Annotated in this window: 39 protein-coding genes; 27 read left to right on the top strand and 12 right to left on the bottom strand. The window is 71.3% G+C overall.

Annotated features, from left to right (window positions below):
- The first annotated feature begins 158 nt into the window (after positions 1-158).
- From ABD369_RS16975 to ABD369_RS16995, 5 genes are all read left to right on the top strand, one after another.
- Entirely contained in the window at positions 159-575 is a 417-nt protein-coding gene (locus ABD369_RS16975; protein WP_344637247.1) for a transposase family protein, read from the top strand.
- A 251-nt stretch (positions 576-826) separates the two neighbouring features.
- Complete coding sequence (locus ABD369_RS16980; RefSeq protein WP_344637248.1) at positions 827-1,735, top strand: hypothetical protein; 909 nt, start codon at positions 827-829, stop codon at positions 1,733-1,735.
- Positions 1,732-2,862: an alpha/beta fold hydrolase gene (locus ABD369_RS16985; protein WP_344637249.1), complete on the top strand. Its 1,131-nt coding sequence runs from the start codon at positions 1,732-1,734 to the stop codon at positions 2,860-2,862. Before ABD369_RS16980 ends, ABD369_RS16985 begins: the two co-directional genes overlap by 4 nt.
- Positions 2,838-3,419, top strand: coding sequence for a hypothetical protein (locus tag ABD369_RS16990; protein ID WP_344637250.1), 582 nt, complete (start codon positions 2,838-2,840; stop codon positions 3,417-3,419). Before ABD369_RS16985 ends, ABD369_RS16990 begins: the two co-directional genes overlap by 25 nt.
- A 5-nt stretch (positions 3,420-3,424) precedes the next feature.
- Positions 3,425-3,949 carry a hypothetical protein gene (locus ABD369_RS16995; RefSeq protein WP_344637251.1) on the top strand — a complete coding sequence of 175 codons (525 nt, stop codon included), beginning with the start codon at positions 3,425-3,427 and terminating at the stop codon, positions 3,947-3,949.
- A 42-nt stretch (positions 3,950-3,991) separates the two neighbouring features.
- Here ABD369_RS16995 and ABD369_RS17000 read toward each other — a convergent pair whose 3' ends face one another.
- Positions 3,992-4,189 carry a hypothetical protein gene (locus ABD369_RS17000; protein WP_344637252.1) on the bottom strand — a complete coding sequence of 66 codons (198 nt, stop codon included), beginning with the start codon at positions 4,187-4,189 and terminating at the stop codon, positions 3,992-3,994.
- Positions 4,190-4,578: 389 nt separating this feature from the next.
- Here ABD369_RS17000 and ABD369_RS17005 point away from each other — a divergent pair, with 389 nt between their 5' ends.
- The 3 genes from ABD369_RS17005 (at position 4,579) to ABD369_RS17015 (ending at position 8,830) form a co-directional block, all read left to right on the top strand.
- Positions 4,579-5,049 (top strand): hypothetical protein, encoded by a 471-nt coding sequence (locus ABD369_RS17005; protein ID WP_344637253.1) that lies wholly within the window; start codon positions 4,579-4,581, stop codon positions 5,047-5,049.
- Positions 5,050-5,095: 46 nt separating this feature from the next.
- Positions 5,096-5,554 carry a hypothetical protein gene (locus tag ABD369_RS17010; protein ID WP_344637254.1) on the top strand — a complete coding sequence of 153 codons (459 nt, stop codon included), beginning with the start codon at positions 5,096-5,098 and terminating at the stop codon, positions 5,552-5,554.
- 339 nt (positions 5,555-5,893) lie between these two features.
- Positions 5,894-8,830 (top strand): AfsR/SARP family transcriptional regulator, encoded by a 2,937-nt coding sequence (locus tag ABD369_RS17015; protein WP_344637255.1) that lies wholly within the window; start codon positions 5,894-5,896, stop codon positions 8,828-8,830.
- A 4-nt stretch (positions 8,831-8,834) separates the two neighbouring features.
- Here the strand turns inward: ABD369_RS17015 and ABD369_RS17020 are convergent, their stop codons facing one another.
- Together ABD369_RS17020 and ABD369_RS17025 are read right to left on the bottom strand one after the other, a co-directional pair.
- Complete coding sequence (locus ABD369_RS17020; protein ID WP_344637256.1) at positions 8,835-10,559, bottom strand: serine/threonine protein kinase; 1,725 nt, start codon at positions 10,557-10,559, stop codon at positions 8,835-8,837.
- 501 nt (positions 10,560-11,060) lie between these two features.
- Positions 11,061-13,949 (bottom strand): ATP-binding protein, encoded by a 2,889-nt coding sequence (locus tag ABD369_RS17025; RefSeq protein ID WP_344637257.1) that lies wholly within the window; start codon positions 13,947-13,949, stop codon positions 11,061-11,063.
- Positions 13,950-14,360: 411 nt separating this feature from the next.
- Between ABD369_RS17025 and ABD369_RS17030 the strand changes: the two genes are divergently transcribed.
- From ABD369_RS17030 to ABD369_RS17065, 8 genes are all read left to right on the top strand, one after another.
- Complete coding sequence (locus ABD369_RS17030) at positions 14,361-15,098, top strand: thioesterase II family protein (RefSeq protein WP_344637258.1); 738 nt, start codon at positions 14,361-14,363, stop codon at positions 15,096-15,098.
- A 73-nt stretch (positions 15,099-15,171) separates the two neighbouring features.
- Positions 15,172-16,056 (top strand): class I SAM-dependent methyltransferase, encoded by an 885-nt coding sequence (locus ABD369_RS17035; RefSeq protein ID WP_344637259.1) that lies wholly within the window; start codon positions 15,172-15,174, stop codon positions 16,054-16,056.
- Positions 16,057-16,533: 477 nt separating this feature from the next.
- Complete coding sequence (locus tag ABD369_RS17040) at positions 16,534-17,361, top strand: AfsR/SARP family transcriptional regulator (protein WP_344637260.1); 828 nt, start codon at positions 16,534-16,536, stop codon at positions 17,359-17,361.
- 30 nt (positions 17,362-17,391) lie between these two features.
- Positions 17,392-17,856, top strand: a complete 465-nt coding sequence (locus ABD369_RS17045; RefSeq protein WP_344637261.1) for a group II truncated hemoglobin — start codon at positions 17,392-17,394, stop codon at positions 17,854-17,856.
- A gap of 220 nt (positions 17,857-18,076) precedes the next feature.
- Complete coding sequence (locus tag ABD369_RS17050; protein WP_344637262.1) at positions 18,077-19,303, top strand: MFS transporter; 1,227 nt, start codon at positions 18,077-18,079, stop codon at positions 19,301-19,303.
- 79 nt (positions 19,304-19,382) lie between these two features.
- The gene (locus ABD369_RS17055) at positions 19,383-20,132 is read left to right on the top strand and encodes a methyltransferase (protein ID WP_344637263.1); all 750 of its coding nucleotides are present in this window, start codon (positions 19,383-19,385) and stop codon (positions 20,130-20,132) included.
- A 128-nt stretch (positions 20,133-20,260) separates the two neighbouring features.
- Positions 20,261-21,718, top strand: coding sequence for an NAD(P)/FAD-dependent oxidoreductase (locus ABD369_RS17060; RefSeq protein WP_344637264.1), 1,458 nt, complete (start codon positions 20,261-20,263; stop codon positions 21,716-21,718).
- An 88-nt stretch (positions 21,719-21,806) separates the two neighbouring features.
- Entirely contained in the window at positions 21,807-22,214 is a 408-nt protein-coding gene (locus tag ABD369_RS17065; protein ID WP_344637265.1) for a RidA family protein, read from the top strand.
- 70 nt (positions 22,215-22,284) lie between these two features.
- On the opposite strand, the gene ABD369_RS17070 is transcribed toward ABD369_RS17065, so the two are convergent.
- A complete protein-coding gene (locus ABD369_RS17070; protein ID WP_344637266.1) occupies positions 22,285-22,860 on the bottom strand; it encodes a flavoprotein in 576 nt (191 codons plus the stop codon).
- Between the two features lie 224 nt (positions 22,861-23,084).
- Here ABD369_RS17070 and ABD369_RS17075 point away from each other — a divergent pair, with 224 nt between their 5' ends.
- The 5 genes from ABD369_RS17075 (at position 23,085) to ABD369_RS17095 (ending at position 30,547) form a co-directional block, all read left to right on the top strand.
- Entirely contained in the window at positions 23,085-26,363 is a 3,279-nt protein-coding gene (locus ABD369_RS17075; RefSeq protein ID WP_344637267.1) for a non-ribosomal peptide synthetase, read from the top strand.
- A complete protein-coding gene (locus ABD369_RS17080) occupies positions 26,360-27,955 on the top strand; it encodes a GMC family oxidoreductase (protein ID WP_344637268.1) in 1,596 nt (531 codons plus the stop codon). Before ABD369_RS17075 ends, ABD369_RS17080 begins: the two co-directional genes overlap by 4 nt.
- 2 nt (positions 27,956-27,957) lie before the next feature.
- The gene (locus tag ABD369_RS17085) at positions 27,958-28,707 is read left to right on the top strand and encodes a thioesterase II family protein (protein WP_344637269.1); all 750 of its coding nucleotides are present in this window, start codon (positions 27,958-27,960) and stop codon (positions 28,705-28,707) included.
- Between the two features lie 4 nt (positions 28,708-28,711).
- Complete coding sequence (locus tag ABD369_RS17090) at positions 28,712-29,854, top strand: acyl-CoA dehydrogenase family protein (protein ID WP_344637270.1); 1,143 nt, start codon at positions 28,712-28,714, stop codon at positions 29,852-29,854.
- 90 nt (positions 29,855-29,944) lie between these two features.
- Positions 29,945-30,547 (top strand): helix-turn-helix domain-containing protein, encoded by a 603-nt coding sequence (locus ABD369_RS17095; RefSeq protein WP_344637271.1) that lies wholly within the window; start codon positions 29,945-29,947, stop codon positions 30,545-30,547.
- A gap of 46 nt (positions 30,548-30,593) precedes the next feature.
- Here ABD369_RS17095 and ABD369_RS17100 read toward each other — a convergent pair whose 3' ends face one another.
- The 4 genes from ABD369_RS17100 to ABD369_RS17115 all read right to left on the bottom strand — a co-directional run bounded on the left by ABD369_RS17100 (position 30,594) and on the right by ABD369_RS17115 (position 35,502).
- Positions 30,594-31,568 carry an NAD(P)/FAD-dependent oxidoreductase gene (locus ABD369_RS17100; protein WP_344637272.1) on the bottom strand — a complete coding sequence of 325 codons (975 nt, stop codon included), beginning with the start codon at positions 31,566-31,568 and terminating at the stop codon, positions 30,594-30,596.
- 417 nt (positions 31,569-31,985) lie between these two features.
- On the bottom strand, positions 31,986-33,494 hold the full coding sequence (locus ABD369_RS17105; protein ID WP_344637273.1) for an NADH-ubiquinone oxidoreductase-F iron-sulfur binding region domain-containing protein: 1,509 nt from the start codon (positions 33,492-33,494) through the stop codon (positions 31,986-31,988).
- A complete protein-coding gene (locus ABD369_RS17110) occupies positions 33,491-34,888 on the bottom strand; it encodes a ferric reductase-like transmembrane domain-containing protein (protein WP_344637274.1) in 1,398 nt (465 codons plus the stop codon). Before ABD369_RS17110 ends, ABD369_RS17105 begins: the two co-directional genes overlap by 4 nt.
- Before the next feature lie 176 nt (positions 34,889-35,064).
- Positions 35,065-35,502, bottom strand: coding sequence for a hypothetical protein (locus ABD369_RS17115; RefSeq protein WP_344637275.1), 438 nt, complete (start codon positions 35,500-35,502; stop codon positions 35,065-35,067).
- 228 nt (positions 35,503-35,730) lie between these two features.
- Here ABD369_RS17115 and ABD369_RS41155 point away from each other — a divergent pair, with 228 nt between their 5' ends.
- Positions 35,731-35,820, top strand: coding sequence for a helix-turn-helix domain-containing protein (locus ABD369_RS41155; protein WP_425557638.1), 90 nt, complete (start codon positions 35,731-35,733; stop codon positions 35,818-35,820).
- Positions 35,821-35,986: 166 nt separating this feature from the next.
- Here the strand turns inward: ABD369_RS41155 and ABD369_RS17120 are convergent, their stop codons facing one another.
- On the bottom strand, positions 35,987-36,421 hold the full coding sequence (locus tag ABD369_RS17120) for a hypothetical protein (RefSeq protein WP_344637289.1): 435 nt from the start codon (positions 36,419-36,421) through the stop codon (positions 35,987-35,989).
- A 490-nt stretch (positions 36,422-36,911) separates the two neighbouring features.
- Positions 36,912-38,594, bottom strand: coding sequence for a S53 family peptidase (locus tag ABD369_RS17125; protein ID WP_344637276.1), 1,683 nt, complete (start codon positions 38,592-38,594; stop codon positions 36,912-36,914).
- A 396-nt stretch (positions 38,595-38,990) separates the two neighbouring features.
- Between ABD369_RS17125 and lepB the strand changes: the two genes are divergently transcribed.
- The 5 genes from lepB to ABD369_RS17150 all read left to right on the top strand — a co-directional run bounded on the left by lepB (position 38,991) and on the right by ABD369_RS17150 (position 47,029).
- Positions 38,991-39,971, top strand: a complete 981-nt coding sequence (gene lepB, locus ABD369_RS17130) for a signal peptidase I (RefSeq protein ID WP_344637277.1) — start codon at positions 38,991-38,993, stop codon at positions 39,969-39,971.
- A 267-nt stretch (positions 39,972-40,238) separates the two neighbouring features.
- On the top strand, positions 40,239-41,969 hold the full coding sequence (locus ABD369_RS17135; protein ID WP_344637278.1) for a hypothetical protein: 1,731 nt from the start codon (positions 40,239-40,241) through the stop codon (positions 41,967-41,969).
- A 382-nt stretch (positions 41,970-42,351) separates the two neighbouring features.
- Complete coding sequence (locus ABD369_RS17140; RefSeq protein ID WP_344637279.1) at positions 42,352-43,080, top strand: response regulator transcription factor; 729 nt, start codon at positions 42,352-42,354, stop codon at positions 43,078-43,080.
- Between the two features lie 514 nt (positions 43,081-43,594).
- On the top strand, positions 43,595-45,010 hold the full coding sequence (locus ABD369_RS17145; RefSeq protein WP_344637280.1) for a sensor histidine kinase: 1,416 nt from the start codon (positions 43,595-43,597) through the stop codon (positions 45,008-45,010).
- Between the two features lie 390 nt (positions 45,011-45,400).
- Positions 45,401-47,029, top strand: a complete 1,629-nt coding sequence (locus ABD369_RS17150) for an RICIN domain-containing protein (RefSeq protein WP_344637281.1) — start codon at positions 45,401-45,403, stop codon at positions 47,027-47,029.
- Positions 47,030-47,458: 429 nt separating this feature from the next.
- Here the strand turns inward: ABD369_RS17150 and ABD369_RS17155 are convergent, their stop codons facing one another.
- Positions 47,459-50,281 carry a hypothetical protein gene (locus tag ABD369_RS17155; protein WP_344637282.1) on the bottom strand — a complete coding sequence of 941 codons (2,823 nt, stop codon included), beginning with the start codon at positions 50,279-50,281 and terminating at the stop codon, positions 47,459-47,461.
- A 19-nt stretch (positions 50,282-50,300) separates the two neighbouring features.
- Positions 50,301-51,344 (bottom strand): ADP-ribosyltransferase (locus ABD369_RS17160; protein ID WP_344637283.1); only part of this gene is annotated, 1,044 nt, incomplete at its 5' end.

A 51,344-nucleotide genomic window follows, 5' to 3' on the forward strand; every position in this document is an offset into this window, starting at 1 on the left:
GATACAGGACGGCGTCGTGCTGGCGAAGTGTCCGATTTGAGTGCCGATTCAGGTATCCGATGTGGCTGTGGTGTTCAAGGGACGGGCCGGAGCGGAGGCAGGCACGGACTCCGGGTGATCATGAGGTGTCGAGTCCCTGACCACCGCAACGGAAGACCGTGCCTGCCCGATCATCATCGCCCATTCCCACTGGCCTGGGCCAGCTCGCCTCCGCCCGTCCCGCCGCGCCCGGGGAACACCTGTACCTGCTGGACCACCTTGCGACGGTGCCCGATCCGCGACGGGCCAGGGGCCGCCGCCACCCTCTTGCCTTCGTCCTCGCGCTCGCCGCGTGCGCGGTGCTGGCCGGCGCGAAGTCCCTGACCGCGATCGCGGAGTGGGCCAACGTACGCGACACCACCTTCGCCGAGGACGCCTCACGCGTGCGGACCGGCACGGCACCCCGGGCCATGGCCGCCCTGCGCAACCTGGCCATCGGCACCCTCCGCCTCACCGGCTGCGACAACATCGCCGCTGGCCTGCGCAAACATAGCCGAGACGCCACTCGACCACTGGCCACCCTCGGCATCACGTGATCAAACCGGACAGATCACCAGAACGACGCCGCCCTGGGCCCCGGCCGGGCTATGTGCTGATGCTGGACTGCCCGTTCACCGAGACCACGACCACCGAGGTCTCCCGCTTCCATGTCGGAGAGTGTGGGAGAGGTATTGGACGTTTCGGCTGGTCATCGCGCATGGCAGGCTTCGGTGTGCTCGGCTTGCAGTCGTCGCGGGCATCGGCCACGGTGGAAGAGTAGGACCATTTGGGAAATACCTGACAGCAGGTGACTGCGAAGCACGGCAAAGCAGTGGGGTTTTTCGGAGGCCGCATGCTACCGGTGAAATGGATTCCCAAAGCTGTCGGCAGGCGGGAAGTCGGCGGTGAGGCCGCGGCTGTGGACCAGGTCTTCGTGAGGATAGAGAAGATCGGCGCAATGGGTGCCCTGATCGGGGCACTGGAACAGCTCGCTACTACGTCCGCGCTGGCCAATGACGGCATATTCTCCTGGTCCGTGAACCAGACCCGGTTCCGCGGCATCGAACGATTCCCGATGAAGTATGTTTCCAAGCTGCTGGACTACCCGCGGGTAATCGCGATTCCGCAGGTACGACTGACGGCTGCAGCCCGGATGCTATTAGGCCGGCCAGGCAGCAGCGAGCGTGCGCTGTTGCTTTTCGTCCTCACCGGCACCGCCGCTGGCATGCAGGTGCGCCAGTGCTACGGATACGACGGTTCGGACAACATCTCTTTGATCACCTTCCTGGTTGCGGCGATAGAGAAGGCGTTCCCCGGCGACTACCAAGCCCGGGAGGCATGCATCCGGTTCATCGCCTTCCAGTCGTGCGTGGCCTATGCCGCCGCCGGAGCGGTAAAGCTGGTGTCTCCGATATGGCGGGACGGCTCCGCCATAACCGGAATCTTCCGCACCAGCGTATACGGGGACAAGGGGCTGTACCGGTTGCTCTGCCTTCATCCCGCTGTTCCCCGCATCGTGGCATGGAGCGTTATCCTCGGCGAGCTGACGTTTCCGCTGGTGCTGGTCGCACCCAAGCCGGTGGCCCGGGGCATCCTCGGAATGGGTGTGCTCTTCCACCTCGCCAACGGCAGGTTCATGGGTCTGAACCGCTTCTTCTGGGCGTTCACGGCCACCTACCCGGCGGTCGCCCACGTGTCTCGGTCGTTGCGCCCATGAACACCCGCGACGCGGTCGAGGCAGGTGGCCGGAGCCGCAGCAGTGAGATCCAGGACCGGTTGATGGCCGGCGCTCTGGTCACCACGGCGGTGGGAGTCATCGTCACGGAGTTGAAGCGGAACGGCGCGCTGTCGGCTGCACCGGGTCGGATCGTCCGGGTGGGCGGCCGTCCGCTGCACATTCTGGACACGCCGGGGCAGACGCCGACGGTCGTACTGGAGAGCGGCCTGGCCAATCCGGCCACGGTCTGGAGCTGGGTCCTTCAGCAGCTTCGCGAGGACACCCGCGCTGTGGCGTACGACCGACCCGGCATCGGATGGAGCGCCGCTGGGCGCACCAGGCTGGACGGTGCCCGGTATCCGGAACACCTGCTTGAGGTCCTTCACCGAGCGAGTGCGCGAGCCCCCTTCGTGCTGGTGGGCCACTCGGTCGGCGGGTTGCTGATCAGGATCTTCGCCGAACAACACCCCGAACTGACCGCCGGCCTGGTGTTCGTGGACTCCACCCACCCCGACCAGTACCAGCGATCGCCCAGACAGTGGGCGGGCCTGCCTCTCTTCCGGCAATCCCTGGACCGGATGATCACGCGGGCTGCTCTCAGGCTGCCTGTGGGCAATGCGGCGACCGAGGCTTTGGCGTTCCTGCCGGCGCGGGTTTCCGGTCCGACGACGCAGGCCATGTTCCGGTTCTCCTCGCTGCGCGCCGCACGGGGTGAGCTCAACCTGAGCCAGGTCGACTGGTCGAGCCGGGCCGCGTTGCTGACCTCGGTGACACCGTGCCCAGTCGCGGTGGTCTCCGCGGCCGTGACGCACGAACAGGATCCCGTGTACGCCGAGCTTCAACAGGAGCTCGGGGCGCTGTCCCCCGTCAGCCGGTTGGAGATCGTGGCGGGGGCCAGCCACGAGTCCCTGCTCACCGACCAGTTGCACGCCGAGAGGGTGACTGACGCCATCCACTGGGTCATCGACAACGCCCGGGACGGTGCGGCCCCGGTCGAGACGCCTTCTCCGGCTGTACGAAACCCCGCAGGACCGACCGCAGCCCGGTGCGGGCCGGTGACTGCTGAGGGTGAAGAGGATTGTGGTGAGAGGTTGCCGAAATCATGGCTGCGACGACCACCAGGCTGATACCCCGTCTGCTGCTTTACGCGACCCTGTGCGCTTGGGGGAGTTTCACCGCGCTCCGCCAGATGGGTCTGGCCAGGAACCTCCTCGTCCGCCTGAACTGGCTCGGCAGGATCGTCCCCAATTACCGCTTCTTCGGGCCAACCCCCTCGATGCACGATCTGCACATCCTGGTACGGGACAAGCTGTCCGGCGGGCGGGTCGGGCGGTGGCGGGAGTTGGACGTCGCCCAGGAGCGCAGACCAGTCCACACACTATGGGCCCCGCATCGCCGGGTGGAGAAGGGGCTGCTCGACGCCGCGAGGGAGATGGCGGTCATCAGGCGGCGGAACGCCGAAACCAGACAGTGGAGGACCACCATCGCCTACCTGGCGCTCCTGAACATCGCCACGTTCGGAGTCCCCCACGATTCCGATGCACGGCAGACGCAGTTCGCGATCGCCAGGGCGGCGGCATACGAGCAGGGAGTCGAGCCGGAAATACTCTTCGTCTCTGCCTTCCATGACTTGGACGCCGGCCCTGGCGCAAGCGAAATTCCTGCGAGAAGAAGAGGAGAGTGATTCGGATGTTCGAGGTGAAGGTATCGGCGGTGACCAGGTTCGCCGACCGTGTCGTCGGGACGGGGACGGGGACGGGGACGGGAACGGGCCTGGCGGCGGTCTCGGCCACACCCACGCTCTGCGCGGACATCGGCGACGACGTCCATGGCACCCAGGACATCGGCGACGACGTCCGGGAGGCCCAGGAAATCGGCAACGAGGTCAACGACGTCCAGTCGGACGTCGAGGCGGACGTCCTGTCGGACATCGGCAAGGACGTCCTGGACGCCATCGCGAATTTCACAGAGGAGGCAACGTTGGTCGGGGGCCTTGATGTGGCCGACGTCGTGGGGGCCGAGGGCGACCCGGCAAAGGGCGTGTTCTCCGAGAGCGCCTCGGTGGGCGAACTGCTCCGTGTTCGCAAGACTGCGCTGGTAAGCGCCCGGAACCGCGCTGAGCGGATGACCCGGCACGGTCGGCCGCTGCCCGCCTCGTCGTCTCCCCGTGGCAGTCGGGTGAGCAGGGTCGGGGACTGGCGCGGCGGGCTGTGAGGGCCCCGTATCCTGCGGGGCTCGGAAAGCCCTCGCTGTAGGTCAAGCCGCATAGCGATACTGATTGATGACACCGCCGAGGATGTGGGTGCGCAGGAGTCTGCGGTCTTCGATCTCGTGCACGGTGGTGGGCAGCCGGTCGGCTGTGGGCGGTAGTTGGTTTCGGGCCCGGTGTGGTCCGTGTTCGTCGTAGTGCTGCTGGTGGGCGGCCAGGACGTGCCGGGTGTGGGTCTCGTTCACGCTGCGGCGGGGGCCTCCTCGAGGTCCTCGCCGTCCTCCGCCCCGCCGCCCGGGATCTCCCACGGTCCGGCAGGTGCCTCGCCGGGGCGTGCCGCACCAGGATCCGCCCGTCGGTGTCGGCCACGACAGCATCGGGAACCACCCGATCGATGTCATGGGCTTGGGCTGTCCACAACCCGCTGATCGACCGTCAACGTCCCGTCTACGGACCGCTGGTGTTCTACCGGTCACGGAGGCTCGTCCATTCGAGTCGGCCCGGGCCGCGTTCACGGATGCGGCCGGGTACCCCGTGCTGCCCGTCTCCTCCGCGGTAGCTCGCGTGTGCGCAGCACCGAGACGTCCGGCAGGACCGGGCAGTTCACCCCGCTGTCCTGGAAAGGAACTCTTCGTTGTCCATGAAGCCCGTCAAGCGCCTGGCGGCGCTCGCCGCAGTGGTGGGTACGGCCCTTACCGGCACCCTTGCCCTCGGCGGTACCGCGCAGGCCAGCCCAGCCAACGCGGCGCGCAGCACCGTGATCAATCTGCACAACGGCACCGGCTGCACGCTGACCCTCCAGAGCGAGGACCTCGCCCACGGGGTCTGGGACGCCCCGCCCCCCCAGTACGTCTACAACACCCGGGACGTGACCGTTTCCGCCGAGTCGAACGGATTCATGACCGGCGACGAGGGGGGGTTCACGTACGTGGCCGGCGACTGCGAGGAGGACTGGCGGAACGGCCACACGGTCCTGTTGCAGTTCGACAACCCCTACGCCGGATCGAACGGCTACTACTCGAATGGAAGCGGCGCGTTCCGCTTCACCAGTTCCGGCGGGGAGGGCAACAACGCGGTCATCAACTGGGGTGTCTGGAAGTCGTAGCCGTCGCCCGCACCACCCATCGGGACCTTCCTCAAGGGAGAACGCAGTGAAGAATCTGACACGCGCCGCGGCCGTCGCCTTGGCGGGGGCGGCCGCACTCTCGGGAGCCGCGGTCATGAACGCGCCGACCGCATCCGCCGCGGCCATGCGGCAGACCTCGATCTACCTGCACAACGGTACGGGGTGCACGCTGAACCTGGTCGAGAGCCCGCTCGCCCACGGAGGCTGGTACATCGACCCGCTGTCCTCGATCGGCAACACCCAGGACGCGCTGTTCAAGGCGGGCAGCATCGGGTTCATGACCGGGGACGAGGGGCACGTCACCTACCGGGCCTCCGACTGCGAGGAGGGCTGGCGGAACGGCCACACCGTCTACCTCTACTTCGACAACCCCTACGCGGGGTCGAACGCCTACGCGGAAAACGGTGATGGAGCGTTCCGGTTCACCCGGTCCGGCGGATCCGGTGACGACGCCGTCGTCTACTGGGGCGCTTGGAAGGCATAGCAAAGCTCCGGGGTTGCGGGTGGTTGTGCGCCGACGGCCGTGTCGTCGGCGCACAACGGGCCCTCGGGAATGTCCGGCGGATCACTGATGCATCCGCAACCGGCGACGGGGACCCTTCCCGACGGCGCTGTTCCGTCGTTCCCGGGCGTGCCGGGGCCGGGGTGTGCGGTGCCCAGGTCGACGATCACCAATCAGCGATCACCGCTCGCGGTCCTTGGTGAGCCCGGAACCTTCAAGGGTGAAGTCCCAGTCGGACCACCGGAAGCGTCGACCCCTGGCCAGGGGCAATGCGGTCGGTATCATGTGTGGCGGTTGGTTTGTGGGCAGAGGGGGCGGTTGGTGGGCGGGTTGCGGTTCGCCGTGCTCGGGCCGGTGCGGGGGTGGCGGGACGAGGGGGAGCTCGCGCTCGGGCCGCCTCAGCAGCGGAGCATGCTGCTCTCGCTGTTGCTCCGCGCCAATCATCCGGTGTCGGCCCAGCAGCTCATCGACGACCTGTGGGGCGAAGAGCCACCCGCCAAGGCCGCGGGTGTGATCCGGACGTACGTCCACCGTCTGCGCCGGATCCTCGGGCCCGCCGCGCTGACCTCGCTCGACGGGGGCTATGTGCTCGCGGTCGAACCGGGGCGGCTGGACACGGATCGTTGCGAGGAACTGATCAGCAAGGCGAAGCGGTGCCGCGGTGCCGGGGAGTGCGCTCGCGCCGCCACCACGCTCCGCTCCGCGCTGGCCCTCTGGCACGGTGAACCGATGCCCGGACTCCCCGGCCCCTACGCCGAGCGGCAGCGCGGCGAGTGGACCGAACGCCGAGTGGCCTTACTGGAGTTGTGTCTGGAAGCCGAGGTCGAAGCCGGGCTGTCCGGCGAGATCGTGGCCGAGCTGGCCGCCGTCGCGGCCGAACACCCGCTCCGGGAGCGGCTCAGCGAGCTGCTGATGCTCGCCCTCTACCGGACCGGCCGGCAGGCCGAGGCCCTGAACGTGTACCGCGCGACGGACCGGCGGCTGCGGGCGGAACTCGGCGTCACCCCGGGGCCCGGCCTGCGCGAGTTGCAGCGTCGGATCCTGGCGGCCGACGCCACCCTGGTAGCGCCCGCTCCGCCCCGGCCAGCCGCCGAGGAAGCCGACTCGCCGTACCAGGCGCCGGTGCGGCCGACCCAAGTCCCGGCCGACGTCACCGACTTCACCGGCCGCCAGGCAGAGATCAAGGCACTGCGGACCGTCCTGCTCGCTCCCCGCAGCATGCCCGTGGCGGCCGTCGCAGGCCTGGGCGGCGTGGGCAAGACCGCGCTGGCCGTCCATGTCGCGCACGGGCTCGCCGCCGACTTCCCCGACGGCCAGCTCTACGTCGACCTGCACGGGGCCGACGGCCGCCCGACCCGGCCCGAAGAGGCACTGGGCGCCTTCCTGCGGTCCCTCGGCGTGCCGACGGACGGCCTGCCACCCAAACTCGCCGAGCGCTCCGGCCAGTTCCGCTCACTGCTCTCCGGCCGACGGGTGCTGGTCGTGCTCGACAACGCCCGGGACGCGGAGCAGGTCAGGCCGCTGCTGCCGGGCGGGCCCGGCTGCGCCGTGCTCATCACCAGCCGGGCCAGGCTGGGTTCGCTCCCCAACGCGCACTTCACCGAGCTGTCCGTCTTCGCCCCGGAGGAGGCCGTCGGCCTGCTCGGCCAAGTGGTCGGCCAGGAACGGCTACTGGCCGAGGCAGACGCGGCAGGGGAGCTCGTCCGCCTCTGCGGCCACCTCCCGCTGGCCGTACGCATCCTCGCCGCCCGGCTGGCCTGCCGTCCGAGTTGGACCGTGGCCCGGCTGCTCGACAAGCTGTCCGAGAGCCGCTACCGCCTGGACGTGCTGCGCACCGGAGACCTCGCCGTCGAGTCGGCCTTCCGCTTCGGCTACGACCAGCTGGACGCCGAACAGGCGCGCGCATTCCGCCTGTTGGCGGTGCCCGATGCGCCCGATCTGTCGCCGGCCGCGGTCGCGGCGGTGCTCGACCTGCCCCAGTACGAGGCCGAGGAGCTGGCCGAGTCGCTGGTCGACTGCTCGATGCTGGAGACCGTGGCGCCGGACCGCTACCGGCACCACGACCTGCTGCGCGCCTTCGCCCAGCGACTCACCCGGGACTCGGAGACCATCGAGGACTGCCGAGCCGCCGCCCTCGTCCGGCTGGCGACCCATCACCACACCGAGACCACTGCCGCTCTGGGCCCGTCAGCCGCCCGTGCGGCGCTGCCCACCACCGAAGCACCGCACACTCCCGACGCCCGCGCGGCCGCTCGCGGTCGCGGCGAGTACCTCAGCATCGGCGCACTGGTCAGCCAGTACGCCAGGCTCCCCGAGTCGACCCGCCTCGATCTGATGGCCGAACTGCTGCTCGGCTGCAGCCTGTTGTGCGAAACCGGCCAGGCGACCCGGCCGCTGGGTCATGCGGCCAAGGACCTGCTGCACGCCGCCATCCAGCAGGGCCACCGTGCGGCCGAGACCAGGGCCCGGCTGGTGCTCGGGCGGCTGCTGACCGAGGTCGGGTCCGAACCGTCCGCCCTGGCCGAGCTGCTCAGGGCCCGCGATCTGTGCACCGCCCACGACCTGCCGAGGCCCCTGCTCGCCCTCGCCCACGCCTCATTGGCCGCCTGCTTCGTCCAGGTCGGCAGGCCGAGCGACGCGGTCGAGGGCTTCACGGCGGCGGTCTCGGTCTGGGAGCGGCTCGGCGACCGCCGCTCGGTGGCGGGCGAGCTGCTCAACCTGGCCGGTGCGTTCGCGGAGCTCGGTAGGTTCGAGGCCGCGATCCGCGTCATCGACCAGTCCCTGGCGATCTGCCATGAGCTCGCCGACCGAGAGCTCCAGGCGCTCGCCCTCGACTCGTTGGGGACGATCGCCCACGACCGCGGTGAGTTCGAGCAGGCCCTGGAGCACCACCGGGGTGCCCTCGCCCTGCTGCGACCGGACGACCGCCGTCGGACGGGCCGTACACTCCTGCAGCTCACCGAGTCGCTGCGTGCCGTCGGCCGGAGTGCCGAGGCGGTGGAGGCAGCCGGCCGGGCGGTCGAGGTGCTGACGCTCGACGGCGACCGCAGGGGTCGGGGGCTGGCCCTGGCGGCGCTCGGCGACGCGCTGGCCGACCGCGACGCCACCAAGGACTCGGCCCAGGCCTGCTGGTCAGAGGCTCACGACATCCTGGCCGCTATCGGCTCCCCCGAAGCCGACCGACTGCACGCCCTGATCGGACCTGGTCGGCCGGCCGACCGGCCCCGTCGGCAGTGGCCGTCCTGGCTGCCGGCCTGACGGGTCAGGAGATGGTCCACACCTGGTTGGGCGCGTTCGAGCAGGCCTGCACGAAGGCCCACTGGGCGAGCCCGCCGGACGTCAGGCACTGCTTGGTGTAGGAGTTGAGGATCTGGTAGCCGCCCGTGACCGGCGCGAAGGACCAGAGCTGGTTCTCGTCGCCCGGTGGGTTCGTCCAGATCTGGATCTTCCCGGTGGCCAGCTCCAGGTCCAGCACCTTGGTGTAGTTGCTGGAGCCGTTGCGCAGGAAGTACCTCCCCTCGGAGAACTTGTCCAGCCGCCACAGCTGGGCCGGGGTGCGGTTGACGAGGTAGGTGCCGACCAGGTTCCCGTCCTTGTCGGTGGAGTTGGAGTTGTCCAGCGCGAAGCCGCCGGAGGCGAGCTGCGCGAAGGCGGGCAACTGCGGCTCCGGCTTCGGCGGCGGCGTGGGCTGCGGTTGTGCCGTGGCCGTGGTTGTGGCCGCTACGGAGGAAGCGGGCGGGGGCGGGGGTGAGGGTGAAGCCGCGGCGGCCGGGGCGGACGGGGCCGGCCGGCTGGGCGCGGCGGAGGTACGGCGAGCGCCGGACGCGGGCCCGGCGATGGGCGTACCGCTCTCGCCGGCGCTGGGGCTGGCGGACGGCGCCGGAGTCGTCTCCTGCGTCGACGGCAGCCCGCCGAGCGGGCGGCCGACACCCGTCGGCCCGGGCTTGACGGGCCGTGTGAGGTCCACCGTCGTCCCGGCGCCGATCGGGTCGCCGGTCGCCAGGTTCTCCCGGCCCTGTTGGAACAGCGTCGCCCCGGCAGCCCAGGTGGAGCAGGGCAGTAGCACCACCGCCACCGCGAGCAGCACGCGCCGGCGAAGGCCCGCACGCGGTGTACGCCCGGCGGCCGGCCGGAGCGATTCCGAGGTCGGCGGTACGTCAGTTCCGGCCAGCGCCAAGGCATCCCGCACCGCCGTGGCCATGGCCGCCGCGTCGGGCCAGCGATCGCCGGGCTCCTTGGCCATCGCTCGCTCGACGAGCGCCCGCACCGGCTCGGGAACCTGGGCGGGAAGCGGTGGCGCGGGCTCCGTCAGGTGCTTGAGGATCACCTCGAGGGCGGTCTCCCCGTCGAAGGGCAGGCTCCCGGCGAGGCATTCGTAGAGGACCACACCGACTGCGTAGAGGTCCGCCGAGGCGGTGACCGTCCCGGTGGAGGCCTGCTCCGGCGCCTGGTACGCGGCGGTGCCGAGCACCATCCCCGGTACGGTCAGCCGGGCGTTGCACCCGGGCCGGGCGATGCCGAAGTCCGCGATCACCACCTGCTCGCCACGGACCATCAGGTTGGCCGGCTTGATGTCCCGGTGGACGACTCCGGACTCGTGCGCGACCGCCAGCGCCTCCAGCAACTGGAGAGCCATCCGGAGGGCCTCCACCACCGGCAGACGGTCGCGGCGCTCCAGCACGGTGCTCAGTGGTTCCCCGTCGATCAGCTCCATGACCAGGTACGCGACCGAGCGCTGCCCGTCCTCGGCACTGTGCCCGTAGTCGTGGACGCCGACGATGCCGGGATGCCGCAGCCCCGCCATGACACGGGCCTCGGCATGGAAGCGTTCGGCGAAGCCCGACTCGTCCAACAGGGCGGGCTTCAGGACCTTGACCGCCACCCGGCGGCCCAGGACCTCGTCCTCGGCGAGCCACACGTCGCCCATCGATCCACCGCCCAGCCAGTCCACCAGCCGGTAGCGGTCGCCGAGCGAGGTGCCACGCATGGTTCTCCCTGAATCAGATCCGCGGGCGCACCCCGGCCCGTCCCCCGTCCGAGGTACGCTCCGAGGAGCGTGACACCGGCCGATAACTGCCGACTTGGCGTCGGATAAATGAGGACTTGCTTCCTCCCCACCGCCTCACCCGCGTCAACGCCGGCGTTGACGCGACATCGGCGCCCTGCAGACGAGCTTGCGTTGCCATCGCCCTGGAAGGCTCCCGCTCCGGAGCCGCCGGGAAGGAAACGTCAGTGCACACATCCGTACCACCACGACCGCGCCGCAGGCAGTGCGAGCTGCCAGGCCGAGCCGTGGGACCCGACCGGCAGTTGGACAGCCTCCCGGCGCGTGACTGTGACGGGAGCAACGGGCAGTGGTGGCGATTCCTCGAGGCCCAGGGCAGCGCCTTCAGGGGAGGCACACCTGAGGACGGTACCCCGTACACGCTGACCTCCTACCCGGGCTTCGTCACCGAGCCCATGACGGACCAGCAAGGCGGGGGTGGCCTCAGGCCGCGGGATGCGAATCCCGGCGTTCCTGGCCGCGGTAGAGCTGCGGAGCGGGCCGGGCCACGCGAAGACCCGGGTGGCGAGCCGGCGGCTCATCCGTGCGGCCGCGGTGAGGCAGGACGGGAGCGCTGCGCGGTTCCTCCTCGGACGGGAAGTACCTCGCCAGCTCGTGCCGGCCGCTGATGCGCAACTTCCGGTAGGAGTGGGTGAGATGGGACTCGACGTTGCGCAGGCTCACCTTCAGCTGCTGGGCGATGCTGCGGTTGCTCATACCGCGTGACGCGAGTGCGGAGACCTGCCGTTCGGTGGGGGTCAGCAGCGATTGAGTGGAGTCCTTGCGCGGGTCGGGCCGCCCGCCCGCGCCCCTCAGTTCCCGCTGCACCGCCTTCACCAGGCCGTCGGCGCCGAGCGAGATGCCGACTTCGTTGGCGCGGTGAAGTAGTTCGCGGGCGCGCCCGACCTTGCCGCTCTGGCAATGGGCGCACCCCGCCGTGTACAGGGCGTGGGCGAACTGCAGTGGCATCGAGGCCGGTTCGAGGAGTTCCACGGCCTGGCTGGCGAGCCGGAGCGGCTCGCGTCCCGAGCCGACGGCGGCCTGGGTGACCAGGGCCCGGGCCAGGGCGAAGGGGGCGTTCCAGCGACGGGCCAGGTCGGCCTCCTCCTGGGCGATCCGGCGGGCGTCGGCCACGTCGCCGAGTGCCATCCGGAGCGTGGCCAGGGTCGAACGCCAAGGCAGGATCGCCGGGTTGACGACGCCCCGGCGCTTCAGCTCCGCCGCGCAGTGGGCGATCAGGGCGAGGCCACGCTGGGTCTCGCCCAGCCGTCCGAGAGCTCGTCCGGCGCTGTGCAGGAGGTGGAGCCGCCACCAGGTGCCGGGTTGGTCGCCGGGGAGCGGCGGGGCCTCGTCGAGGAGGGCGCCGGCTCCGGCGATATCGTCCTTCTCCAGGGCTGCGTCGATGAGGACGCTGCGGGCGAGTGCCCCGGTGTGGTACCGGTCGGCGCCGATCCCGGTGAGCAGGTCCATGGCGTGGCGGGCGTCCTCCTCGGCCTCGGTCAGCAGACCGCGGTGGAGCTGGACCAGGCCGCGCACGGCCAGGGCCTCGGCGATCCGGGTCACGGTCCCCTCGGCACGAGCCAGTCGCACCTCGGTGTCCAGGTGCCGCTGGACCTCCTCCACGTCGCCGGCCCAGAGCAGGGCGAGCAGCGCGTGGTACCAGGTGGTCGAGCCGTACGGGGCGCGCGGCACGGACAGAATGCGGTGGGCGATCCGCCGTACCGCGGGCGCGGAGTCACCGGCGGCGGTACGGAGCAGCAGCACCCGCGCCAGCCGGTCCTCGTCCCCGTCCCAGGGCTGGTAGGTGCCCTCGTGGATCCGTACGTGGGTGAGCCCCCGGTGCAGTCGCGCGGCGGCGGAGGGGTCCCGGCCACCGATCTCCCGCTGGGCGTCCTCCAGGACTTGGCGAGCGCGGGCGGGTTCGTCGAGGCGGAGCAGGATGTCGGACAGCCGCAGCGCCTGGCGGGTCCGCTCGGCGGACCCGGAGGCGATGGCGACGTGTCCGGTCAGCGCACGGGCGGAGGCAGGCAGGTCCAGGCCGGTGAGGGCCTGGATCCGCAGGTCCTCGGCGCGTGCGGCGAGCTCGGTCGGCACACCGTGCAGGACGGCCTTCTCGATCAGGTGGCGGGCGCCCGCCGGGTCGAGGCCGACCATGCCGTGGGCGATGTCCAGCAGTAGCCGGGCCATCCACGGCTCGTCCAGGCGGTGGGAGCGCAGCAGATGGCCGGCGATGTCCTCGCAGGGGGCGCCGCGTCGTTTGAGGCAGCGGGCGGCGAGACGGTGGAGTTCGGCGCGCTCGGCGCAGGGGATGTCCTGGTAGAGCAGCTCGGCCAGCACGGGGTGGCGGAACTTCAGGTCGTGCGGACACAGCAGCCCGGACTCGGTGAGCCGGGTGAGACATCGGCAGGCGTCCTCCGTGGACACCCCGCACAGGTCGGCGAGGAGGGGGGCGTCCAGCGCCGTGCCCAGGATGCTGGCGCACCGGGCGACTTCGATGCCGTTGGGGTCCAGGCGCCGGAGCATGCACAGGATGCGTTCCTTGACCGACTGGAGGCGCAGCCGTTCGTCCGGCGGGTCCGCCGGTCGGGCCCCGATGGGGCGGGGAGGAGCGGTGCGGGCCGCGGGCACGGTCCGTATCTGCTCGGTCAGCAGATACGGGTTGCCGCCGCTGTCGGCGATCAGGGTGTCCACGGAGTGGTGTTCGTGGCCGCAGAGTTCGGCGGCGAGGTCGAGGGCGGCGCTCGGGTTGAGGTCGTGCAGATGGATGTAGCGGTCGGGGCGGATGCCCTCCATGAACTCGACCAGCAGGTGCTGGTCGGTCGCCGCTTCGCCACGGCGCTTGGTGACGAGCAGCAGGACGGGGAGGTTCTCCAGACGGCGGCTCAGGAAGCCCAGCCACAACAGGGACTGCCGGTCGGCGTGCTGGACGCAGTCGACCGTCAACAGGATCGGGGTGCGCTGCGCGGCCCTGCCCAGGCATGCGCACAGCTCCGCGAGGAGCGGGTAGACGCGTTCGGCCGGCTCGTCGTCACCTCGGGACGCACCGCATAACGAGAAGGCGCGCTGCCAATCGCCCGCCGCTTCGGGCAGCGTCCCGAGGAGCTGGTGCACGACCCCCAGGGGAAACCGCTGTTCGGTCAGGGACGCGGTGGCCGAGAGCACGATCATGCCCTGCTCCCGGGCGGTCTCCCCGGCCCAGCGCAGGAATGAGGTCTTGCCCGTGCCGATGATTCCCTCCACCAGCGCGACCGCGCCCGCGCCGACTCTCACGGAGTCGAGCAACTCAGTGATGATCTTGGATTCTTCGCTTCTGCCGAATAGCTCCAGGGGCACGGCCCCTCCACCTCCTGCCTAATCGGTGAACGACCTGGGTGACGCGGAAATTGCCTGAGGCTGTCGACCTGCGGACCGAGAAACGCTGACCACACAAATGGCGTGTACACACAGATGTGAACTGACGTTAGCACGCCGGCCGTTGAGTTCGTACAGCGTATTCGGCCCGACGGTTCCCGAGGGTGGTCCTTCGGTCAGTGCTTCGGAGCGACCGTATTGATGTCCACGGGCACCGCACGGGTACGGTCGGCCTGGCTCAGCGCCGGTGACCTGCGACGGGTACGGAAAGCGGTCGCGGCGCATCGCGGAATATTCACTTCCACTGTTGGCGGAAATCTGACGGAAGGATCGGTACCCCGTGTCTGCGATCAGTGAGCGCTGCGCCGAGGTACGGCAGGTGAGCGGCCGATGGTGAGCGACTACTCCGTGCGGCTGTTCTGCCTCCCGTTCGAGGGCGTCTCGGCGGGCGTGTACCTGCCCTGGAGCGACCTGCTCGGGCCCGCGGTGGTCGTCACACCGGTGGAGTTGCCGGGGCGAGGTCGGCACCCGCGGACCCGCCCGTACGAGCGCCCGGAGCCGCTGCTGGCCGAGATCACGCAGTTCGTGTGCCGCATGCGCGACCGGCCGTTCGCGCTGTACGGGCACGGCTTCGGCGCTCTCCTCGCCTACGAGATCGCGGCCCGGCTGGAGTGGGAGCACGATGCGGTGGCCGAGCGGCTGTACGTGTCCGGCGCCGGTGTGCCGCACCGGCCGGCGCCGGACCAGGCGATCGGCCGGCTGCCGGACGCCGAGCTGCTGCGCAGGCTCGGCGAGCGCGGCCGGATACCCCCGGGTGCCCAGGACCCCCGGCGGGCGGTTCGGGTGCTGCCCGCGCTCCGGGCGGACCTCGCCGTCCTGGCGGCGTACCAGCGCGATCCGCGCCATGTCCTGCACTGCCCGGTCACCGCCATGGGCGGGGTGGACGACCGCAGCGTCACCCGCGCCGACCTGGCCGGATGGCGCCGGTGCACCCGGCGCGCCCTGCGGGTGCGGACCTTCCCCGGCGGCCACTACGTCCCGCTCACCGCCCGAGCGGAGCTGCTGGAGACGTTCAGCTGGGACCTGATGCACCAGCAGACCGCACCCCGCACAGTCGCCCGGGCGTACTGAGCGGTTCCCAAAACGGCAACAAGAATTGTCCGGCAGGCGCGACGTCCACATGCTGGGCGTCGGAGGTGACCGTATGACCACGTATCACACCGAGGACCTCGATGGTGACGCCCACCGGGCCGAGCCGGAACTGGAGGCGGAACTCCACTCCGGCTGCCTGGCGGAGGCGTCCCGCTGGCTGCGGGGCCTGCTGGGGCCCGAGGAGCGGGTGACGGCGGCAGTGCGCCGCGTGTTGGACGTGGGCAGCGGGCCGGGCGTGGCCTCCTGTGAGCTGGCCCGCGCCTTCCCGCAGGCGGACGTCATCGCGGTGGACCGGTCCCACTCGCTCCTCGCCCGGGCCGGGGTCCGGGCGGCGGAGTGCGGGCTGGCCGGACGTCTCACCACGCTGCGGGCCGAACGTCCCGAGGAGTTCGGTCGGTTGGGACCGGCGGAGGTGATCTGGACCGGCAACGTCTGCCGCCACCTGGGTGACCAGCAGGCGGCCCTGGGGAGCCTGGCGTCCGCCCTGCGGCCCGGCGGGCTGCTCGCCGTCTGCGAACGCGGTCTTCCGCTCCGCTTCCTGCCCCGCGACATCGGCATGGGCCGGCCCGGCCTCCAGGCCCGCCTGGACGCGGCGCTGGAAGAGCGTTTCGCGGCCCGCCGCGCCGGGCTGTCCGGTACCACCTCCGTGGTCGAGGACTGGCCGCTCCTGCTGGCGGCGTCCGGGCTCGTCCCCACCGGCAGCCGCACCTTCCTGATCGACCTCCCCGCCCCGCTGGGCCTGGCCGCGCGCCGCTATCTGCACACCCGGCTCACCCGGCTGCTCGCCGAGATCGGCGACCGGCTCACCCGCGCCGATCGGCTGACCGTGGAGCAACTCGTGGATGAGGAGGCAGATACCGGCATTCTGTGGCGATCGGACGCCTTCTACCTCACGGCGCTCACCGTGCACACCGCCCGCCGCTGCGCTCGCGCCTGACCGCACCGCCGTAGTGGAACCCGGCCTTCGACGTTCTGGCAGGTTCGGGTGATCAGGCTGCGCTGGCTGCGGCCCGGGCCTGCTGGACGGCGCGGATTTCCTCATTGAAGCATCGGCGGGTCCCTCCCCGGAGGCGACACAAGCACCGCCGATGCTTCTCTGCTGCCGCCGGGCCGAAGCGGCCAGATGACGTCACATCACCCACGCGAGCGACCCGGACGACGATCAACGAGAACGTCGAAAAGTCGAGAGCGGAATATGCCTGCGGCTTTACCGCACGCCGGCTCCGAACAGCACGTCCTCATTTCCTGTCACGGAGGACGTGCCCGTCGGCATGCCCGCCAAGCATTCGGCGCCGATTCTTCGGTCAGCCCTACGGTCGCACCGTATTGAGGCCCCCACCCCCGCACTCCTAGGTTCCTTCCCGTGGCCGTCGCCACGAGCAATCGGATGAAGCGTATGGATGACGGAGGGCGCGTGAAGATTCAGGTTCTCGGCCCGCTGCATGCCGAGACCGGCGGAGTTCCGGTCGTCCCGACGGCGGGCAAGCAGCGGCAGATTCTGGCGCTCCTCGCCCTCCACGCAGGGCAGCTCGTGCCGGTGACGACGCTGGTCGAGGAGATCTGGGGCCCCCGGCCGCCGCGCAGCGCGCGCACCACCGTCCAGACTTACGTCCTGCGGCTGCGGCGCACCCTGGCCGCCGCCCTCGGCGGTCAGGACGGCCCGGCCCGTGCCCGGGAGCTGCTGGCCACCGGGCACGGGGGTTACCTGCTCCGGGCCGGCGAGCAGGACGTCGACGCGTTCGCGTTCCAGCGGGAGGCGCAGGCTGGCCACGCCGCCTTCGCGGACGGTGACAGCGAGGCGGCGGCACGTCGGCTGCGCCAGGCGCTGGCGCGGTGGCAAGGGCCGGCGCTGCTGGACGTACCGGCCGGAGCGGCGCTGCGGATCCAGGCGGCTCGTCTGGAGGAGAGCCGGCTGCTCGCGACGGAGCGCCGCATCGACGCCGAGTTGCGGCTCGGCCTGCACAGCGAACTCCTCGCCGAACTCGTCGAACTGACGGTACGTCACCCATCCAACGAGCGACTGCACTCGCAGGCCATGGTCGCGTTCTATCGCTCGGGGCGGCGGTCCTCGGCCCTGGGGCTGTACCGCCAACTGCGCCGACGACTGGTCGAGGAGCTGGGCCTTGAGCCCATGCCCCAGCTCCAGCGGCTGCACCAGGCGATGCTCTCGGTCGATCCACGGCTGGACATGGTCGCGCAGGGCGGCAGGCCGACGCCGACCTTCGACCTCTACGCGGCATGAACCTGCCCCAACAGAACGGAAGGTGACACAGTGACGGATCGGGTTCCCACCCTGTACGAGTGGGCCGGCGGCGCCGAGGCGCTGGAACGGCTGACGGAGGAGTTCTATGCGCGCGTCCGCAAGGACGAGTTGCTCGCCCCGCTCTTCGCCCGCATGGACGACGACCACCCCAAGCACGTCGCGACCTTCCTCGGCGAGGTGCTCGGCGGCCCGGAGCACTACACCGAACACCACGGCGGTTACCGCCACATGGTCTCCCGCCACCGGGGTCGGGCCATCAAGCCCGAGCAGCGGGCACGGTGGGTGGAGCTGATGCGGGAGGCCATGGACGTGGTAGGACTGCCGGACGACGCGGAGTTCCGCTCGGCGTTCATCGGCTACATCGAGTTCGGCTCGCGCCGCGCCATGGCCAACTCCCGGCCGGGCGTGGGTCCCACGGGGCGTACGACCATCAAGAAGTGGGGCTGGGGGGAGGCTCAGCCCGGTGACGACTGATCAGGCGGACGGCCTGCCCCGGCGTCCCGGTATCGGCAACAAATGTTGTCCGTTCGTCACGCCTGGATCCAGCATGGGGACCAGGGGTGATCACCCTCCCACCATCCGGCAGGCCGCCGCGCACCCGCCGTGATCCGCACGCCCCAACCATTCGAACAAGGAGCTCTCCCATGCGCTTGACCACTCCCCTGCCGGCGCACCAGACCGGAGGTGGCCGCCGATGAGCGTCCAGACCGAACAGCCGCAGGCGGCTTCCGGCAGGGCAGCCGCCCGACTGCCGCTGGGGGTGTACCTGCTCGCGTTCAGTTTGTTCGCGATGGGCAGCGCCGAGTTCCTGCTCGCCGGCGTCCTGCCGGACATCGCCGACGACCTGGGGATCTCGCTGTCCTCCGCCGGAGCGTTGATCTCGGCGTTCGCGATCGGCGTGGTGATCGGCGGCCCGCCGCTGGCCGTGCTGACCCTGCGCTGGCCGCGGCAGCTCACGCTGGTGACCTCGCAGGCCCTCTTCGCCGCAGGTGTGGCGGTCGGCCTGGTGAGCGACAACTTCACGGTGTTGCTGGTCACCCGGTTCCTGTGCGGCCTGGCCTACGCGGGGTTCTGGGCGGTCGCCGCGGTCACCGCGATCGGCCTCGTCACCCCCGACCGCACCGCCCGCGCCTCCGGCGTGGTGGTCAGCGGACTCAGTGTCGCCATGGTGGCCGGTGGCCCGGCCGGCGCGCTGTTGAGCCACTTCACCAGCTGGCAGGGCGGGTTCTGGGCCGTGGTCGGTCTCACTGCGGTCGGTACGGTCTCGACCCTGGTCGCCGTGCCCTCGACCAAGGCGGCCGAAGAGCCCAGCGTGCAGCGGGAGTTGCGCACGATGAAGCAGCCGCAGCTGTGGGTGGTGTACGCCGCGACCCTGCTGAGCACCGCGGCCTACATGATGTCGTACAACTATCTCGCGGCCTTCCTCACCGACATCACGAGCATGAACTCCGTGTGGGTACCCGCGATCCTGACCCTGTTCGGAATCGGCGCCTTCATCGGTCTGTCCATCGGTGGCCGGATCGCCGACGGGCGCCCGCACCACGCGCTCCTGATCGGGGCGGTCGGGATCCTGGTCTCGTCCGTCCTGCTCGCACTCCTCGGCCGGTACGCAGTGGCCGTCATCCCCCTGGTCCTGCTCCTGGGCGTCTCCGGGTTCGTGCTCAACCCGGCCATCTACGGGCGGGTGTTCACCGTCGCGGCGGGGGCGCCCACCCTCGCGGGGGCCACCGCCGTCTCCATGTTCCAGCTCGGCATCAGCCTCGTCCCCGTCCTCGCGGCCGTCGTCCTCGTCGGCGGCGGCGGCCTGACCGCCATCCCCTGGCTCGGCGCCGGCCTGGCGGTCCTCACCATCCCGGCCGTCCTGATCGACCGCGCGATGACCCGCAGCCGGGCGGAGAACCCCCAGCCCGGAGACAACTGACCCGCTCGCATTCCACCGTCGAGAGCCGCGGAGCACGTGTCGACCGAACTGCTCCGCGGCTCCCCCAAGGGAGGATCGCATGGACAACAAGCTCGGCTACGAACTCGGAAACTGGGTCGTGTCGCAGATCCAGAGCCCGGACCGTCCGACGCAGACGACGTTCTCGCTGCTCGGGCTGGACTGGGACCTGCTCCCCGAGGTGTTTCCGCCCTACACGGACCCGGGCCCCGGCCTGTTCGCCTCCTGGGTGCCCTACCAGAAGGGCAGCCGGTTCCTGGAGATGGGCTGCGGCGCGGGCATCGCCGCGGTGATCGCGGCGCAGCGTGGCTGCGAGCGGGTGCTGGCGCTGGACATCAACCCGGCTGCGGTGGAGAACACCCGTCGCAACGCCGCCCGGCACGGGGTGGCCGGCCAGGTGACGGCACTGACCAGCGATCTGTTCGACGCACTGGACCCGGCAGAGGTGCTCGACGTCGTCTTCTGGAACACCCCCTTCATCGAAGCGCCCGAGGACCGTCTCTACGCCGGCCAGATCGAGCGGGCGGTCTTCGACCCCGGGTACGAGATGGTGCGCAGGTTCTTCCGTGACGTGGCGCCCCGTCTCTCGGCGGAGGGGCGGGTGTACCTGGGCACCAGCGAGGCGATGGGGAATCCCGAGAAAATGCTGCGGGCCGCCGCCGACGCGGGATTCGAAGCCCGCCGGTACCGCAGCGAGTCCGTCGAACTTCCGGCAGCGGACTTCGGCGACTCCCCGGTGGTAAAGGCCCACACCAACGAGCGCGGCATCGTCGACATGGACTTCACCATGTACGAGTTCCTGCGCCGCTGATCCATTCTTCGCCACCGGCCGGGAAAATCCCTGCAGGACGCTCACCGATCCACCAGTTCCGACGGAATTCAATTCACTATCAATTCGATTCCGGGCGACACGACAGCGCCTTGGAAGATTGGAGTTTGATGAACGCCAACGGGAAGGCAGACGGCACCGGCTTCGATGTGGTCATCGCCGGAAACGGAGTCCTGGGGCTGTCGCTGGCCTGGGTCCTGGCCCGGCGAGGACAGCGGGTCGCCGTGCTCGGTCAGCCGCATCGCCCCTGGGCCGGCTCGGCGGCGGCCGGTGCCATGCTCGGCTGTTTCGGAGAGGTCACCACCTCCCTGCTGGCCAGCGAGCACGGCCGGGCCAAGCTGGAACTCGGCATCCAGGCCACCAAGTTGTGGCCGCAGTGGCTGGCGGAGCTGGAGGACCGGACCGAGGGCGCCCCGGTCAGGACGGCCGACGGCACCACCGTCATCCTCAACACCATCGGCACGGCCGAGATCGACGACGCCAACTACAACCTCATCCGCGCCGAACTCACCCGCTACCAGGAGCCCTTCGAGGACGTCGAGCCCCGCGACCTCGACTGGGTGGACGCCGAGCCGATCTCCCGCCCGCTGAAGGCCTTCCACATACCCGGGGAACACGCCGTCAGCGCCGCGGCCCTGCTGGAACGGCTCGAGTCGGCGGCCGTCCGGGCGGGCGCCACCCTCGTCACCGAATTCGCCACCCGCGTCGAGTACCAGGGCGAGCGGGCGACCGGAGTCGTCCTGGCCTCCGGGGAGCGGATCGTCGCCGACCACGTGGTGCTGGCCGCCGGAGCGCGCACCCAGGAACTCCTCGACAGCCTGCCCGTCGGCCCCCGCGTCCCCCGCCTGGTCAGCGGGTACGGCGTCTCCTCCCTCATCAGGACCGTGGACGGGACGAGTCCGGACAGCGTCATCCGGACCCCGAACCGCTCCTTCGCCTGCGGACTGCACGTCGTCCCCCGCGGCGACGGGCACATCTACGTCGGCGCCACCAACGTCATCTCCGTGGAGCCGCGGGACACCCCCGAGATGCGCGACCTGGTCTTCCTCCTCCAGTGCGTCAACCGCCAGGTCCGCCGCAACCTGTGGAACAGCGATGTCGCCAAGGTCCAGGTCGGCAACCGCCCCGTGTCGATGGACGGCTTCCCGCTGCTCGGCGAGGGCGGCATGCAGGGCCTGTGGATCATGACCGGCACCTACCGTGACGGCCTGCACCTCTCGCCGCTGCTGGCCCAGGACTTCGCGGCCCGGATCCTCGGCGAGCAGCCCCAGGCCGACCTCGCGCGGTTCGCCCCGGTGCGGCAGCCGCTCCGGACCGGAACGCGCGAGCAGATCGTGGATGTCCTCGTCGACCACCAGATGGGCATCGGCTACGAGCAGGACTGGACCATTCCGGTCGAGTGGCACCACTGGATCGAGATGGACGTGCGGCCGGCCACCCTCAGCTGGGCGAACGAGCTCGACCCCGAGTTCACCCCGCCGGCCGAGCTGCTCTTCGCGTCCCGCTTCGACCCCGAACTCGTCAAGCTCCTGCGGAGGTACTACGCCACCTGCCGCGAGCACAGCTGAGCCTTCCCTTCAAACGCATCACGGTCACCGTACGGGCAGGCAGGCACAACGCGCTTGCCCGTACGGCCCCTTCGAGAAAGGACAGAGCATGCCTGTCAAGACGATCGACCCGCCGGAGCTGCCCACGCCCTACGGATGGCGGCAGCTGGCCGTCGGCACCGGAAGCCGCGTGGTGTTCCTCAGCGGTCAGACCCCACGCACCGCCGCCGGTGAACCGGTTGGAACGGGAGACCTGGCCGCCCAGACCGAGCAGGTGTACCTCAACATAGCCGCCGGTCTGGCCGCGGCCGGTGCCACCTTCGACGACGTCCTGCGCCTGACCATCTACGTCAAGGACTGGTCGCTGGACAAGTGGGACGAGATCGGGGTGGGCGTCGAGCGCGCCGCCGCCCGGCTCGGCGCCGACCTCGTCAAGCCCACCACCCTGGTCGGCGTGGCCACCCTCGCCGAACCCGACTTCCTCATCGAGATCGAGGCCACCGCCATCGTGGCCTGACGCGCGAACGCCACTGAGCGGCCCCCGGCCGGGAACCCTTAGCCCCCGGCCGGGGGCCGCTTGGCGTTGGTCAGGCCAGGAGGTCTCCGATCACCTTGGCCACCGTGTGCGGGGAGGGCAGGGCCGGATGGTGGCTGGCGAGGCCCGTGGACGGGTCGTAACCGTCGTGCCACTCCGGCTCGTTGACGATCTCGCCGTCCGCGCGGATCTGCGCGATGTTCCGCTGGACGGCCGGCTTGTGCCACATCCTGGCGCCCATCACCGGGAAGTACACGACGGGGTAGTCCACCGACAGCGCCACCGTCAGCAGGCGATTGGGCGCGGCGCCGGCCGCCGCCGAGGCGAGGGTGTGGGCGGTGGCCGGCAGCACGGCGAGCAGGTCGTGGTCAGCCGCGAGCCGGGACGGTTTGTCGGTCGGCCAGTCCGCCGGGGATTCCCCGCTCACCACCCGCTCGGCGAACAGCGCGAGACTCTCCGGGGAAATGAACGAGCTCGCGGTGTGCGTCAGCAGAACCGTGAACGTGCTGCCCGCGATGTGCCGGCGCATCGCCTCGATATACGACGGAAGCCGGGTCACCGCAATCGATCCGGTGGCGCCGATGAGGATGCGTTTCCCGGCTGCCGCCGGGGAGTTCTGAGTGGCCATTCCTCGATGATGCCGCTACCGTCCCACCACCGGTCAATGGCGCATGACCCGACTACCGGGGGGAGTCCGCCACGAGTCCAGCGGCGGTCCAGCGCGCACCAAATACTTCGGTTGCCCCTTCGGTCGAACCGTATTGAGACGGGGTCCGCCGCTGCCTAGCGTTCCGTTTGCGCACAACAATTCGAAGGCCCATCAGGGCATCTGACGAAAAGGGGCGGACGTCGATGGAGGATCTCTTCGCGGAACTGCGCGGCAGCGACGGCCGGCGTCGCCTGGACGAGGACCGACTGCCGGAGCTCAAGCCGCAGCCGGATCGGCTTCACGAGCCGTTCCCGCTCACCGACATCCAGCAGGCGTATCTGATCGGCCGGCACAAGGGCCTGGAGCTGGGTGGCATCCCCAGCCAGTACTACCTCGAGTTCGACTGTCCCGGTCTTGACCTCGACCGGCTGACCGGCGCCCTGCGGAAGGTTGTCGCCCGGCACGAGGCGCTGCGCACGGTGGCCGGGACCGACCAGACACAGCGGATCCTCGCCGAGGACGAGTTGGAACCGTACGTCATCCGCACCACGGACCTGCGCGATCGGTCGGCCGGGGACCAGACGGCGGAACTGGAGCGGATCCGCACCGAACTGACGGAGCAGGTGCTGCCGGTGGACCGGGCGCCGCTCGTCGACATCCGCGCCACGCTGCTGGACGGCGACCGCATTCGGCTCCACCTGGCGGTGGACCTGCTGTTCCTCGACATGCGCAGTCTGTTCCGGCTGCTGGAGGAGTGGCGCCGGTGCTACGACGACCCGGCGTGGCGGCCGGAGCCGCTGGAGCTGTCGTTCCGCGACTACGTGCTGGCGCAGCAGGAGCTGCGCGAGGACGACCTGGGCCAGGAGGCCGCCGCGTACTGGGCGGACCGCCTGGACACGCTGCCCCCCGCGCCCGAGCTGCCGCTGGCCGCGGCGCCCGAGCAGCTCGGCGCCCCGCGGTTCGTCCGGCACCGGGCCGTGCTCGACCCCGAGCGCTGGGCGACGCTTCAGGCGGCCGCCGCGCGGCACGGGCTGACGCCGTCGGGCGTGCTGCTCGCGGCGTACGCGGAGGTGCTGCGGACCTGGTCGCGGCGGCAGGAGTTCACCCTGACCGTCACCCAGTTCCACCGGCTCGGGCTGCACCCGCAGGTCGAGGAGATCATGGGCGACTTCCTGGCGCCGGGCCTGCTCGCCGTCGGCGGGCGGCCCGAGGAGACGTTCGAGCAGCGGGCGAAGAACCTTCAGGAGCGGCTCGTGGCGGACTTGGCGCACTCCGCGTACGGCGGCATCCGGGTGCTGCGCGACCTGGCCCGCCGCCGGGATGACCGCCGGGCGTCGATGCCGGTGGTCTTCTCCAGCACGCTCGGCGGCGGCGAGGGCGTCCCTCGGGCCGGGGCCCTGGAGTCGTTCGGCGAGCTGGTGTTCGACCACAGCCGGACGCCGCAGGTGTGGCTGGAGAACCAGATCCTGGAGCTGAACGGCCGGCTCAGCGTCAACTGGAACGCGGTCGAGGGCCTGTTCCCCGAGGGGACGCTGGAGGACATGGTCGCCGCGTACGTGACGCTGCTGGACTGGCTGGTGGACGACGAAGCGGCGTGGGGCGCCACCCGCGGGATCGTGCCGCTGCCCACCGCGCAGGCCGGTGAGCGGGAGCGGGCCAACGCCACCGCCGAGGACATCCCGCCGGCACTGCTGCACGAGCTGGTCGCCGAGGCGGCCCGGCGCAGTCCCGACGCGCCGGCGGTGATCACGCCCGGCGCGGAGACCACGTACCGTCAGCTGACCGAGGCCGCGCACCGGATCGCACACCGGCTGCTGGCCGGCCCCGGTGCCGGGCCGGGCGGGATCGTAGCGGTGTCGATGCGTCCGGGGGCCGCGCAGTACTCCGCGCTGCTCGGGGTGCTGCACACCGGTGCCGCGTACGTGGCCATCGACCCGGAGCTGCCCGAGGAGCGGCGGCTGAAGCTGCTGGCCCGCTGCGCGGTGCGGGCCGTGGTGACCGAGCCGGACCTGCGCGACGCGCTGCGCTGGCCGGCGGGCGTGGCGGTGGTGACCCCGCAGGACGAGGCCACCCTGGCGTGTTCCGCCGAGGCGCCCGAGCGCCGCCAGCGCCCTGACGACCTGGCGTACGTGATCTTCACCTCGGGCTCCACGGGCGAACCGAAGGGCGTGATGATCACCCACCGGAGTGCCGCCAACACCGTGCAGGACATCAACCGGCGGTTCGGCGTCAACGAGCAGGACCGGGTGATGGCGCTCGCCCCCACCGGCTTCGACCTCTCGGTGTACGACATCTTCGGCGTCCTGGGCGCCGGCGGCACCGTGGTCGTACCGGACCCGGTGCGCGGCAGCGACCTCGCGCACTGGTCGCAGCTCATCAGCCGCTACGGCGTGACCGTCTGGAACAGCGTGCCCGCACCGATGCGGATGTGGATCGACTCGCTCGGCGACGGGGGCGCCCCACGCGGGTGCCGGCTGCGGCTGGCCCTGCTGAGCGGCGACTGGATCCCGGTGGACCTGCCGACCCGGATCCGGGAGAAGCTCCCCGCGATGCGGGTGATCAGCCTGGGTGGTGCCACGGAGGGCTCGATCTGGTCGATCCACCACCCGATCGAGACGGTCCGGCCGGAGTGGTCGAGCATCCCCTACGGCAAGCCGCTGGCCAACCAGACCATGCACGTGTTCAACCAGTGGCTCGAGCCGTCCCCCGTCGGGGTCACCGGCGAGATCCACATCGGCGGCATCGGCGTGGCCCAGGGCTACCTGGGCGATCCCGAGCGCACCGCGGAGCGCTTCCTGGTCCACCCGGTCACGGGGGAGCGGATCTACCGGACCGGCGACCTCGGCCGGTACCTGCCCGGCGGCGACATCGAGATCCTGGGCCGCGAGGACTTCCAGGTGAAGATCAACGGCTACCGGGTCGAGCTGGGCGAGATCGAGGCCGCGCTCGTTCGCCAACCTGGCGTGCGCACCGCGCTGGTCACCGCGCCCGCCCACGCGCGGACCGGACAGCGGCAGATCGCCGCGTACGTGGTGCCCGACGCCGGGGCGGACCCGGACCCGGCCGCGCTGCGGGAGGCGCTGGCGTCCCTGCTGCCCGGCTACATGATGCCCAGCCGCTTCCTGACGCTGGACACGCTGCCCCTGACGGGCAACGGCAAGATCGACCACAAGGCGCTCCCCACCCCGTGGAACGACGACGCCGAGGCCGGCGACGGGCGGACGGCGCCCCGCAGCCGGGTGGAGGAGCGGCTGTTCGCGCTCTGGTCGCAACAGCTCGGCCACAGCGACTTCGGCGTGGAGGAGGGCTTCTTCGACATCGGCGGCGACTCCCTGCACGCGGTCGGCCTGCTCGCGCTGCTGCGCGCGGAGTTCGGCATCGGGGCCGACGTGGAGACGGAGCTGGTCGAAGGGTTGTTCATGAACGCGTCGATCGAGTCGTTCGCCGAACTGATCGCTTCCGTCGAGGAGTTGGCCGCGTGACTGACGAGTGGGAGTACGTGATCGTCGGAGCGGGCTCGGCCGGAGCCGTCACCGCCGCCCGGCTCGCCGCCCGGGGCTCCGGGAACGTCCTGCTGCTCGAGGCCGGTGCCGACCAGCCGCGTCCCCGGGACCGGTCCCACCCCCTGGCCGACGCCGGCCGCCTGGTGCTGTCCGGCTACAACTGGGACTACCGGGCCAACCTGCGCACCAGCAGCCGCCTGGAGGACCTGGTCGGAGCGCGGGCCGGCGGGCCGGCGGCGGCCCGCGCCCTGTGGGAACGCTTCCCGTACCAGCTCGGCAAGGTCGTCGGCGGCGGCTCCGCAGTCAACGGCGCCATCGCCCTGCGCGGGCTGCCCCGCGACTTCGCCGCCTGGGCGGCGTACGGCAACCCGGACTGGTCGTGGGAGCGGGTGCTGCCGTTCTACAAGGATGTCGAGAACGACGCCGACTTCCCCGGCCACCTCCACGGCGACAGCGGCCCGCTGCCGGTCCGCCGCACCCCGCGCGAGGAGGTGCACGAACTGGACGCGGCGTTCTGGGCGGAGTGCAACCGGCAGGGCGTCGCCGACCTGCCGGACCTCAACGCGGGGGAGGAGGCCGGGGTCGGCCCGATCCCCGGCAACGCGGTGGACGGCGAACGCGTGGACGCCGCCACCGCGTTCCTCACCGGCGCGCGCGAGCTGCCCAACCTCCGGCTGCGCACCGGGATCCGGGTCGTCCGGGTGCTGTTCGAGCAGCACCGGGCCGTCGGCGTGGAGGTCGAGACGGACGGTCGGCTCACCGCGATCCGGGCCAGGCACGTCGTGCTCAGCGCCGGGGCGGTCGGCACGCCCGTCATCCTCCAGCGCTCGGGTGTCGGCGACGCAGCGTTGCTCCGGGTGCTCGGCATCACCCCCGTGGTGGACCTGCCCGGGGTCGGCCGGGACCTGGTGGACCACCCCTCGGTCGTCATCTGGTCGAAGCCCGCCGACGGGGTGTGCACGCCGGGCCTGCCCTGGCGGCAGGTCGCGGCGCGGATGAGCAGCGGCTTCGACGGCGACGTGGACATCCAGGTGGGGCTGCTCAACAACGTGGAGAGCCACACCATCCCCGGCTTCGTGGACCGCCTCGGCTGGCCGCTGGTCGTGGGCGCCTCGGTGATGCTGATGCGCCCGCGCTCCCGGGGCCGGGTCTTCCTCGACCACGCCGACCCGTACGCCGCGCCCGTCATCGAGCTGGGTCTCGGCACCGATCCCGAGGACGTGGAACGGCTCTGCCACGGCGTGCGCCGGGCCTGGGGCCTGCTGCGCTCACCCGGCCTGGCGAGCCGGCTGACCGCCACCCAGTTCTGGAGCGACCGCATGATCGCCAGCGACGGGGTGGTGCGCAGCGGCGTCCGCAACATCATGAACCCCGGCTGGCACGCTGCCGGTTCGTGCCGGATGGGACCGGTGACCGACCCGTGGACGGTCGCCGACCAGGACGGCCGGGTGCACGGCACGGAGAACCTGCGGATCGCCGACGCCTCGCTCTTCCCGACGATCCCCAGCGCGCCCACCAACCTGACCACCCTGATGCTGGCCGAGAAGCTGGCCCGGAACACGAAGGAGTGACTGTGCGGCCTGAATCCAGCTCGCCGGCGCTGCTCTACTGCTTCCCGCACGCCGGGGCGACCTCGATGGTCTACCGGGGCTGGCAGTCGCTGGGCGAGCCGCACATGTCGGTCCGGGGCGTGGACGCACCCGGCCGGGGGACCCGCCGCCGGGAGCGCAGGGCCGTCGGCTTCCACGCCCTGGTGCGGGCCATGGCCGAGCACGTGGTGGCCGACCTGCTGGCCGAACGGGAGAGAACGGCCGACCTGCGCTGGGCGACCTTCGGCCACAGCTTCGGAGCGACGATGAGCCTGGCGGTGGCCGCCGCGGTGGCCCGCCAGGTGGGTGTGCCGCCCGTCCGGGCCGTGCTGTCCGGGGCGGTGCCGCCCCGGCTCCAGCGGCCCGGCGCGCTGCTCGCCTCAGTGCCCGACGAGGAACTGCTCGCCCGGACCGCCGCCGACGGCGGCACGCCGCCCGCGGTGCTGGCCGACCCGACGATGAGCCGCATCCTGCTGCGGATGCTCCGCGAGGACGACGCCGTGCGGACCGAGTTCGCGCAGGAGGCCGCCGGACTGCGGGTGGACTTCCCGCTCACCCTGATCGCCGCCCGGGAGGACGTGCACGCCCCGCCGGAGACGGTCTGGCCGTGGTCCGCGCACAGCTCGGCCCCGACCCGCCGGGTCGAGATCGAGGGCGGCCACTTCGCGGCCGTGCAGCACCCCAAGGAAACCCTGACGACCATCGCCGACGACACCGACCCAGGGGAGAGGTGACCGCATGGCCCGCAAGCGGTACGAGGCGGAGCACGAGCAGTTCCGGGACGCGTGCCGGGAGTTCCTGAGCCGGGAGGTGGTGCCGTACCACGCCCAGTGGGAGCGGGACGGCATCGCCGACCGCGAGGTGTGGCGCAAGGCCGGGAAGGCCGGGCTGCTCGGCATCGGCGTGGACCCCGAGTACGGCGGGGGCGGCGAGCCCGACTTCCGCTACCCGGCGGTGTTCGCGCAGGAGATCATGTGGGCCCGGGCGACGGCGCCGACCTTCGTGGCGCACAACGACGTCATCGCCGGCTACCTGGCCGAGCGGACCACCGAGGAGCAGCGCAGGCGGTGGCTGCCGGGGTTGTGCTCGGGCGAGCTGATCGCGGCGATCGCGATGAGCGAGCCCGACGCGGGCTCCAACGTCGCCGACATCCGCACCACCGCCTTCCGCGACGGGGACGGCTACGTCCTCAACGGGCAGAAGACGTTCATCACCAACGGTGAGCACGCCGATGTCGTCGTGGTCGCCGCCAAGACCGCCCCCGAGCGCGGCGCCCAGGGGATCAGCCTGCTGGTGGTGGAGCGCGGCACGCCGGGCTTCACCCGCGGCCGCCGGATGGAGAAGCTCGGCTGGCACGCCAGCGACACCTGCGAGCTGTTCTTCGACGACTGCCGGGTGCCGGCCGAGAACCTGATCGGCAAGGAGAACGCAGGGCTGGCCTATCTGATGGCCGGGCTGCCACGGGAGCGGCTGAGCATCGCGACCGTGGCCCTGGGCGCGGTCGAGCGGATGCTGACGGACACGCTGGAGTACGCGAAGACCCGGGAGGTGTTCGGCCAGACCATCGGCGGCTTCCAGCACAACCGCTTCCAGCTCGCCACGATGGACACCGAACTGACCGTCGCCCAGGTCTTCCTGGACCACTGCATCACCCAACTCAACGCCGGGCGGCTGTCCGTGACGGACGCTGCGAAGGCGAAGTGGTGGACCACGGAGTTGCAGGTGGACATCGCCGGTCGGTGCCTGCAGATCCACGGCGGCTTCGGCTACCTGAAGGAGAGCGCGATCTCCCGGGAGTGGGCCAACAGCCGGGTGCAGACGATCTACGGCGGGACGACGGAGGTGATGAAGGAGCTGATCGGCCGGTCCCTCGGTCTCTGACGTCACGGCACCGCCCGTCGCACTCCGGCGGGCGGTGCCAACACCGCATCTGTGGTTGCGAGTTCGGGGGCAGCGCGATGTAATGGCGGCATGACGCAGCCCCCGACCATAGCCCAGGCCCTGTCCGAGGTCGGCCCCCGGCTCAAGTGGCTGCGCACCGCCCGCGGTGTCACCCTGGCCGCGCTGTCGGAGGCCACCGGGATCTCCAAGAGCACGCTGTCGCGGCTGGAGGCGGGCCAGCGCCGCCCCAGTCTGGAACTGCTGCTGCCCATCGCCCAGGCCCACCAGGTTCCCCTCGACGAGCTGGTCGGCGCCCCGGAGGTGGGCGATCCGCGCGTCCGGCTGAAGCCGCACCGGGTGAACGGCAACACCGTGCTGCCGCTGACCCGTCAGCCCGGCCCGCTGCAGAGCTACAAGATGATCCTGCCGACCCGCCGCACCACCCCGGAGCTGTGCACCCACGAGGGGCACGAGTGGCTGTACGTGCTCTCCGGGCGGCTGCGGCTCATCCTGGCCGACCACGACGTGGTGCTCGGCCCCGGCGAGGTGGCCGAGTTCGACACCCGGCTGCCGCACTGGTTCGGCAGCACCGGCGAGGGCCCGGTCGAACTGCTGAGCCTCTTCGGTCGCCAGGGCGAGCGCATGCACGTGCGCGCCCGTCCGACAGCGCGCACGCCCGCCTCCGGCGGCTGAGCCGGGACGGGCGGGCGGATCGAGGCGTGGCCGGGCGCGGGTGGGGTCAGCCGCCGGAGGCGGGCGACACGGACCGGTACGCCGCGAGGGCCTGCTCGACCTCCTCGTCGACCAGGTCGTGGTTGAGTGCGAAGGCGGCGGCGGCCCCCATGCCGGCCGCGGTGACGGCCTGGGCGCGCGGGTCCACCACGTTGCCGACGGCCCACAGGCCGGGGCGGGTCGTGCGGCCGGCCCGGTCGGTGACGAGCCAGCCGGCGTCGTCCTTCTCGCAGCCGAGGCCGTCGAAGGGCGCGTCGTTGGGGGTCATCCGGGGGAATACGAACACCGCGGCGCACTCCAAGGTCCGCCCGTCGGCGAGCTCCACCGCGTGCAGCCGCTCGTCCTTGGTGAGCAGGCAGGACACCGGCCCCTCGGCCACCTTCACCCCGCGTGCGTCCAGGCGCTCCCGCTCCTCGTCGCTGAGCGGCTGGGTGTGCGGGACGTACACGACGTCGTGCGACCACTGGCGCAGCAGCAGCGCCTGCCCGGCGGACGCCGGGTGGACACCCAGCACGACGAGCGGCTGGTCGCGCAGCTCGTAGCCGTGGCAGTACGGGCAGAAGATGACGTCCTTGCCCCACTGCGCGCGCAGGCCCGGGATGTCGGGCAGTTCGTCGCGCAGCCCCGCGGCGAGGACGACGTGGCGGGCCTCCAGCGTCGCGCCGCCGACCAGCCGGACCAGGTACCCGCCGACCTCGCGGGCGTCCACCTGGTCCACCTGACCATTGATCAGTACGGCGCCGTACCGGGAGATCTCGGCGCGGCCGGTCTCCAGCACTGTGAGCGGCGGGACCCCGTCACGGGAGAGGAAGCTGTGCATGTGGGCCGAGGGAGCGTTGCGGGGCTCCCCGGCGTCGATGACGGCGACGCTCCGGCGGGCCCGGGAGAGCACGAGCGCGGCGTTCAGTCCACCCGCTCCGCCGCCTATCACGATGACGTCGTACGAGGTTCGGTCGGTTGTGTCGTTGATTGCGCCAGTCATGGCGATCACCTCCGCCGCAAGCGTGCGGCTGATGGGACGTCACGAGCAATTTTTGTTGCCGTTTCCGGAACACTCGACTCTCGACGTTCTCGCTGTCGTTGTGTGGGCCGCTCGGGTGAGTGACGTGGCGTCAGCTGGCCGCTTCGGCCGGCGAGAGCAGAGAAGCACCGGCGGTGCTCGCGTGGCCTCCGGGGAGGGCCCCGCCGATGCCTCCGGGTGGTCGAGCTCGCGGCCGGTCACGCCGTGATGGCGCTGTGTCGCGGCCGGTTCGCGCCCCGTCAGGGAACGGTTGCCGAACTGAGCATTCGGGTGCGGGCGGTGTGCGGCGCCTGCTCGATCGCCGGATCGGGGGTCGCCGTCACGGATCATCCGGTTGACGAGGGCTGTGCGCAGACGCCCGGGTCCTCGGCACCCGGCTCAGCGGCCGGACGGGGCGAAGCGCAGGGCCAGGGCCGGGCACTGGTTGACCGCCCGTTTGGCGGACAGCGTCAGCCAGGCCGGCACGGGTCCCTCACTGACCACCGGGAAGCCGTACCGGTCGAGCGTGAACAGCTCCGGGGCGATGTCGGCGCACAGCCCGTGCCCGTCGCACAGCGCCCAGTCCACCTTCAGGCTCACCCGGCCGACCTCGGCGGTGCCGGGGTCCGGGCTCCAGGGCACGGTCGGCAGCACTCCGCGCACCCGCCGTCCGCAGCCGGCGCGCTCGGTGTGCGCGCCGACGTCCTCGGCGAAGGCGGTGAGCGCGGACCGGACGAACCCGGCGGAACCGTCGGGGTGGGAGCAGGCACCCTGTCCCACCACCGCGGCGGCCAGCCGGCGGACCTCCTCCGCCGCACGGGCGCCGCCGGCCACCACCGCGCCGAAGGCCCGCGCCAGCTCGGGCAGTCCGCGCCGGCAGGGGCCGCACTGGCCGGCCGACTCCGCGGCCAGCCACTGGACGATCCGGTGCGCCTCGCCCAGCGGGCAGGTGTCCTCGGGCAGCGGGATGACGACACCGGCGCCGAAAGTGCCGCCGGCCTGCCGCATCCCGGCCCGGGAGCAGGGAGCGGACACCGCCGACGCCGCGTCCAGGAACATGCCGTGGTAACCGCCGACCAGCACTCCTTGGCCCGGCCCGGTCCCGCAGGCGTCCAGCACCGCACCGAGCGGGGTCCCGGCGGGGGCTTCCACCACCACGGGCCGCCGGGCGCCCGCCCGGTTGACGGTGAGCAGCACCGTACCGGGCTCGGCCTCGGGGCCGACGGCGCAGTACGCCTCCGCTCCGATCCGGGCGGCGATGGCCAGTTGGGCGTACGTCTCGGCGTTGGAGAGCAGCGTCGGCAGCCCGTCGACGCCGCCGATCCCGCCGTCGGAGGAGCGGACCTTGCGGCTCGGTGGCAGGGCGACCAGCCCGTTGATGCCGCGGATCAGCGAACCGGACTCGCCGGAGACGAAGCGGGCGGGCTGCTGCACGACCCGGATCGGCAGCCGGGCACGGCGTTCCGCGACCGCCGCGGGCATCGAGGTGACGCCCGGGCTGCCCTCGTCCACACCGACGGCCACGCTCTCGGCGCGTAGTGCCCCGCCGACCAGCAGCGCACCGTCCAGGACGAGGTGCGGGGCGCGGGCGAGCAGCATCTGGTCCTTGGCGCTGCCCGGCTCGCCCTCGGTGGCGTTGACCACGACGGCCGCCGGCCGGCGCCGGCGCCGGGTGGCGTCGATCACCGCCTGAAGCTTGCGGGCGAAGGGGAAGGCGGCGCCGCCCTTCCCGGTGAGCCCGATCCGCTGGGCGAGGTCGACCAGCCCCGACGCGTCGTACCGGGGCAGCGGCCCGTGGACGGTGAGATGGGCCTCGTAGCCCATCCGGATGTACTGGTCGAGTCCGGCGGTGAGCCTGGGCGGCCCCATCCGGATGACCTCCGGGACGTCCGCGGTGTCAGCCGTCATCGGTTCTGCCAGGAGTCGACGGTGTACCCGGAGGACTGCGGCTGGGTGGGCTGGGACCAGTAGCCGGGGGTGGGCTGGGACCAGTGGCCGGGGGTGGGCCAGGACGCCACCGCTGACGGGAACCGCGGGCCGGCGTCGGGGACTTGCGGGTACCCGGGCTGGCCGGTGAACGCCTGGGACGGATACTGCTGGGCGTACAGCTGCTGGGTGTACTCGGCCTGCTGTTGCTGTTGCTGCTGCTGGAACGCCATCTGCTCGGCGAGGTATTGCTGACGGCCGGCGTCGATCATCGCGTTGAGTTCACCGGTGTCCCAGGCGACCGTCGTGAACTGGGGCTGGTACTGCGGCTGTTGTTGCTGTGGGAACGCCGCCTGCTCGGCCAGGTACTGCTGACGGCCGGCGTCCAGTAGGGCGTTCAGCTCACCGGTGTCCCACTGCCCGGCGGCTGCGTCCACGGGCAGCTGGGCGGATACAGTGGCAGCCGCGACGGGTTCCGGTGCCACCTCCGGTTGGGCGTCCGGGAGTTCCACGTCCAGCGCCAGCAGCGCCGAGGACTCGCCGAAGACGGGCAGCTGGTCACCGAGTGGCGGGTAGCCCGCCTCCTCGCCGGGGCCGATCAGGTCCACGGCCATCAGGCGGCGGTTGGCGCTGACGCCGGTGGTGTTGCGCCCGGCTCCGTGCAGGAACTTGATGAGCAGTACGAGCGCCACCACGGCCATGTTGACACCGTACGACCACACGACCCAGCCCTTGGCCGGCCGCCCGGCCTCCAGCCCGTGCGCGAGGGCGAGCGGCCACGAGGCGTAGGCGACCCAGTGCAGCGGTCGCCAGAGCCGGGTGAGGCGGGGGTTGTTGGCGAAGTGGCCGCGGAGCGCGCCGGTCACCGCGGCCAGGACCAGCAACTCTCCGGCGATGGTGCCGACGCCGACCGCGAAGCTGGTGCCGGAAGCGAACGGCATCACGGCCGCCGCCGGAGCGGCGTGCCCCTCGGCGACCTTGTTGCCGATGTGGATCACCAGCGTCACCACCGCCGCCGTGGACACGGCCCGGTGCAGCGCCTGCACGACCACCCGGTGACGCGGCGTCATCAGTCGTCGTTCGGCCGCCAGCAGGCCGAGTGTGACACTGCCGCTGAGGGCCATCAGCGTCAGCACACCGAAGAAGAAGTCGACGAACCGGTGCACCGCCTCCGTGCCGCTGCGGTTGTGCGCCGTCGCCGGGAGCTGGAGCGCCTGCAGCACCGTGGCGACCACGCCGAGCACCACCACCACGGCGACGACCAGGACCGGGACCGGCGGCTTCGGCAGCTCCGGTGCCGTGCCGGCGGCCGCCGCGCGAAGTCGCGCCGCGGTGTTCCGCGGGGACCGGCGGCGTGGCCTTGTCGAACTCTTCAAGGTCTCTCCTTGTCCAGGAATGGTGGTGGCCCGACAGTCGACGCGGACCGGGTGTCCACGAGCGTGGGTTCCTGATGTCACCGCAGACGGCATCAGGACCCGGGGCACCGAGGGGAGTTGCAAGGGGACCGGCAGCCTGAATGGCGAGGCTCCTTCGGCGGCCGGCGGGGCGCGGCCTACCAGTGGCTGCCGTAGACCGGCGTGGGGTCACCGTCCGTCGCGGTCGGCATGCCGGTGGGCGGGTCGGTGGGCGGGTCGGTCGGCCCGGACGTCGGCATTCCGGTCGGCATGCCGCTCGAACCGGTGGTCGGCCCCACGGTCGGCATGCCGGTCGGCTTGGTGGTCGGCTTGGTGGGGGGCATCCTGCTCGGCTTCGAGGTCGGCATGTCGGTCGGTTCGGTGGTGGGCTTCCCGGTCGGCATACCGGTGGGGCCGGATGTCGGCGTGCCCGACGGCGCGCCGACCGGCATCGAGGTCGGCACGTCGGTCGTGCTGACCGACGGCGCGGGAGCGGCAGGAGGAGCCGCCGTCGGGAGGGCGGGAACGCACGCTGCAGCGAGCAGCGACGTCCCGGCGGCGAGGAGGCCGTACGAAACCGGCCTGTGGCCGGACATTCGGCCGCCACCGCTGCGGAGACGGAGAGGGGAAGTCCGGAACGGGAGTTTCATCTGATCTCCTTCGTGGATACCCCCAAGCTTCAGCTGGGGGAGGAAACGAATGCTCCTGCGTAGCGGGACAGGGAAAGCCAGACCGCTGCCTGGGCGGTATGGCGTCTCGGTAGGTGAATCACCCGCACCAGGCCGCAAGTTCGCGGTTCCTTGTGATCCGTGCAGGCCGTTCACGTGAAGCGGGCGTACAAGTTCCGCTTCTATCCGACCGATGCGCAGGGGGTGCGGCAGGCGGCGGAGCCGGGCGAACCGGCCAAGGGATGAGCGGCGAGCTGCGCCCCCAACGGCCGGGCAGCCGGTGACGGATCCGGCCGGGCGTCAAGAGAGCGTCCGCGACGGCCAGGGGAGAGCAGTCGCGGCGCGTCCCGGCGCACCGTCGTCCGAAGCGGCACTCACGGGTGCCGCTGATCGGCGGCCATGGGCCTCGTGGTCATCCAGCGGCGGCCAGCGGGAAGGGGGGCTTGTCGTCGGTCTGCGCCGGAGCGGCTGCCTGCCGCACCGGAGACTGGGCCGGCGCGACGGCCGCGGGCCGGACCGGCGTACCGCTCTCCAGTGACGCGGGCGCGGCCGGCTTGCCCACCGTGGCCGGTGCCTGGCGAGGAGGTTCCACGGCCGCGCCGGGCAGCGGCGTCGCCGGCGTGCTGCCTTTGACGGTGCCGGCGGCGCCGTGGGCCGGAGCCACCGGGCGGAAACGGGAGGCCAGTTGGTGGCTCACCGCTTCGTCGAGAGTGACTGGCCGCTTCACCTCACTGGCCAGCTTGGAGGCATGGAGTCCGAGTTCGGCGACGTGTTCCCAGTCGAGGCGGATCACGAGGCGCAGCTCGGCGCCTCCGTCGGGGGCGGCTGTGACAGTGGGGATGGTCATGTCGTTCACGAGTGCTCCTTGCGGTGCGGGTCGTGGCGAGGACGCGCGTCGGCAGATGATCGGGTTCACCGGTCCGGAGTGCGCCGGCGTGGGCCCGGACGCCGGCTGCCGGCGGGCCGCGTGATGGCGCGGGCGGGTGACGTGAGCCCGGTGCGGTGATGCCCGTGCCGGGCTGGGTGTGAAGACAGTACGGCCTTCCGGTCCGTCGAAACACCGTCACCGCGGAGTTTTCGAATCCGCTAAGGGAGCGCTCATCCCGGGCTTAGACGGTACCGTCCGGGTCGCGCCCAGTACCGCGGTGGCGCGGCCAACTCCCTTGCAGATCTGAGGCATTGGAAAATCCGGTGCCGTGCGGCCGGCGCGGACCTCCTGGTCCGCGCCGGCCGTGTCGCACCTGAGGTCGACCGCCGGGATCCGGCATGCCCCCGTGCGAGTGCCGGCCAGGTCGCCGGCACGTCGGGCCGGGACCGCGACGACCGGGCCGTCCCGTTCAGTGACGGGCGGCGAGCAGTCCGTCGGCCAGCCGGTCGGACACCGGGGCGCCCCAGCCGGTGACCTGGTCGTAGCCGGTCTTGGCCCGGAAGTCCTGGTTGCCACCGGAGGTCACGTCATGGAACGCCGACCCGTAGCTGCCGGAGCGGGCCAGTGCGTACAGCTTCGGGTTCACCTCGCCGAGCACTGCCTGGCCTGCGGCCTTGGCCTTCTGGTTGTAGAGCGCGGTGAAGCCGGACCACAACGGAGCGGCCGCCGAGGTGCCGCCGAAGATCTGCCAGCTCGGGCCGGACTGCCCCTGGGTGAAGATCGCGAACCCGCTGTTGGGATCGGCGTCGGAGGCGACGTCCGGTACGGTGCGCCCGGTGGCGTTGACGCCGGTGCCGCTCTGCCAACTCGGTTTGGCGAAGACCTTGGAGGTGCCGCCACCCGAGGTGCTCCAGGCTCGCTCGGCGGAGTACGCGTTGCCGTTCACCTTGAGGTTGGTGCCGCCGACACCGGTGTTGTACGGGCTCGAGGCCGGATAGTCGACCGCCGCCACGCCGGGGCCGCGGGCAGAGCGGGTGCAGTCGCGCGAGCCGTCGTCGCCGGAGGCGGAGAAGATGCTGATGCCCTGGGCGGCGGCCTGCTTGAAGGAGTTGTTCACGGCGGTCATGATCGAGGTGGTGGTGTCCGGCTCGCAGGAGCCCCAGGAGATGGAGATGACCGAGGCCTTGTTGTCCGCGACGATCTTGGCGGCCATGTCGACCTCGCCCCGGTCGCTGTTGGGTGCCTCGTAGATCAGTTGCTGGGCCTTGGGGGCGACACCGCGCACGATCTCGCTGTCCAGCTCGACCTCGCCCTGTCCCTCGCCGGGACGGGCGTCGTAGTTGGCGCCGTCGACCGAGACGGTCCGTACGGCCGGGCCGGACAGTCCGAACTTGCGGTCGTACGTGGTCAGATCGGACGAGCGGTAGCCGTCGAACTCCCAGAGGGCGACCGTGGTGCCGGCGCCGTTCGTGCCGAGCCTGTCGAGGTCGTAGGCGCCGTTGTACTGGGCCGGGCCGTAACCCCTCGGGGTGGCGGCCGGGGTCGAGGCGTCCGGCTTGGCGATTCGGGTGGTGCGATTGGTGTGGTCGTCCAGCCCGACGACCCCGGCGACGACGCCGGCCAGCTCGGACGGCACCGATGCGGGGGTGTCGTTGGCGTAGAAGGTCCGGTGCTGCGCACCGTCGACGTACCTGCTCTCGTGGGTCCCGAAGGCCGCGGCTATCCGGTCGGCCGTGCCTCCGACGTTGACCACCTGCCGGTTGGCGCTCACCCCGGTCACGGTCAGGCCCTGGGCCCTGAGGAAGCGGGTGACCTTGTCCACGTCGTCCTGGGTCGGACCGTATTCGGCCGTGAACTGGTCCGGCGTCAGGTACTTTCCGTACAGCGGATCACCCGGGGTCGAGACCGCGGTGAGGAACCGGTCGAGGGCGGCGGTGTTGCGCAGCTTGAGATTGACCGAGACCGCGAGCTGCTGGGCGGCGGTGAGGGCGCCCTGCTTCTGGGAATGGGACACGGCCGGGGACATGGTGTCCGGCAAGGCCGTTCGGGCGGCCGCAGCCTGCGGAGTCAGCGAGGCATTGGCACTCAGCGAGACGGCGGCCAGCGACACCACGGCCAGGGCGGCGGACAGGGCGAACGATCGGGATCGCACAGACTCCTCCGGAGGGCAGGGAACGTTCCGGGTTCGAGAACGTGCGGAAGAGCCTTGCAGAAAACCTTTTAAAGGAGGCTTAGGTCCGGTTTATCATCAGGTGATGACAAATCACATTCCCTTAACTGCAGGCCTCCTGAGAATTTGAGCCGGGAAGACCAGGGCGCGCCACCGGGTTTCCGGATCTTCCCGGCCGAGCGTCGAGCGGACTCGGACACGGTCGCTAAGCTCTGGCCGATGAGAACTCGAGTCATTCGCGGTTCGCGACGGCGGGTCCGTCGTCCGGGGTTCGGACTCGGTGTCGCGGATCGCGGCCGATTTCCGGGACACGGTGAACCCCGTGGATTCCTCGGCGGGAGGTCCACCACGCGCTTCGCCGCCGCCGGTGTTCCGGTCGTGCCGGGGTCACGTGCCGCTCGGGGACGGGCCGAGCGGCGCAGGGCCGCGCGGCGCGCGGCGCGCCGGAGGAAACGCTCCCGGCTGCGTGAGCTTCCGCTGATCGCGCTGGTGGCACTGGTGCTGGCCCTGCTGCTGAAGACCTTCCTGACGCAGGTGTTCGTGATTCCCTCCGGTTCGATGCAGAACACGCTCGGCATCGGCGACCGGGTCGTGGTCGACAAGCTCACCCCGTGGTTCGGCGGCCAGCCGCACCGCGGTGACGTGGTGGTGTTCAGGGATCCCGGCGGCTGGCTGGAGGCCGGTCGGCAGAACGCCTCGGACGGACCGGTACTGCACGGGGTGAAGACGGCCTTCTCCTTCATCGGCCTGCTGCCCTCCGACGACAGGCAGGACCTGATCAAGCGGGTGATCGGGGTCGGCGGCGACACCGTGGCCTGCTGTGACGACCACGGCAGGATCACCGTCAACGGCATCGCGGTGAACGAGCCCTACCTCGCACCGGGCAACGCGCCTTCTCAACAGTCCTTCGACGTAACGGTGCCCGCGGGACGGCTCTGGGTGATGGGCGACCACCGCGACGTGTCCGCCGACTCGCGCTTCCACATGCGGAATCCGGGCCGGGGAACCATTCCACTGACGAGCGTGGTGGGCCGAGCGGTCGCGATCGTCTGGCCTCTCTCGCGGATCCGGCACCTGGATGCACCGGCTGGGCCGCCCGCACTGCCGACCTCCGAAGGCCATGGGCCCGGTCGGCCGTCGCCCGGTCTCGACCCGCTCCCGGTACGGTCCCCGACCGCTCTGAGCGCGTTGGGCGTCCTCGTGTTCCCGGTCCGGCGACGACGGGGTGCGACCGGCGCGATCCGGTCGACTGCGGGGTGCGCGGCGGAACCACCCGGCTGCCGCATCGGGCCGTCGACCGGGCAGGCCGGCCAGGGGAGAGGTGGCGAGCGGTACGGCACCGGCCGACGTACTGGTTGAGCGGATCCTTAGGTGACTTTTAGGGGATCTCGCAGCCGGCGGTCCCGGCCCTCCGCACCTCCTACGATCGAACACATCGACGTTCGAGGCAGGTTGAGACCCCTGCTCCACCTGCGGCCCCGAAGCGGACTTCCGAGTGAACCCGAGCACCGGTCCGCGAGCGGCACTTCCCGACGGCCCCTGACCCACCGTCACGGCGCCTTTGTCAGAGGACCTCACATGACCCCACCGTCAGCTCGTCATCGCTCCGGCGGCCGAAGCCGCCGGGTGACCAGGCTCAGCATCGGCCTCGCCGGTGTACTCAGCGCCGGCGTCGCCCTCCTCGGCGTGTCCTTCGCCGCCACCACGCCTACCGCGCCGCACGCCGACGCACCGACCCAGCCCAACCCGAACTGCACCCTCAAGGTTCCGGCCAACCCGCTCACCGCCCAAGGCCTGGCCACGCCCTACACGTTGGTGGCGACCGATCCGGCCCAGGGCGCCTGCCACGAGTCCAACGCCAACCAGTCGGCGTTCGTCCAGGCGACCGTCCTCGACCCGGCCACCGGCGCGATCTCCGTCTACAGCCCCCTGGTCATCGACAGGGGAACCGCCCCCGCCGTGGCACCCGTCGTGCCGACCCTGCCGGCGAACGCCGTGGTCGGCATCTGGTTCGGCTACAACGGCAACGTCCTGTCCCTGGCCGGCCGCACCGCCTCCGGGAAGTGCGTGGGCGGCACCCCGGGCGGGCAGCCCTTCGGCCAGTTCGCGTACTGCAACGCGCCCGCCTTCTTCACCGCCGCCAACGCCGCGGAAGCAGCGGGCAAGCTCACCGTCCCGCCCCTGGGCACCGCCCGGGACGGCAGGCCCTGCCCGACCACTCGTGACTTCGGCGTGGTCGACCAGGACCAGAGCGACAACGTCACCACCGAGTACCTGTCCACCGCACAGGGCACGACCGCCCAGAGGACCGCGAAGAACCTCGCCGCCCTGCGAGGCGGAGCGACGATGCAACCCGCCGCGCTGCTCAACGGCAGCGACAACCTGCTGCTCGACAACTTCGTCGACCCGGCACTGGGTTGCACCCCGTGGAAGGCCCCCGATCTCGCCGACCCCGGCAGCAAGGTCACCTCACTCGCGCTCAACGAGCTCCAGGCCGCCAAGTACCAGGCGGCGCCCGTCGCGATCGTTCCGCTCAGCGACCCCATGGTCAACGAGAACAACCAGCAGAACCGGAACAAGACCAACCTCTACCGCGCGGGCGTGGACCAGCCCGCACTCAGCGCCGCCGCCAACGGCGACCCGACGGCCTACTGCACCAACCTCACCACACGCGGTGCCCAACGCATCAACCTCGACAAGCAGTTCACCGCCGCCGTCGCCTCACCCCAGGACGGCCAGAACCTCTTCGACTTCCTCACCCAGCGCTTCGCCGCCTCCCTCACCAATCTCGGCTGCCAGCAGGCAACACCGACTCCCACACCGACCGCCACCAGCCCCACCCCGACCACCAGGCCCACCGCCACCCCGACCGGCAAGCCGACCCCCAGCCGGCCGTCCGGTACCTGCTCCCCGGCGCAGTTGCTCGGCAATCCCGGCTTCGAGACCGGCGAGGCCGCGCCATGGACGGCCAGCAACGCCGTGATCGACGATGCCGAGGGGATGCAGCCCCGCTCGGGCAACTGGGAGGCCTGGTTGGACGGTTACCGCTCCCGCCACACCGACACCCTCTCACAGCAGGTGACCATTCCGGCGGGCTGCAGGGCCAGCCTCGGCTTCTGGCTGCACGTCGCCAGCAACAACCCGTCCACCGGCGCCGACACCCTTGCCGTCAAGGCCAACTCGACCACCCTGGCGACCTACTCCAACCGGGACACGGCCGACGGATATGTGCACAAGACCCTGGATCTCTCGGCCTTCGCAGGTCAGAAGGTGACGATCACCTTCACCGGCATCGAGGCCACGGGCGCCGAGTGGACCAGCTTCGTGATCGACGACACCGCGCTCAACGTCTCCTGACCACTCCGGCGGGCATCAGGACGAGGAGCCTGGGGGATGCACCGGCGAGGCCCGGCCAGGCCGGCCGACCAGCCGGGCACCACGCTGTCCGGGCACCGACCCCGGCGGGCGCGGCATCCAGCTGCGCCCGCCGGCCCGTACGCGGCCGGAGGTCGGAACCAACCCTCACCGCCGACCGATTCCGCCCCCTGAACGTCCGTTAAGGAACTGCTAATACTCGCCTAAGCTTCCCCAAATCCTGTCCTCCGAACACCGCTGACCAGCGGAAACCAGCGATCGCCGGGGCCGTGGCCAACCGGCCGGCCCGGTGTGTCCACCCCTGCCCGCCCGCCGGTTTGAAGATGCCGTCGACCGGCTCCACCCGTCGGCTACGGTGTGCGCCATGACGTCCATCCTTGTCGTCGAGGACGACCCCGCCATTCGCACCTCCCTGATCGAGCTGCTGGCCGGCCATCAGCTGGTGGTGCGCAGCTCCCCGGACGGGTTCGGCGCGCTGCGCGAGGTCGCCCAGTGGCAGCCGGACGCGGTGGTGCTGGACCTCGGTCTGCCGGACCTGGACGGCGCCGACGCGCTGAAGATGATCCGCGGCCTGTCGCAGGTGCCGGTGCTGGTGGCGACGGCGCGGGACGACGACGCCGAGATCATCAAGCTGCTCAACGCGGGGGCGGACGACTACCTGGTCAAGCCGTTCTCCGGCGGACAGTTGCTCGCCCGGCTGACCGCCGTCCTGCGTCGCTGCGCGGGGCCGACCCACACGTTCGGGCCCGGGGGCGGCGGGGCCCCCGGTAGCGCGCCCGGTGCGGACCAGGGGCCGCTGGTGCTGGGCGAGCTGCGGATCGACCCGCTCGCCCGTACGGTTCACCTGGCCGGCCGGGAGATCGGCCTGACCCGGCGCGAGTTCGACCTGCTGGCGTTCCTGGCTCTGAACGCCGACCGGGTGGTCTCCAAGCGGCAACTGCTCGCCGAGGTGTGGCGGCAGCCGTACGTGGACGAGCAGACCGTGGACGTGCATCTGTCCTGTCTGCGCCGGAAGTTGGGCGAGCGCGCCTCCCGTCCGCGCTTCCTGCACACCGTCCGGGGCGTCGGGGTGAAGCTGGTGTCGCCCCGGTGAGATCCGTCCTCGTCGCTCGGCCGCGACCGGTCCCCCGCGTGCGTGCGACGTTCCCCGCCGAGGGTGCGCAGCCCCGGACGCATCGGTGCCCACCTGTGCCGCCCGTCCTTGACCCCGGATGCGTGCGGCGCACGGTAGGGACCGCGAGGCACCGGGCGGTACGGGACACCTCAAATAGGCGGGATCACAATGAAGGTGACGTTCCGTCCGGACGGCTCCGATTCCGCGGAATACCGGCCGGAAGCCGTTCGCGAACACGGCTATGATGTGCGCCCATGATTTCCGTCCTCTCAACTACGGAGGCCTTTGCCGCCCTTGCCACACGCGGTGAGCGCGGCGCCGATCGAGATCTCCCGACGCGAAGACGCGAACCGGGAAATTCCGCTGCGATTGAGGGAATCGCCCGGCCGTGCTCGGTGACTCCCGATGCGGACGGGCATCCGCACATCCGGGACGGCGCCGACGCCGCCGTCGGCCGAAGGCCGTCCCGCGGCCCGGTGCCGGCGGTAGCCCGGTGAGGGCCACGCTCGCCACGGTCGCGCTGGTGGTGACGGTCATGGTCACCGTGTCGTTCCTCGTCCCGCTGGCCCTGCTCCTGCGCACCCAGGTCCAGACCCAGGCGATGCTGGCCGCCGAGCAGCGCGTGGCGACCGCGGTGCCGCTGCTGACACTGGCCCCGCATCAGGCCGATCTCGTCCAGGCGGTGGCCCGCACCGACACCGGACGCCAGCTCTGCATCCACCTGCCCGACGGCCGGCAGGCGGGCACCGCCCATGCCGGCACCGACCTGCTGAACCGGGCGGTGCGGGGCAGGACCGCGCTGACCGGCGGGGTTCCCGGCGGCCGGGACTATCTGCAACCCGTCCTGATCGAGCACGACCAGGTCGCCGTCGTCGAGGAATTCGTGCCCGATGCGGAGCTGAACCGAGGCCTGGACCGGGCCTGGACCGTCATGGCGCTGCTCGCCACGGTCCTGGTCATCGGATCGGTGCTGGTGGCCGACCGCCTCGGAGCCCGCGTGGTACGTGCCTCGCGCAACCTGTCCGATGCCTCGGCCGCCCTCGGCGCAGGCGACCTCGACATCAGGGTCGAGCCCACCGGTCCGCCCGAGCTCAGGGCGGCCGGTCATGCCTTCAACGCCATGGCCGACCGGGTCAGGCATCTGCTGGCGACCGAGCGGGAACTGGTGGCCGACCTGTCGCACCGGCTGCGCACCCCCATGACCGCACTGCGCCTCGCAGCCGAACGGATCGGCCCCACCCCGGCCGCACCCCAGCTGTCGAAGGCGGTCGAGCAACTCGAGTCCGAACTGGACGCGATCATCGTCGCAGCCCGCACACCGCTGTCCACCAGGCCGGTCGGGGCCGAGTCCGGCGTCGCGTCACGGGGCGCGGGCACCGGACGGCTCGGCCCGGCCCCCGGCGAGCCGTGCCAGGTGTCCGACGTCGCCGGTCACCGCGTCGGCTTCTGGGCCGTCCTCGCCGAGCAACAGAGCCGGATCTGCGTCTTCGAGACGACGGACGAACCAACGCCCGTTCAACTGCCGGACGACCACGTCGCAGCCATGGTCGACGCCTTGGTGGGCAACGTGTTCCGGCACACCCCCGACGGCACCGGCTTCGCCGTCAGCGTGCAGCGGACCGCCCAGAGCGTCGTCCTGGTGGTCGAGGACAACGGGCCCGGCATCGCGGACCCGGTCGGCGCGCTGTCCCGAGGGGCCAGCGGTGCCGGATCGACCGGCCTCGGGCTGGACATCGCGCGCAGCGCGGCCGAATCGACCCGCGGGCACCTTCGCATCGGTCGCAGCGCGCTGGGTGGAGCGCGGGTGGAGGTGGACCTCGGCCTGGCCGCCGAGAACAGGCGGACCCTCGGCCGCCCGTGGCGCAACCGCCGTCGCCGAGCGCAGAAGGCGCCCGGCCGACGAGGCTGAGAAAACCGGGGCGGATCGAGGCCCGACTCCACTTCAGTGCGCGGGCCGATCAACAAGGCGGGAAAATCAATTACTGACGAAACGTCTTACAGCTCTTTCTTTCGCTGATGATTCATCATCTTCCGCCGGACGCAAGCAGACTGGTAAGTTCCCCTCCAACCGGCGTCCGCCACCGGAGGACCTGACCGCGCCGAAGTCCGGAGATCCGCCGGAACGTCCCGCCGTGAATACCGATACTCACGACGTCAGGCAAGGTGCCCCACCCACGGCACTCTCCGCCCGCCGGCGGTATCCCGGACTCACCGTTGCGCCCGGAACCGAGCAGTGAGTGTTCGACCACATGCCTGCCCGCCGGCATGGTCAGGAGTGAAGATGCCACATTCGGGGACCGTGACAATCCCTGAGGCCATGTCCGCCGACCGGATCCCGGACAGCCGACAGTCGGACGGACCCACCGCCGCTCAGTCGACGCACCGCCACCAGGAAGCGGTACTGGCCTACGCCCGCTCGTGCTGCGCCGACCGACGTGCCGCGCAGGAGCTCGCGAACGAGGCGTGGCAGCGGGCCGGGGAAGCCGGTGACCCCGGCGTCGGCCCGGCGCTAAGCCGCCTGCGCCTGCTGGCCGAGGTGAGAAGGACGGCGGCCGGGTGGGCCGACACGGGACGTGGATCGGCGCTGAGCGCGGCCTTCACCGTCTGGCTCGCAGGTCTTCCCCAGCCAACCGAGGGGGAACCGTCGGCACGCGCGGCGCTCGCCGCGGCGGAAGCGGACTCGCTCGTTCTGCGTGCGTTCCGGAGCCTGCCCACGGCGCGGCAGGACGAGCTGTGGCAGTGCCTTGTGGACGCCGCCGCCGGGCCGTCCGCCCGCACCTCGCACGCCGGGACCGCTGCTTGGCAGAGTCTTCAGGACGAGTGTCTCAAGGTGTACGCCTCCCGGGCGCCCCAACGCGCCTGCCGACACCTGGCCGCACGGCTCGGTGACCACGTCCGGCAGGCTACCGGCAGTGAGACGCGCGACCTCGACCGCCACCTCGCCGGGTGCGACAGCTGCCGACGGGCCCGGGCGGACCTGGAAGCCATCCGCACCCGGCAGCGGCCCGCCCTGCTCAAGGCGCTGGTGCTGTGGCCCGCGGAGCCAACGGCGACGGCCCCCACCCCTGAGCGGGAGCCCGGCGACCCGAGGCCCGGCGCCCGCGACCGGAGCCGACGCCTGCCCCGACCGCCACGCACCGGCAGGCGAACCGGCCGGCGCGTGCTGATCTCGCTCGCCGCGGTAGGTGCAGGTGTCCTGGCCGCGCTCGCCGTCGCCGGCGTGCTCCTCACCACGGTGGAAGACGCCGGAGAACACCCGCAGCCGGCCGACGCCCCGACACTGCCCGCTCCCGACAGGTCACTGCCGACCACGGGCTTCGGCGGCACGCCCCCGGAAATCAGTTCGGCGGCGATGTCCTCCGATCCGCCGGCCGCCTCCGCCTCGGCCGCCTCACCCACCGGCACCACCTCACCCATGCAACCGGCGGCCGCCACACCCACCGGCGATACCAACTCGCCCATGCAGCCGGTCGCCGGGCTCCCGCTCGTCAACCACGGCTCGGGGCTCTGCGTCGGCATCACGACTGCCACACAGGCTGCCGGCCCGCTGCAGCTCCAGCAGTGCACCGGCCAGGCCACCCAGCGCTGGCAGCGAGTGCCGGCCGGTCAGGGCAGCTACCAACTGCGCAACACCGGCACCGGGGCATGTCTCGACGGCACCACGGAGGGCGGGAACAGCGTCACGGTCACCCTCCAGGCGTGCCGGTCCGATTCCGGGCGTGCCGAGCAGCTCTGGCGGTTCGCACCGGACGCACGGTCGGACACATTCCGCCTCGTGTTCCTCCCACCGGTACCCTCCAGCGACTATCCCGCGCACTTGCTGGGTCCGCAGGACTGGTCGAAGGCGGACCCGCCACACCCGGGATCGCTCCTGGTGCACCTGCCGAACTACTACAACTCCGACAACTTCCTCTTCACCATGGGGTGACCAGGCGCCCCGCCCGGTCACCGGGACGCCGGAACGCCGGAACGTGCCGATCCTGCCGATCCTCGGCGGCGATGCAACGCGGCAAGCCCGCCGACCAGACCAGGCGTCGCCGGACCTGCCGAGTGAACGCACGGCGGCGAGGGTGAGGTTGCTCCGCTTTGGGGTCTGTCCAGCGTTCTTTATTACAGACCCGTAGCCGACGAGGCTGCCCTGGTCTACGAGGCTACGGAGTCCATGCTCTCGGGCGTTCGCAGGCACCACGCTCTGCCGGGGTAGCTGGCCTGCTCGGCGTTGTCAGAACCGGAAGCGACGGCGGGTCCTACTACCGTGGCGACTACGGCGACCCCGGTGCCTACGGCGCGGCCGGATACGGCTCCGACCCGGAACCCGACCCTCTTGGCACCTTTGCGGCCTCTGGTACGGGGCGCGTCAGTCGAGGGTCAGGCCGAGGACGGCTTCGGGGAGAGCGAGGCAGACCACACCGCTCGGGTCGATTGCGAGGGAATGGGCAGCAAGCCCGAGGCGCAGGTCGACCACCGTGGCGGCGGAGCCCAGGCGGCGGAGGCGGACCAGGCCGTCGGCCCAGGCAGCCGTGATCACGAGGCCCCGGGGTGTGTGGGCGACGGCGACGGCGGTGACCGCGCAGGACCGGTCGTCGATCTGCTCCGCTGCCGGCCCGCGCCCGTGCATCCAGCTGTACACCTTGCCATCCTGGCCGCCGGTCACCATCAGGACGTCTCCGTCCGCCCGGGCCGCGGCGACGGCGGTGACCGGGCCCCGATGGACCGGCCGATCCGACAGCACGACCGACCGACCGGCATGGGTACGGAACCACGCCAGATAGCCGACGCTGTCGCCGAGGGCCAGCACCGGGCCGTCGTCGTCGCTGAGGGTGGCCATCGCGGTGAGCCCGTTGGCGAACGCCCTGGGCGCCCAGTCGACCGCGGAGTCCAGTTCGTGATCCCTCGCATTCGACAAGGGCAGGGTGGCTATGACGCCCTCGGGCTTCAGCAGGAGCAGCGAGCCGTCCTGGGCACAGGCGACGGCAACCGAGTCGTACGGGGGGATCCGGCACGGATCGTGCTTCTCGGTGTCGTTTCCGGTTTGCGGGTCGATGAACCGGAGGAATCCGTCGACGACCACCATGACGCTCCCGGTGCAGGGGCCGTGTCCGGGTGTCATCCAACGTACCGTCTGCTCGCGGCGCTGCCAGTACGACCAGACCGCTCTCCAGCGCTGTCCGGAAACGGCGGCGCACCGGTCCGCGGCCTCCTGCTCACGGCCGGTCAGCCAGGCGTGCAGTGCGCCTGCCCGGTCGGCCGGGCCGGAGGCGGCGCACACCGGGCCCGCGAGGTGCCATGCCCGGGCGAAGGCACTCTGCGGGAGCTGGGCAGGCTCGGTGTATCCGGGCCCGATGAGGCCCGCGTCCAGGTTGGCGGCCATCTCCTCCTCGGTGACGGGGACAGGTTCGTAGCCGGGCTCGGTGTGCTCGAAGGCGGCGGTCACCGCGGCCGGGTCCGCATGGATCAGGAACTCCGGGTCGGAGAGGAGCTGGTCGGCGATGCCCGAGCGCACGGCGTGTCGCAGCAGGAGTCCTAGCCGCTGCGGGTCGGTGTTCCCCAGGTCCGGCCGACCGTCGCCGGTTCGGGGCACGCCGGCGGCAATCTCCCGCACCAGGGCGGTGTGATCTACGACGAGCGGGGGAGACGCCACGACCAGGGCCGTGAGTTCTTCCGGTTGCAGTCGCCAGGCCTGACCGTCGGTCGGCGGCGGCAGATGCCCGGCGGCACGGCGGACGATGTCGGGTCCGCCGGCCCCCGCCAGAGCGGCCCACTGCTCGCCGGTCATCGGCTGCCCGGCGGCTGCGAGTGTGCGGATGGCGGGGCGCAACTCGTCGGGTAGCGCCGTCCACCAGGCCGCGGAGAGCGCGGACGCCCGGTCGGCGGGCGACGCCGACGGGTCAATGGCCGCCTCGGCCGGGGTGCGGGCGGCGAGGTGGGCCAGGCCGGGGCTCGGGTACACCTGGTCGGCTGCCACCGGGGCACCGGTCGCCTCGGCGCACCAGGCGGTGAAGCGGTTCCGGTCGGTCCAGCGGGGGTCGTCGAGGTCGAGTACGGCCCCGTTGGGTGCGGCGGCGGTCAGTGCCGTGGCGGCGGGCGTGCCGGAGGCGGACTCCACCAACAATCTCAGCCAGGGGACTTGGAGCAGCGGGGTGAGCAACTCGGTGGCGATCCGCTCGGGCATGTCGGGCAGCAGGTCGCTGCCGGCTCGGTCCAGGTCGGTGACCACCAGGACCCGGGGTATGCCGTCCTGCAGTGCCGCCATCAGGTCGGCGGGGGTTCGGGCGGCCACGTTGAGCCGGTCGGCCAGCAGCCAGGTGGCGCTGCGGACCGTCAACCCGGCTGCGGAGAGCGCCACATGGACGCGCCGACCGGTGCGGGGGTTGTCGGGCGGGCAAGCGTCGGTGAGCCAGGTGAGCAGATGGGTGCGGCCGCTGCCGGAGGAGCCCGCGATCCGGCAGAACCTCGGTGCCCTCGGGTCTTCCAGCCAGTCCAGCAGTGCCCGTCCGGCCGGGCGGCGGCCCGCCTGCAGCGGCGGCACCGCACCGGCCTCGCCGGAGGGGGCGGCAGTTTCGGGGGCGGAGCCGTAGACCGGGTTGTGCCAGAACCGCAGCAGCACACCCTCGGAGTCGACCTGCCACGCTCCCTCGACCGCGTGCGGGGACACCCGTCCCGCGGGGTCGTGGCCCTCATCGATCTTGTACAGCCAACCGCCCGCGTCGCGGGCCAGCACCGCCTGCTCGGATCCGAGACGTGGGTCGGGGCGCCAGCGGGGCGGCTTCACCGGCTCCGCCGGGGGCACCCAGTCCTCGGCGGCCAGTTTCCGCACCTCCGCAAGGCTGCTCACCGCCTTGGACTCGGGAGTGATACGCCCGGAGAGCGAGTTGCCGGGCTCCGCGAAGAGCTCCTGGACTGCCTGGGACGGGGAGATCCCCCGAGCCTTGGCATCGAGCAGCTTCCCGTACCAGAAAATGGCACTGTTCCGGTGGTCGCCGAGCAGTCGCCGCTGGAACCCGGCCGCACCGTCGGTGTCGCAAGTCCACAGGTAGCCGGTCACCTCGCCGTCCGCCCTGACCACGGTGAAGTGCTCGACGGGCTTCTCGGTGGTTGCCGCGTACCGGGGAGCCTCGCTGACCACCTTGAACTGAAGGTCCTGGTTCAGACGCTCGCTGGTCCAGTTGTTGCCGTTCACTCCCGGCCCCTCTCCGTCATCACAGGACTTCACCGAAAATATGAACCTTGTTGCCTACCGTGACGACTCGGTTGGCGCGCCATTGCAGTCCTCTGGCGAGCAGCAGTTCTCTTTCGGTAGCGCCCAGCGAGCCCACCTTCTCCATCCACAATGCAGGCGTCCCCTTCGGGACGACGAGGTGCATGACGGCCTGCTTGCCCTGCCACATCGCGGGAAGGTCGCCCAGCGAGGTCGACATGTAGCCGCCTTCGGTGAAGGTCTTTCCGGCGAGCTCCTCCGGATTGGATATGTTGAAATGCCCGAGATCGGTACCCCGGCTGACGACCAGGTCCGTTGGGACTTTCTGAGCCTCGAGCGCCTTGTCGATCAGAGCGGAGGCCCTTTCGATATTGGGCGTCATCGGTATGTCACCCCGATTCGCGCCGTTGACATGCTGATACGAAAGTCCTTTGGCGGCGTTCTCTTCGCCGTGCGTGTAGTTTTCCAACGCGAATTTCTGATTTGCGGGAAGCTCGTCGGCCGTCTTGTTCCAGGTTCTGGCGGCGAACTCCTTGGCCTCGGCATCGTCGAAGGTGCGGCCGCGCTGGGCCAGATCCTGCTCGGCGGCCCGCAGGTTCTCCTGCTGCCGTGCCTGCTCCAGCGGGTCGTGGGGGGCGGTGCCATGGTCCGATGTCATGGCAGCGGGTTCGCTGGTGGCGGGTTCCGGAGCTTCGTGGTGGTGAGGCGCCGACGCCTCGGACTCCGAGTGATGAGCCTGGGGGGCCTCGGGCTCCGAGACGTGTGGATTCTCCGCCGCCGTCGGCTCGGGTGTGTGCTCGTGGACCGGGGCGGGTTCGTGGACCGGGGCCGGCTCGGGCCCGGGCGCGTGAACCTGGGCGGGTTCGTGGACCGGGGCTGGCTCGGGCGTGTGAACCTGAGCGGGTTCGGGTGCATGGACGGGGGCGGGTTCGGGTGCGGGTGGGCGGACGGCGGGTTCGGTGGGCCGGACGTGCTGGGGGAAGGCGCTCACGTCGAACTGGGGCGCGCCGGGGCGGTTGAACGCGGAGGCGCCGGCCTGCTCGGC

This window comes from Kitasatospora cystarginea (genome assembly GCF_039533515.1).
GTDB lineage: Bacteria > Actinomycetota > Actinomycetes > Streptomycetales > Streptomycetaceae > Kitasatospora > Kitasatospora cystarginea.

Excerpts from the sequence above, each read along its gene's own strand:
- ABD369_RS17060 (WP_344637264.1), top strand. The coding sequence starts at position 20,261 with ATGAACGCCAACGGGAAGGCAGACGGCACCGGCTTCGATGTGGTCATC.
- ABD369_RS17075 (WP_344637267.1), top strand. The coding sequence starts at position 23,085 with ATGGAGGATCTCTTCGCGGAACTGCGCGGCAGCGACGGCCGGCGTCGC.
- ABD369_RS17095 (WP_344637271.1), top strand. The coding sequence starts at position 29,945 with ATGACGCAGCCCCCGACCATAGCCCAGGCCCTGTCCGAGGTCGGCCCC.
- ABD369_RS17140 (WP_344637279.1), top strand. The coding sequence starts at position 42,352 with ATGACGTCCATCCTTGTCGTCGAGGACGACCCCGCCATTCGCACCTCC.
- ABD369_RS17070 (WP_344637266.1), bottom strand. The coding sequence starts at position 22,860 with ATGGCCACTCAGAACTCCCCGGCGGCAGCCGGGAAACGCATCCTCATC.
- ABD369_RS16985 (WP_344637249.1), top strand. The coding sequence starts at position 1,732 with ATGAACACCCGCGACGCGGTCGAGGCAGGTGGCCGGAGCCGCAGCAGT.
- ABD369_RS16995 (WP_344637251.1), top strand. The coding sequence starts at position 3,425 with ATGTTCGAGGTGAAGGTATCGGCGGTGACCAGGTTCGCCGACCGTGTC.
- ABD369_RS17120 (WP_344637289.1), bottom strand. The coding sequence starts at position 36,421 with ATGACCATCCCCACTGTCACAGCCGCCCCCGACGGAGGCGCCGAGCTG.
- ABD369_RS16990 (WP_344637250.1), top strand. The coding sequence starts at position 2,838 with ATGGCTGCGACGACCACCAGGCTGATACCCCGTCTGCTGCTTTACGCG.
- ABD369_RS17100 (WP_344637272.1), bottom strand. The coding sequence starts at position 31,568 with ATGACTGGCGCAATCAACGACACAACCGACCGAACCTCGTACGACGTC.
- ABD369_RS17035 (WP_344637259.1), top strand. The coding sequence starts at position 15,172 with ATGACCACGTATCACACCGAGGACCTCGATGGTGACGCCCACCGGGCC.
- ABD369_RS17065 (WP_344637265.1), top strand. The coding sequence starts at position 21,807 with ATGCCTGTCAAGACGATCGACCCGCCGGAGCTGCCCACGCCCTACGGA.
- ABD369_RS17115 (WP_344637275.1), bottom strand. The coding sequence starts at position 35,502 with ATGTCCGGCCACAGGCCGGTTTCGTACGGCCTCCTCGCCGCCGGGACG.
- ABD369_RS17055 (WP_344637263.1), top strand. The coding sequence starts at position 19,383 with ATGGACAACAAGCTCGGCTACGAACTCGGAAACTGGGTCGTGTCGCAG.
- ABD369_RS17050 (WP_344637262.1), top strand. The coding sequence starts at position 18,077 with ATGAGCGTCCAGACCGAACAGCCGCAGGCGGCTTCCGGCAGGGCAGCC.
- ABD369_RS17020 (WP_344637256.1), bottom strand. The coding sequence starts at position 10,559 with ATGCGTGGCACCTCGCTCGGCGACCGCTACCGGCTGGTGGACTGGCTG.
- ABD369_RS17105 (WP_344637273.1), bottom strand. The coding sequence starts at position 33,494 with ATGACGGCTGACACCGCGGACGTCCCGGAGGTCATCCGGATGGGGCCG.
- ABD369_RS17090 (WP_344637270.1), top strand. The coding sequence starts at position 28,712 with ATGGCCCGCAAGCGGTACGAGGCGGAGCACGAGCAGTTCCGGGACGCG.